The organism is Mycobacterium sp. IDR2000157661 (assembly GCF_022317005.1).
GTDB lineage: Bacteria > Actinomycetota > Actinomycetes > Mycobacteriales > Mycobacteriaceae > Mycobacterium.
Map to the genome: position 1 here is coordinate 285,591 of NZ_CP081006.1, position 57,671 is coordinate 343,261.

Below are 57,671 nucleotides of genomic sequence, written 5' to 3' on the forward strand. Positions count from 1 at the left end.
TGCTGCAGCCCGATTCCCCATTCGAAGCCGAGGGCGAGAATCGTGTTGTAGAGCAGGTTGCCGAGGTTGAAGGGCTTCCACTTCGCGTCGCGGGTGACCCGGATCAGCCCGTAGCCCACATCGTCGTCCATGCCGAGGATGTTGGTGTACTTGTGATGCATGAAGTTGTGGGTGAACCGCCAGTGCTTGGACGCTCCGGTGGTATCCCACTCCCACGTCGACGAGTGGATCTCGGGATCGTTCATCCAGTCCCACTGGCCGTGCATGACGTTGTGGCCGATCTCCATGTTCTCGATGATCTTGGCCACACCCAGCGCGACGGTGCCCGCCCACCATGCCGAGCGGCGCGAGCTCGCGGCCAGCGTCAGGCGGGCCGCGATCTCCAGCGCACGCTGCGCGGCGATGGTGCGGTGGATGTAGCGGGCATCGCCCGCGCCACGGGAGTCCTCGATGTCCTGGCGGATCGCGTCCAGCTCGACGGCCAGACTCTCGATGTCCGCATCGGTCAGATGCGCAAACTCAGGAACGTCGGTGATCGCCATCGTCAGCCTCCTTTCGCATACCTACGCTAACGTAACCTACGTACCCGTAGGTTACCAGTCAGTAAACCTTAGACGTCGAGCACACAGTCCCCCGACGCCGCCGAGATGCAGGTCTGCACCCGACTCCCCGGTTCGTGCTCGAATCCCGTGCGCAGGTCGCGGACGTGCCCGTCGAGCAGTCCCACCACGCAGGACTGACAAATACCCATCCGGCAGCCGAACGGCATCCTGATTCCGGCCTGCTCACCGGCGTCCATCAACGGGGTGGCGGCGTCGACTGACACCGACTTGCCGCTGCGGGCGAACTCGACCGTTCCGCCCTGGCCGTGCACCGCGGATCTCGACATCGCGAAGCGCTCGAGGTGCAGTCGTTCCGCCAGTCCGGCGGCCGCCCACGACCGCTGCGCCGCGTCCAGCATGCCGCCGGGTCCACACGCCCACGTATGCCGCTCGCGCCAGTCGGGCACCTCGTCGTCCAGGCGGGCCAACTCCAGGCGGCCCTCGGTGCGGGTCGCGCGCAGCCGGAGTCGGTATCCGTCTTGGGAGCGGGCCAGCTCGGCGAGTTCGGTCGCGAACATCACATCGGATTCCGTTGGCGCGGAATGTATGTGGACGATGTCGGTGATCTGCCCGCGCCGGGCAAGGGTGCGCAGCATCGACATCACCGGGGTGATGCCGGAACCGCCGGTGAGGAACAGCACCTTCGGCGGCGCCGGGTCGGGCATCACGAAGTTGCCCTGCGGCGCGGCCAACCGCACGATCGTGCCGGGCGCCACCCCGCCGACGAGGTGCGTCGACAGGAACCCCTCGGGCATGGCCTTCACGGTGATGGTGATCGTGCGGGTGGACCGGATTCCTTGTGCTCCTCGCGTGCGCAGTGCCGGGGCCGAGGTCAGCGAGTAGGACCGCCACCGCCAGCGCCCGTCGATGAGCACCCCGATGCCGATGTACTGCCCCGGTTCGTAGTCGAGGGTGAAACCCCATCCCGGCTTGATGACCAGCGTCGCGGAGTCCTCGGTCTCGCGACGCACCTCGAGCACCCGGCCGCGCAGTTCACGCGCGCTCCACAGCGGGTTGGCCAGCTGCAGATAGTCGTCGGGCAGCAGCGGCGTGGTGATCCGCGCCGCGATCGAGCGCAGCGCGTTCCAGTGCTTGGCACCGGCGACCGTGGGCCGCACCGTGTCGGCGACATTGGCCGACACCTTGATCGAGCTCTTGGCCATAAACCTACGGTACCGTAACCTACGCTTCCGTATCCAGTCCGGTCGCCGCTTCCGGGTGGAAGAAATCAGAGCAGTTCGAGCAGGAACGGCAGCTCCTGCGGCGCGTACCAGGCCAGGTCGTGGTCCTGAGCGTCGCCGATGGTCAACTCCGCATCCTCGTCGCCGAGGTCGGCCTCGTCGACGGCCTCGATCGCAGGCCGCACCGCAGCCTCGGCGTCGGCGTTGTCCACGTAGGCGGCGATCACGTCGTCGAATCCGATGGGCCCGGCCAGTCGCACCACCGCGTCGTCCAGATCCGGCCGCAGGGCGACGTCGGCGACTTCGGCCACCAGCACCGCGCGCCTCTTCGGCAAATCCGAAACACCCTCACCGGCCAACAACCGCAACGACGCCAGCGCCGCGTCCCGCAGGGCGACCTCGGCCAACTCGTCCTGGTCACCCTGCGCATAGGCCTCCCGCAGTGCAGGCGTCACCGCGAACGCGGTTCCGCTGCGGGCGTGCAGCACCCGGTCGGCGACGAGTCGCTGCAGCATGGCGAGAGTCGCCGGGACGTAGACACGCACCAGGCGAGGTTAGCGGTCCCCGTTGCGTGCGCTGCCCGGATCCTTCTCCACCGAGATGATGAAGTCGTCGCCGTGCGCGGTGACGCCGTGGATCACCGCGGTGTCGACGGCCTGCTCCGCGTACTGTTTGCGCACCACCATCGGGTCGCGGCGCAGGTCTCTCATGAGCGCGACCGCCAGGCCGACCATGACGACCACGAACGGCAGCGCCGCGATGATCGTGATGGTCTGCAGGCCGGTCAACGCATCCTGCCCGCCGACGAGCAGCATCACCGCGGCGACGGCGCCGGTCGCAACGCCCCAGAAGATCACCATGCCGCGCCCGGGTCTGATGGTGCCGTGCTCGGACAGCGAGCCCATCACCACCGAGGCGGCGTCGGCGCCGGAGACGAAGAAGATCGCGACCAGCACCATCACCAGCACGCTGGCGATCGTCGCCAGCGGGTACTGGTCGAGCAGACCGAAAAGCTGCGCCTCGATGCTCTCCTGACCGGCGAGGTCCACCCCGCCCTCCTGCTCGCGGATCGCGGCTCCGCCGAACACTGCGAACCACACCAGCGACACCAGGCTCGGCACCAGCAGCACTCCGCCGACGAACTGGCGGATGGTGCGCCCGCGCGAGATCCGCGCGATGAACATCCCGACGAACGGTGTCCACGACACCCACCAGGCCCAGTAGAAGATCGTCCACGACTGCAGCCACTCGTTGACCACCGAACCCTCGGCGCCGGTGCGCGCCGACATCATCGCGAGGTCGGCCAGGTAGCTGCCCACACCGGTCGGCAGCAGGTTGAGGATGAACACCGTGGGGCCGACGACGAAGACGAACAACGCGAGCACAAGGGCCAGCACCATGTTGATGTTGGACAGCCATTGGATGCCGCGCGCGATGCCCGAGACCGCCGACAGCACGAACGCCACGGTGAGCACCGCAATGATCATGACCAGGATCGCGTTGCCGGTCTCGCCGATGCCGGCCACCAGCTGCAGGCCGCTGCGGATCTGCAGGGCACCCAGACCCAGTGAGGCGGCCGACCCGAACAGCGTGGCGAAGATCGCCAGCATGTCGATCACCTTGCCCCACGACCCGTTGGCGCGGGCGCCGATCAACGGCTCGAACGCCGCACTGATCAGCTGCAGCCGGCCCTTGCGGTACACGCCGTAGGCGATGGCCAGCCCGACGACGGCGTAGATGGCCCACGGGTGCAGGGTCCAGTGGAACAACGTGGTCGCCATCGCGGTCTGCACGGCGTCCGGATTACCCGCGGGGCCGGTGTCCGGCGGCGGCGTCGCGAAGTGCGACAGCGGTTCGGCCACGCCGAAGAACATCAGGCCGATGCCCATGCCGGCGCTGAACATCATCGCCACCCACGACACGCCGTGGAACTCGGGCTGCTCGTCGTCGCGGCCCAGCGGGATGTTCCCGTAGCGGCCCACGGCCAGCCAGAGTATGAACACCACGAAGCCCGATGCGGTGAGCACGAACAGCCACCCGGTGGTGTTCATCACCCAGGTCAGCGCGTTGCCCGACGCGGTAGCCAGCGATTCGGTGCTGACGAAGCCCCAGATCAGGAAGCCGATGGCGACGACGGCGGTCACGCCGAACACCACCCAGTCCACACCCCGCGAACGGCGGTCGGCTTCGGCCACGATCGGCTGGTCGAGCACCGGGTGCGGGATCACCTCGTCGGTGGGCGACTTCAGCGCCCTCTCGGTGGCGGCCTTGGCCCTATTGGTCCTGTGGTTCTCGGGGGTAACTGTCATGGTGAGCCAATTCGACCCTCCCCGCGGTTCACCCGTCAATCCCGCAAAGGCAACGAAGGCGTCACTTCGCCGCCTCGAGAAGTTCCTCGAGCGATTCGCTGAGCAGGCTCGGCAGCACGTCGACGTCGCTCATCGCGTCGCGGTCGGCGTTGATGCCGAAGTACACCATGCCGTTGTAGGACGTGACCCCGATGGCCAGCACCTGGTTGTGCAGCAACGGTGGCACCGCATAGGTCTCGAGCAGTTTGGTGCCCGCTACGTACATCTGCTTCTGTGCGCCGGGCACGTTGGTGATCAGCAGGTTGAACACCCGCGCCGAGAAGCTGGTGGCGACTCGGATTCCCATGGCGTGCAACGTCGGCGGGGCGAAACCCGACAGCGTGACGATGGTCCTGGCGTCCACCAGGCTGTTCGCGGTCGGATGCTGTTCGGTGGCGTGCGCGATCTGGGACAGCCGTACCACCGGATTGCCCTCGCCGACCGGCAGGTCGATCAGAAACGGCGACACCTGGCTGATCGCCTGCCCCGGGCCCGTGGATTCGCGGTCGGGTTCGGGATAGACCGACATCGGCGCCATCGCACGCACCGTCGTCGTCGCGGTCACCGGTTCCCCCCGCGACATCAGCCAGTTGCGCAACGCGCCTGCCACCACCGCAAGCACCACGTCGTTGACGTCGCAGTCGTAGCGGGCCCGCACCGTCCGGTAGTCCTCGAGGCGGCAGGCGGCCACCGTGATACGGCGGTTGCGCGACACCGTGGTGTTCAGCGGGCTGCTGGGCGCGGTACCGCGGGCCACCGTGCGGGCCACCTCGACGAAGCGGCGGCCCATGTCGGCCAGCTGACCCGCGTTGGTCGCCACCTCGGTGACCGCGCTGCGGACCGCGCCGAACTGCTCGGCGGGGCGCATGATCCACTCTCCGAGGGCGCCCATCAGCAGTTGGCGATCACTGGGCTCGCGGGCAGGGATCCAGATGTCCTCACCGAACTCCGGCGGCTTCTGGGTGCGGTCGGCGATGACGTGGCCGATCTCCAGCGCCGTCATCCCGTTGACCAGAGCCTGGTGTGACTTGGTGTAGAGCGCGATGCGGTTCTTGGCCAGCCCCTCGATCAGGTACATCTCCCACAGTGGCCGCGAGCGGTCCAGTGGCCGCGAGCCGAGCCGGGCGATCAGCTCGTGCAGCTGGGCGTCACTGCCCGGCGACGGCAGCGCGGAACGACGGACATGGTAGGTGATATCGAAGTCGCGGTCGTCCACCCAGACCGGGCGCGCCAGCCCCAATGTCACCTCCCGCACCTTCTGCCGATAGCGCGGGATCTGCGGCAGCCGCTGTTCGACAGTGGCGAGCAGGGTTTCGTAGCTGAGCCCGCTACGGGGCCTGCGCAGGATCGACAGTGTTGCGACGTACATCGGCGTGGAGCTGTTCTCGAGGCGGAAGAACGCCGCGTCGGCCGCCGACAACCTGGTCACCATTGCGACGCCGCCCTCCTTCTCCAGGTCGCCAACGGCCGCGCGACCGCGCCGAGGGTGTCGAGCACTCCGTCACGCTATCGGCCGACCCTTCCCCGGCGCAGCACGGGTGCACGAGCCCCCATGCAAACCGTGCGATCATAAGTCAGTCTGCGACTCTCCAGCAGGCGCGTCCCGTCACACCGACACGCTGGAGAGCCGTTCCGTGACTTCATCCCGCACCTCCGCCGCACCCGGCGCGCTGATCTCGCCCGTCATCGACTGCGAACCTCCGCCCGTCGGCGTCGCGGTGTGCGGGCCGGTAAGGCCCAAGGCGCTGCGCCGCCGCGCACCTCGGCCCCTGCGCCATGCTCCCGTCGTGGCGCCGGAACCACCGCCGCGGATCGCAGTGGCCTTCGCCGACGCGGCGTTGCGACGGGTGCTCGAAGTGATCGACCGGCGCAGGCCCGTCGCGCAGTTGCGGTCGGTTCTGGCGCCGGCGCTGACCGACACTGTGCTGGCGCTGGCCCGCGAGCAGCATGACTCCGCCGCCACCCTCCGCCGGATCCGGTTGCGGATGGTCGACGACGCGCCCGCCGGCACCGCCGAGGTCTTCGGCACCTACACCCGCGGTCCGCGCGTGCGGGCGATCGCCGCGCGCATCGCGCCGCACGGCGAGCGTTGGCGCCTCGAGGCGCTGCAGATCGGCTGAGGGGTGAGCCTCCTCAGCGCCTGCGCATCGCCTTGGCGTCGCGGGCCTGCTGACGGGCCGCCTCACGGCGCTCCTTGCGGGTGGTGCCCGGCGCGGCAACACGCGGACCGGCCGCACCGCCTCCGCCTGAGCGCTGCACCTGCGCCGACCCGTCCTCCGACGGACCCGTATAGGTCAGCGGCCGCGACTCGCCGTCGTCATCGATTCCCTTGGCGCGCAACGGCGATTTAGCACGTTCCTTCGTCGCCACCGCGCCTGCGCCTGCCGCCTTGGCCGCTGCCGCCTGCGCGAACTCGGCCAGCCCCGCCGGGGTGGCGACAGGAGCGACGGCCGGTGCGGGCGCCGGCTCCACCGCGACGTTGAACAGGAAGCCGACGGACTCCTCCTTGAGGCCCTCGAGCATTCCGATGAACATGTCGTAGCCCTCCCGTTGGTATTCGACCAGCGGGTCGCGCTGCGCCATCGCGCGCAGCCCGATGCCTTCCTTGAGGTAGTCCATCTCGTAGAGGTGCTCGCGCCACTTGCGGTCCAACACGTTGAGCAGCACGTTGCGTTCGAGTTGGCGCATCGCGCCCTCCCCTGCGACCTCCTCGATCTGCTTCTCCCGTTCGGCGTAGGCGCGCTCGGCGTCGGCGATCAACACCTCGAGCAGTTCCTCGCGGGTCAGCTCGCCGGGCTCGCCGACTGCGTCGGAGTCGATCAGGTCGTGATGGTCGATGCCGACCGGGTAGAGCTGGCGCAGCGCGGTCCAGAGCTGCTCGAGGTCCCAGTCCTCGGAGTAGCCCTCGGCGGTCGCGCCGTCGACGTAGGCGGTGATGACGTCGACGAGCATGTTGCGGGCCTGCTCGGCCAGGTTTTCGCCCTCGAGGATGCGGCGGCGCTCGTCGTAGATGACCATGCGCTGCTTGTTCATCACCTCGTCGTACTTGAGGACGTTCTTGCGGACCTCGAAGTTCTGCTGCTCGACCTGGGTCTGCGCGCTCTTGATCGCGCGGGTCACCATCTTCGCTTCGATCGGCACGTCGTCGGGCAGGTTCAGCCGCGTCAGCAGCGCTTCGAGCGTCGCGCCGTTGAACCGCCGCATGAGCTCGTCGCCCAGCGACAGGTAGAACCTCGACTCACCGGGGTCGCCCTGACGCCCGGAGCGGCCCCGCAACTGGTTGTCGATGCGGCGCGACTCGTGCCGCTCGGTGCCCAGCACATAGAGCCCGCCCACGGCGATGACGTCCTCCGCCTCGCCCGCGGCCTCGGCCTTCACCTTGGGGTGCATCTCGTGCCAGGCCGTCTCGTATTCGTCGGTGGTCTCGACCGGGTCCAGGCCTTGGTCCCGCAGCTGCTTGTCGACCAGGAACTCGACGTTGCCGCCGAGCACGATGTCGGTGCCGCGGCCGGCCATGTTGGTGGCAACGGTCACCGCACCTCGCCGCCCGGCCTCGGCGATGATGTTGGCCTCCTGCTCGTGGTACTTGGCGTTGAGCACGTTGTGCGGGATGCGGCGCTTCTGGAACTGCCGCGACAGGTACTCCGAGCGCTCGACGCTGGTGGTGCCGATCAGCACCGGCTGGCCCTTCTCGTAGCGCTCGGCGACGTCGTCCACGACCGCCATGAATTTGGACTCTTCGGTCTTGTAGATGAGGTCCGACTGGTCGGTGCGGATCATCGGCATGTTGGTCGGGATGCTGACCACGCCGAGCTTGTAGATCTCGTGCAGCTCGGCGGCCTCCGTCTGGGCGGTGCCGGTCATGCCGGCGAGCTTGTCGTAGAGCCGGAAGTAGTTCTGCAGAGTGATGGTGGCCAGCGTCTGGTTCTCCGCCTTGATCTCGACGTGCTCCTTGGCCTCGATGGCCTGGTGCATGCCCTCGTTGTAGCGGCGGCCGATCAGCACGCGGCCGGTGAACTCGTCGACGATCAGCACCTCGCCGTCGCGGACGATGTAGTCCTTGTCGCGCTGGAAGAGCTCCTTGGCCTTGATCGAGTTGTTGAGGTAGCTGACCAGCGGCGAGTTGGCGGCTTCGTAGAGGTTGTCGATACCGAGTTGGTCCTCGACGAACTCGACGCCGATCTCGTGCACGCCGATCGTGCGCTTGCGCAGGTCCACCTCGTAGTGGACGTCCTTTTCCATCAGCGGCGCGAGGCGGGCGAACTCGGTGTACCAGTTCGAGGCGCCGTCGGCGGGTCCGGAGATGATCAGCGGGGTGCGGGCCTCGTCGATCAGGATCGAGTCGACCTCGTCGACGATGGCGAAGTTGTGACCGCGCTGCACGAGGTCGGCCAGCGAATGCGCCATGTTGTCGCGCAGGTAGTCGAAGCCGAACTCGTTGTTGGTCCCGTAGGTGATGTCCGCGGCGTAGGCGGCGCGGCGCTGGTCTGGGGTCAACCCGGACAGGATCACGCCGACGTCGAGACCGAGGAAGCGGTGCACGCGGCCCATCTGTTCGGCGTCGCGTTTGGCCAGGTAATCGTTGACGGTGATGATGTGCATGCCCTTGCCGGACAGCGCGTTGAGGTACGCGGGCAGCACGGCGGTCAGGGTCTTGCCCTCACCGGTCTTCATCTCCGCGACGTTGCCGAAGTGCAACGCCGCTCCACCCATCACCTGGACGTGGAAGTGTTTCTGGTCGCGCACCCGCCAGGAGGCCTCCCGCGCCACGGCGAACGCCTCGGGCAGCAGGTCGTCGAGGGTTTCTGGATTCTTGTCGTCGGCCAGCCTCCTCCTGAACTCGTCGGTCTTGGCCCGCAGCTCGGCGTCGGTGAGCTTCTCGGTGTCGGCCGCCAGGCTGTCGACGTAGTCGGCCACCCCCTTGAGGCGCTTGACCATGCGGCCTTCGCCGAGACGCAGCAACTTATCCAGCACGCTATATCCCCTATGGGTTGAAGATCTTGAGCTCAACCCATGGTAGGCGACTTACCGCCGGACCCGGCCGAGCGAGGGCCGACCGGCTCGGGACGCGCGGTTCAGGCGAGCCGAATCAGGCCACCGGCTCAGGCGAGCCGAATCAGGCCACCGGCTCAGGCGAGCCGAATCAGGCCACCGGCTCAGGCGAGCCGAATCAGGCCGTAGTCGTAGGCGTGCCTGCGGTACACCACCGACGGCTTGTCGGTCTCCTTGTCGTGAAACAGGAAGAAGTCGTGTCCGACCAGCTCCATCTGCGACAGCGCATCGTCGACGGTCATCGGCGTGGCCGGGTGTTCCTTTGTGCGCACGATCCGGCCGGGCACGTGGTCGTCGAGCGGCGCGCCGTCCGCCTCGGGTTGGGTCTGCGTATCAAGCGCTTCGGGCAGCGGGCCGATCGCGGTGGCCTCGGCGAGGGAAACGGGCGTCTTGTCGCCGTAGTGGATCTTGCGCCGGTCCTTGCTGCGACGCAGGCGGCTCTCCAGTTTGTTCACGGCTGATTCGAAGGCGGCGTAGAAGCTGTCGGCGCAGCCTTCGCCGCGGACCACCGGGCCGCGACCGCGCGCAGTGATCTCGACGTGCTGGCAGTTCTTGCGCTGCCGACGGTTGCGCTCGTGGTCGAGTTCGACGTCGAACAGGTAGATCGTGCGGTCAAAGCGTTCCAGGCGTGACAGTTTCTCTGCGACATAGACGCGGAAGTGGTCGGGGATCTCGACGTTGCGACCCGTGACCGCCACCTCGGCTCGCGGGCGGGGCTCGGGGGTGTCGTCCTCGACCACCATGTTGGGGCCGGAGTCCACGGATTGGCTTGACATGCTTGGCGACTCGTTTCTTTGGCGTCCGCACGCGTCAGCGTGCCCGATGGAGAAGGAATACGCGCCGACGTGGCCTGCATGACTCGCCGCTCGCCGGTGCAAGGTGTCGACTACTCACCTCCTACCGCTGCTGGGCGATGCCGGCGCTTCGTGCCTGAGCGCCGCCGTGAGTCATTCACGGGTGGTTGCTGCCGACGGTAGCCGTGTTCACCCGGTAGTGCCAGTGAATACACCCGATTTTCGACATCCCGTTTCCTGTTCTTCACACCGCTTTGACGGTGAAGTGATCGGCGGGGCGGTCATGGGCGCGGTCACGCGTTCGCCAGCGCCAGCACGGCGACCACCCGGGCGCCGCCGCGACGCAGCATGCGTACCGATTCGGCGGCGGTGGCGCCTGTGGTGACGATGTCGTCGACCAGAAGCACCTCCCCCGCGACGCCCCGCACGACGGCGACCCGGCCCGCGATGTTGCGCTGCCGGTCCGAGCTGGACAACCCGACCGAGTCGACCGCCAGCGCGCGCGTCCGTAGGGCGGTGACGACGGTGAGCGCGGGCAGACCGGCACTGGCCGCCCGGGCCAGCCGGGTGACCGGGTCACCGCCGCGCCGCCGGGCCGCCCAACGCCGGGTCGGCGCCGGGACCACGGTCAGCGGTACATCGACGATGCCCCAGGTGAGCAGGTGCAGAAGCCCGGTCCGCAGCGCGCCGGCGAGCGGAGCGAGCAGGTCGTGGCGGCCGTGCTCCTTGATCGCGACGACCGCTTGCCGCCGGGCACCGGCATAGCGGCCGAGTGAGAACACCGGGACACCCGGGTCCAGCCGCGGGGTGACCAGGTGCGGCTCGTCGGAGCGCACGGCGAGTTCCGCGGCGCAGCGGTCACACCACCGCGTCGCCGGAGCGCCGCAGCCTCCGCATTGCAGCGGAAGGACCAGGTCGAGCATGGGCGCAGTGTGACGCGTACGGCTGACAATGCGATTACGGGTATTCCGTCGCCATGCAGAACGAGCGCGAGTCACAGATCGTCCAGCACCTTCGGGAGGCGTTCTCCGATCTGATGGAGGCCGACGCCGACGCCTTCCGCACCAAGTTCCGAAAAATGGCGGCCGACCCGTTCGCCTTCTACCGCGGCAGCGCATGCGTGTTCTATGCCGACGTCGCGAAGTCGGAGGACCGATGGGCGGACGAGCGCACGTCGCGCGTGTGGATCCAGGGCGACCTGCACGCCGAGAACTTCGGCACATACATGGACGGCGCGGGGGTGCTCATCTTCGACGTGAACGACTTCGACGAAGCCTACGTCGGCCACTTCACCTGGGATCTGAAGCGGTTCGCGGCGAGTGTGGCGCTGATGTGCTGGCAGAAGGCGCTCTCCGACGAGGAGATCCGTGCGCTGATCGCGACGTTCGGGCACGCCTACGTCGAGCAGGTGCGGCGTTTCACCGAGGTCGACGACGACTCGAGCTTCTCGCTGAACCTGGACACCGCGCGCGGCGCGGTGCTCTCGGCTCTGCAGTCCGCGAGGCTGTCGACCCGCGCTCAGATGCTGGACCGCATGACAAGTATCACCGAATGGGATCGACGCTTCCGGGACAAGGCGGGCGTACGCCGACTGGGCGACGACGAACGAGCCAAGGTCAGCGACGCGTTCGAGAAATACCTGGAGACGATTCCGCAGACCAAGCGCTTTCGCGGCATCGCCTACGAGATCAAGGACGTCATCGGCAAGTCGGGTCTGGGCATCGGCAGCGCGGGACTGCCCGCCTATACGCTGCTGATCGAGGGCTTCAACCAGGCGCTCGACAACGACGTGGTGCTGTCGATGAAGCAGGGCAACGTGGCCGCACCCAGCCGCGTCGTCGATGACCCCAAGGTGCGGAAGTATTTCACCCATCACGGGCATCGCACCGCGGTTTCGCAACGCGCGCTGCAGGCGCATGCCGATCCCCTGCTCGGCTTCACCGACATCGACGGTGTCGGCTTCGTGGTCAGCGAACTCTCGCCCTACGACGCCGACCTCGAATGGGATGAGCTGACCGAGCCGACTGAGCTCGCCGAGGTCATCGAGCAGCTCGGGCAGGCGGTGGCAAAGGTGCACTGTGTGGGCGACTCCGACAGCGACCAGTCCCTGGTGAAGTTCCAGACCGAGGACGCCATCGTCGCGGCCATCGGCCGGCACGTCGACGAGTTCGTCGACGACATCGTGTCGTTCGGGCTGGATTACGCGTCGACAGTCCGCGACGACCACCGCCATTTCGTCGAGGCGTTTCGCGAGGGCCGCATCCCGGGGGTCAGCTCGACCTAGCGAAGTCAGCCCGACACTATCGAATCACCCTGCACGCGGATCGATTTCGCCGTGAGGGGCCTGGTCGCCGGACCGTTGGCCACCGTACCGTCGAGGTTGAACCTGCTGCCGTGACACGGACAGTTGATGGTGCCGTCGGCCACCTCGTTGAGGGTGCACCCGGCGTGTGTGCACGTAGACGAGAAGCCCTGAAAGTCACCGGCCGTCGGCTGTGTCACCACGGTCTCGTCGACGATGACGCCGCCACCCACCGGAACGTCGGCGGTCTTGGCGAGCACATCGACTGCCGGTGTGGCGTCGCCGGTCGCCGGGGCGGGCTCCGCCTCCTGCGGCTTCCTGCCATAGGTGGTGCAGGCCGCCAGTGCGGAGGCCAGCAGCCCGGCGCCGGCACCGAGGAGAAATTGCTTGCGTTGCATCGCAGTCCTTTTCGTCAGAACGTCATGCCGCTGGTCTGGAAGAACCAGAGCGCCGAGGTGAGCCATACGTACACCAGCCCGAAGAATACGAGGCCTCCGGCGATGGGGATCACCCAACCGCGAAGCCCGTTGCGGGTCAACAGGATCATCTTGGTGACGAAGGCCCCGTAGAAGAAGCAGCCGAACAGTGAATGGAACAGCACCCGACTGTCGGTCTCGGCGAACCCGAGGGCATACAGGCAGTGCACCGCCACCGGAACGGTCACCAGCACCGCGAGCCGTCCCGACCACACGTGCGCGGTGCCGATCCATGCCGGCGCCCGGCCGCCCGGCGTCAGTCGGTACATGACGAACGCCGAGCCGAGCTGGCACAAAGCCAGCAGCACGGCGAGTGTCGCCAGCCAGGACTTCACCGCGGTTCCGCTGGAGAAGCCGGTGAGGTTGATCGAGAAGAACTGTGGCTCATGCACTTTGCCGAAGACACCGAGGCCGACGGCGACCAGCGCACCGAGCATCACGGCGACCAGCGCTGCGGGGCCGGTGGTGCGCTGGGTTGTTCGCAGCGCCGCGGTGGGCTCAGACATCGCTGCCGCCCCCCACGCGCACGGCCGTGACCCGTCGCCCGTCGATCACAGCGGTGCCGTCGGTCTGCAGTACCGGCGCCGGCCGGATCGATCCGTCGTTGCGGCCGAGCACGCCGGTCACGTCACCGGCCTCGTCGACGATCCAGCTGCTACGGACGCCGCTTCCCTCGTACACATAGATCCCTGCCGGCGCTTGGGCGCGTTCGGCGGTGAACACCCAGGTCCGCTCGTCGATGGTCAGCGTGCCGGCGAGTGCTTCGCCGTCCACGTGTCCGTCGAGAACACCGCTGCTGTCCTTGCTGACCAGGTTGGCGGCCCCGTCGACGGCAGGTCCCCTGAGCCACACCTCGACGGAGTTGCCGTCGCAGGCGTATGCGGTTGCCTCCTGACCGTCGACGTTGACGTCGAGAGTGAGCACACCGGTGGCCGTCGGAATCTTCGCGATGTAGTCAGCCCGCCGCGGAAAGGCGGGCGCGTCGGTCGCGGCCGGTGGTGCCGGAATGCTCGGCGACGCCGCTGCTTCGGCCGTGGGCGCGGGCGGCGGTGCGTTGTCTTGGGACACAGTGCCGAGCCACAACCCGACCGCGAGGGCACCGACGGCGCCCAACGTGACCAATGGACCGCGAATGCTCATGTCGTCACTCCCTGGCTGATGGGAACGCCTGCGGCGTCGTTCTGTCAGCACAACGGGCGATAGCGGGATCCGGTTCAATCGGTCCGCGGGTGTTTTCCGTTGCCCGGGTCAGCCGGGCAGCACGGGGATCGCCCCGGCCGCCATCAGCGGGCGCACCTCCGTCCACGCCGGGTTGTCCTCGGCGACCGAACCGGACAACTGCAGCACGCCACGGCCGTCGGCGACGTACACCGTGGACGGGTTGGCGGCCACGGTCGTGACCGGCATCAGCAGGTTGCGGCCCGGGCCGTCGGAATTGACGCCGTCGAGGTTGATGTACGAGACCGGGTGTTGCGGATCCGTGCGGCTGACGACGATGTCGTCGCCGGTGCGCCACGACACCGACACGACGGTGTTGCCCAACCCGAAACCCAGCCGGCGCGGGTAGGTCAGCGCATATCCGCCGCCGGGTGTCTGTTCGACCCCGGCGAGCACGACCTGGCCGTCGATGACCATGGCCGCGCGGGTGCCGTCGCGTGACAGCTGCAGTTCGGTGATGACACCGGGGAATCGGGTCGACACCGAGGTCGAGTCCACCGGTATCCGCGCCGGCAATCCCGATGCGTCCTGGATGACCCGCACGACGTTGTTTCCGTCGACCACGACCCACACCGCCTCGTCGAGAGACCAGCTGGGCCGCGTCAGGTTGCGGGCGTCCAGCACCTGCGATGCGCTGCCCCCCAACGGGCCGACCCACAGCGACGACGCCATGTCGGGTGCGCCTCGGCGCAGCGCGACGATCGACGCGGCCTCCTGCCCGGCGCGCGACACCGCCGCCGCCACCTGATTCGACATCTGCCCGAACGAGCCAGGGACACGCGGGGTGCGCTGCCCGTCCAGCGCCACCAGCGATCCGCCCACCAGCGCGTGTAGGCCCGCCGCCGCACCGGAGGCCGCGCCGGGATCGGTCGCCGCCACGTCGGAGGTCTCCCAGCCGTCGGCGAACCGGTCGTCGAGCGGGGCTCCGTCGGCGTTGATCACATACGGCCCGTTGATGCCGGCCCGGTTCAGCGTCCAGATGATCTGCGCCGCAAGCAGTTGCCTGCTGTGCGGATCGGTGGTCGCGAGGTTTTCCAGGTCGATGCGCGCACCTCCGTAGGCGCGGCCGACGCCCATCTTGCCGCCGTCGGCGCGGGTCACCGGCCCCCGCAACTTCAACGGCGGGCCCAGCAGGTTGCGCACCGCGTTGGCCATCTCGGGACGGGGACCGGCAATCAGCTTGCTCACCAGTTCGGTGGCCAGCTGGTCGGGCTCGGAGACCGCGACGTAGCGGGGATCGGGCACCACCGTGCTGCCGGTGGGGTCGGCGAAGTACAGGGTGTGGCGTTTGTAGGTGGCCTGGAACTGTTGCCAATCGAGGAACACCCCGTTGGGCAACGTGTCGATGCGCCATCCACCCGACGTCTTGACCAGTTCGATCGGTCCGGGATCGGGCAGCGCGCCCTCACGTGTCTCGAAAACGCCCATGTCCGAAAGCGATCCGAGTAGGTCGGCGCGCATGGTCACCGACACCCGCTCGGGTTCGCGGGTCTCGACGAACACCGCGTTGTCGATCAGCAGGGCGCTGCCGGCGTCGTCCCATGCGCTCGAGGCGGCTTCGGTGAGGAACTGCCGGGCCGCCAGGTGGCGATTGGCGGGATCCGAGGTGGCCTTGAGGAACTCGCGCAGCAACACGTCGGGATCCATTCCCGGTGTCGGCTTGGGCAGGCTCGGCGGCGCGGGCCGGTCGACGGTCCCGATGGCCTGCGGCGCCGACGAACTCGGCACGCCTGCGCACCCTGCGATCACGATCACCAGCAGCCACAACCCGGCTAGCAGGCGCTTCACACCGTCTCCTGGGCTGGCTCGCGCTCCCTGGTGCGCTGCGGCGGGTGTTCGGGCTCGACGGGCTTCATCGGCAGCGGGCTGGTGGTCACCTTGTGGCCGCGCACCAGCGGCAGGGTCAGCCGGAAGCAGGCGCCCTTGCCGGGCTCACCCCACGCTTCGAGGCGGCCCTGGTGCAACCGGGCGTCCTCGATGCTGATCGCCAGGCCCAGCCCGGTCCCGCCCGAGCGGCGCACCCGCGACGGGTCGGAACGCCAGAACCGGCTGAACACCAGCTTCTCCTCGCCCGGACGCAGCCCGACGCCGTAGTCGCGCACGGTGACGGCCACGGTGTCGTCATCGGCGGCCATCCGGATACGCACGGGTTTGTGTTCGGCGTGGTCGATCGCGTTGGCGATGAGGTTGCGCAGGATGCGTTCGACGCGGCGCGAGTCGACTTCGGCGATGACCTCGTCGGCGGGTGTGTCGACGATCAGCTCGATTCCGGCGTCGGCAGCCAGGTGCCCGACGTTGTCCAGGGCGTTCTGCACCGTCGAGCGCAGATCCACCGACTCGACCGACAGTTCGGCGACACCGGCATCGTGGCGCGAGATTTCGAGCAGGTCGCTGAGCAGTGTCTCGAAGCGGTCCAATTCGTTGACCATCAACTCCGTTGAACGACGCAGCGCGGGGTCGAGTTCCTCGCTGTGGTCGTGGATCAGGTCGGCGGCCATGCGCACCGTGGTCAGCGGTGTGCGCAGCTCGTGGCTGACGTCGGAGGTGAATCGGCGCTGCAGGTTGCCGAACTCCTCGAGCTGGGTGATCTGGCGCGACAGGCTTTCGGCCATGTCGTTGAACGACACCGCCAGCCGCGCCATGTCGTCCTCGCCGCGCACGGGCATCCGCTCGGTGAGATGTCCTTCGGCGAACCGTTCGGCGATGCGCGAGGCCGACCGCACCGGCAACACGATCTGGCGGGCCACCAGCAGCGCGATGGCGGCGAGAAGGCCCAACAGCACGACGCCGCCGGTGGCCATCGTGCCGCGCACCAGCGAGATGGTGGACTCCTCGTTGTTCAACGGGAAGATCAGGTACAACTCGAGGTTGGTCACCGATGACGTCGACGATCCGGTCGGGCTGCCGACGATCAGCGCCGGACCGGAGAAGCGATCGGTCCGCACCGTGGCGTACTGGTAGCTGACCTGGCCGGCCTTGACGAATTCGCGCAGCGAATCGGGCACCTGCTGCACGGGCCCGGCGGCGGTCGCGGCGCGGGGGCCGTCGCCCGGCACCACGAGCACCGCGTCGAACGCGCCTGCCAGTTCGTTGCCCGAATCGCCGCTGCGGTCGATGAGCGTGTTGCGGGCCAACTGCAGGCTGCTGTCCAGGGAACGGGTCTCCTCACCGCCGACGATGCCGCTGACCGTGCCGCGGGCCCGGTCGACCTCCTCGGTCGCAGCGCGCACCTTGACCTCGAGGATCCGATCGGTGATCTGACTGGTCAGCACGAAGCCGAGGACCAGGATGACGGCCAGCGAGAGGCCGAGTGTCAACGAGACGACGCGCAGCTGCAGCGAACGCCGCCAGGCCAGACTCATCGCTCGACCCAGCGCGCCCAGTCCGCGTACAAGTGGTGCCGAACGCCGGTGGATGCGCCGTCTCGAGCTGAAGATCATGGGGGTCCGGCCTTGTACCCCACTCCTCGAACGGTCAGCACCACCTGCGGGTTCTCCGGGTCCTTCTCGACCTTGGCCCGGAGACGCTGGACATGGACGTTCACCAAACGGGTGTCAGCGGGATGACGGTACCCCCACACCTGTTCGAGCAGCACATCACGAGTAAACACCTGCCGGGGTTTACGTGCCAGCGCCACCAGCAGGTCGAACTCCAGCGGAGTCAGCGAGATCTGCTCTCCTTGACGGGTGACCTTGTGGGCCGGTACGTCGATCTCGATATCGCCGATCGACAGCATCTCGGCGGGCTCGTCCTCGTTGCGGCGCAACCGCGCGCGCACCCGCGCGACGAGTTCCTTCGGTTTGAACGGCTTCATCACATAGTCGTCGGCACCGGACTCCAGCCCGAGCACGACGTCGACGGTGTCGGTCTTGGCCGTCAGCATGACGATCGGCACCCCGGAGTCCGCGCGCAGCACACGGCACACGTCGATGCCGTTCATGCCCGGCAGCATCAGGTCGAGCAGCACCAGGTCGGGCCGCAATTCGCGGACCGCCGTGAGCGCCTGCGTGCCGTCGCCGATGACGGCGGTGTCGAAGCCTTCGCCCCGCAGCACGATGGTGAGCATCTCTGCCAGCGAGGGATCGTCGTCGACAACCAGAATCCTTTGCCTCATGGAGTCCATGGTGTCACCGAATTGCGATAAACCCCGGCTACCACACTGGGCGTTTTGCGTGTTGACCGGGTTTGGGTCGGCTGGTGTGAGTCCAGATCGCGCTGCAGACCGCTTCCGGCGAGTTTCGCGATCTGTGCGCACACTCGGGCTAGATGATCTCGGAGGCGAGCGCCGCCGGATCGACGTCGGGCCCGGCGACCGTCCACCGCCCACACCAGTCGGCGGCGGCCAACGCCGCGTAGACCTCCGAGGTGCGTCGCTGCAGACCGTCGTCGCGTTCGTAGGCGTCCTTGGCGCGGTCGGCCTCGTGGCGGGCGCGGTGCTCGGCGCGTTCGGCCGCGAGTTCAGTCGGGACCGCGAGCAGAATCTGCCGGTCGGGCTCGGGGAGTCCCAGCCTTCCGTACTCGAGGTCGCGCACCCACTCGACGATCGGACCGTCGGCGCCCTGATACAGGCGCGCAGCGCTGTAGGCGGCGTTGGACGCGACGTAGCGGTCGAGGATGACGACGTCGTGGGCGGCTTTCAGGTCGGCGATCTCGGCCTTCGCGCCGGCGCGGTCGAGGGCGAACAGGACCGCCATGGCGTTGACGCTCGACGCGAGGTCGCCGTGCTCGCCGTGTAGGGCCTCGGCGGCGATGTCGGCGGTGATCGACCGCGTGTAGCGCGGGAAGGCCAGGCTTGCGACGGACTTGCGGTTCGCCTCGAAGGCCGCGCGCAAGCCATTGGTAAGCGTGCGCTTGCCCGCGCCGTCGACGCCTTCGATCACGATGAGCACGCACGGCAGCGTAGCGGCCCTACAACGCGAAACTGCGGGCACATCGCGAGTTTTCGTGAAGATCGCGACCTGCCTGGCCCCACGGCGGAACGCAGGAGACAGTCCGACGGGTCTACTGGGGACTCAGTAGCGGTAGTGCTCCGGCTTGTAGGGGCCCTCGACGTCGACGCCGATGTACTCCGCCTGCTCCTTGGTGAGCTTGGTCAGCGTGCCACCGAGTGCTTCCACGTGGATGCGCGCGACCTTCTCGTCGAGGTGCTTGGCCAACCGGTACACCGAGTTGTCGTACTCGTCGTTCTTGGTCCACAGCTCGATCTGCGCGATCACCTGGTTGGAGAAGCTGTTGCTCATCACGAACGACGGGTGGCCCGTCGCGTTGCCCAGGTTCAGCAGCCGGCCCTCGCTCAGCACGACGATCGACTTGCCGTCGTCGAAGATCCATTGGTCGACCTGCGGCTTGATGTTGAGCCGCTTGGCCCCCGACCGCTCGAGCGCGGCCATGTCGATCTCGTTGTCGAAGTGGCCGATGTTGCCCAGGATCGCCTGGTCCTTCATCGCCCGCATGTGCTCGAGGGTGATGATGTCCTTGTTGCCGGTCGAGGTGATGACGATGTCGGCCTCGGCGATGCCCTGGTCGACGGTGACGACGTCGAAGCCGTCCATCAGCGCCTGCAGCGCGTTGATCGGGTCGATCTCGGTGACCGCCACCCGCGCGCCCTGACCGGCGAGCGACTCCGCGCAGCCCTTGCCGACGTCGCCGTAGCCGCAGATCAGCACCTTCTTGCCGCCGATCAGCACGTCGGTGCCGCGATTGATGCCGTCGATCAGCGAGTGGCGGGTGCCGTACTTGTTGTCGAACTTGCTCTTGGTGACCGAGTCGTTGACGTTGATCGCCGGGAACGGCAGCTCGCCGGCGGCCTCGAACTGGTACAGGCGCAGCACGCCGGTGGTGGTCTCCTCGGTGACGCCCTTGACGGCCTCGGCGATCTTGGTCCATTTGGTCTTGTCGGTCTCGAAGCGCTCCCGCAGAACGCTCAAGAACACCTTCCACTCCGCCGCGTCGTCCTCCTCGGCGGGCGGGATAACACCCTGCTTCTCGTACTGCGCGCCGCGCAGCACCATCATCGTGGCGTCGCCGCCGTCGTCGAGGATCATGTTGGCGGGCTCGCCTTCCCACGTGAGCATCTGCTCGGCGGCCCACCAGTACTCCTCGAGCGTCTCGCCCTTCCACGCGAACACCGGCGTCCCCTTGGGCTCCTCCGGCGTGCCGTGGGGGCCGACCACGACGGCCGCCGCCGCGTGGTCCTGGGTGGAGAAGATGTTGCACGACGCCCAGCGCACTTCGGCGCCCAGCGCGGTCAGCGTCTCGATCAGCACCGCGGTCTGCACGGTCATGTGTAGCGAGCCCGAGATCCGCGCGCCCTTGAGCGGCTGCACATCGTGGTATTCCTCGCGCAGCGCCATCAGGCCGGGCATCTCGTGCTCGGCGAGGCGGATCTCCTTGCGGCCGAACTCGGCCAGCGACAGGTCGGCCACCTTGAAGTCGATTCCGTTGAGAGTGTCAGCTTTCAACTCGGTCATGAAGAGCCCTTCTTCGTTCGTCTGTTGCCAAGGAACGCGCGGACGCGCGAAGGCGACATCCGTGCGAAACCCCTAGCCTGCGGGCTCGCGGGACAGGCGCCTGACGCGCTCTGACAGCTAAGGGGTGTCCATGACACCGTAGCGTTCGGCGAACGGCGTCATCAATCTGGCCAGGTCATGTGCCACGTCATGGTCGGCCTCGGGCGGCATCGACACGTAACTCATGGCGAGTCGGACTATCGCACGGGCCAGCACCCCGGCGTCCTCTGCACTGGCCCGGACCCAACTGTTCATGAACAAGTCGGTCAACCGCGTCGAGCAGCGCGTGATGATCGGCGCGCTGTCAGTGGTGATGAGCTGCAGCAGATCGGGCTTGGTGCTGCCGTCCAGCAACGAGATGACCAGCGGGTCGGCCGCCGACTCGGTGAAGAAGTCCTGGAACCCGTGCAAGAACGCGGTGTAGATGTCGCCCGTGTTGGTGAAGATGGCGTCGTCGATCTGGTCGACCAGCCGGTCGGCCAATCGCAGCGCATAGCCCTGCGCGAGACCTTGGCGCGACCCGAACTCGTTGTAAATCGTTTGCCTGCTGATTCCTGCGGTCTTGGCGACGTCGGACAACGTGATCGACGACCAGTCGCGCACGAGAAGCAGATCGCGCATGCCGTCCAGGATCGAGTCGCGCAGCAGAACCCGCGACGCTTCGGCGTAGGAAACCCGCCGATCTCGGGGTCCAGTCACACGCGCGACGCTAGCGGTCACGGCCGCGCGACCTCCACCATTTCGAAGTCCGACTTAGCCGCACCGCAGTCCGGGCAACTCCAGTCATCGGGGATGTCATCCCACCGAGTGCCGGGATCGATGCCGTCCTCTGGCCACCCTTTCGCCTCGTCGTACTCGAATCCGCACTGTACGCAGACGAACAGCCGATATGGCTCGTTCACTGCTTCACCCCAATCTCTTCGAAGTCGACCTTCTCGCGGACTGCGCAGTCCGGACAGCACCAGTCGTCAGGGATTTGATCCCATGTAGTTCCAGGTGGGAACCCTTCTCGCGCAGCACCTTTCGCTTCATCGTAGACGAAATCACAAACCGGGCAACGGTAAGCGGTCATGTTGCGGCTCCACCCTCGCTGCGTGAGACCTCGTTGCCGGCACCGTATTTGGTAAGCACCTTGCTGCGTACGCGCGGGTGCAGATTCACCCGGGTGACGTCACCGTTGTAGTGCTCGAGCACCCGGTGATCCATCACCCTGCGCCATAATGCGGGCACATATGTCAACGCGATCATCGAAGCGTATCCGCGGGGCAGGTTCGGCGCGCCTTGCACGCTGCGCAAGGTTTGATAGCGACGTGTCGGGTTGGCGTGGTGATCGCTGTGCCGCTGAAGGTGATAGAGAAACAGATTGGTCACGATGTGATCCGAGTTCCAGCTGTGTACCGGCGCACAACGCTCGTAACGGCCACTGTCGGTCTTCTGCCGTAGTAACCCGTAATGCTCGAGATAGTTGACGGCTTCCAGCAGTGAAAATCCGAAGATCGCCTGAATGATGACGTACGGGATCAACGACGGACCGAAGCCGGCGATCAACGCACCCCAGAGGATCGCAGACATCAGCCACGCATTGAGCACATCATTGTTGAGGTGCAATGGACCTTTGCCGAGCCGACGAAGCCGCTGCTTTTCGAGCCGCCATGCCGAACGCAGACTCCCCCAGACGCTGCGCGGTAGGAACTCCCAGAACGACTCGCCGAAGCGGGCCGACGCGGGATCCTCAGGAGTGGCCACCCGGACGTGATGGCCACGATTGTGCTCGATGTAGAAGTGGCCGTAGCAAGTCTGCGCCAAAGTGATCTTCGACAACCACCGCTCGAGCGCGTCCTTCTTGTGGCCGAGTTCGTGCGCGGTGTTGATCCCGACCCCACCCAGAACGCCCACCGACAGCGCCAGCCCGATTTTTGCCGGCCAGCCCAATGCGCTCTGGAAGCCGAGCCAAGTCAAGTCGGATGCGGTGAACACATACGCGCCGGCGATAACGCTGGCGTACTGGAACGGGATGTAGACATAGGTGCAGTAGCGGTAGTACCTGTCGTTCTCCAACTGCTCCATGACCTCGTCGGGCGGATTCTGTCCGTCGGGCCCGAACTTGAAATCCAGCGCGGGTAGCAGAATGAACAGCAGGATCGGTCCGATCCAGAACGGCACCTGCGCGGCTGCATGCCAGCCGAGCAGATTCAAGCCCCACACCACGGGAATCATCCAGAACAACGCGGTGGGTGCTATAAGACCCATCAACCAGAGGTAGCGCTTCCTGTCGCGCCACTGTCTCAGGTCGACGTCGGAAAGCTGCGCAGTCACTTGACCCCTCCCTTGTCACTGACTTCACCCGACGGGTTGACTGTAATTTTCCATTTGTCTCGCGTCTAGACAGATTTTGGTGTTTGTAAAATATCCTTTCCGTAACGAACGACTGGCAGTCGCGAATTGCGTCAGCGTGACGCTACAGCTCATGCCTCTGCCCCGTACTTCGCCAGCACCTTGTCGCGAACCCGAGGGTGGATGTTGACTCGGGTGATGTCGCCGTCATAGTGCTCGAGCACCCGGTGGTCCATCACCTTGCGCCACAGCGGTGGAACGTATGTCAGCGCGATCATCGACGCGTACCCGCTCGGCAGGTTCGGCGCGCCCTCCATGCTGCGCAGCGTCTGGTACCGCCGCGTCGGGTTGGCGTGGTGATCGCTGTGGCGCTGCAGGTGGTACAGGAACAGGTTCGTCACGATGTGGTCGGAGTTCCAGCTGTGCACCGGTGCGCACCGCTCGTAGCGACCGTTCGAGGTCTTCTGCCGCAGCAGGCCGTAGTGCTCGAGATAGTTGACCGTCTCCAGCAGCGAGAAGCCGAACACGGCCGAGATCAGGATGTAGGGAATCAACGCCCAGCCGAACACCGCGATCAGAACGCCGTACAGCACCACCGACATCGCCCAGGCGTTGAGCACGTCGTTGGACCAGTGCCACTTGCTCTTGCCCGCGCGCTCCAGTCGCTTGACCTCCAGCTCCCACGCCGAGCGCAGGCTGCCGAACACGCTGCGCGGCAGGAATTCCCAGAACGTCTCACCGAAGCGGGCCGAGGCGGGATCCTCCGGGGTGGCGACGCGGACGTGGTGGCCGCGGTTGTGCTCGATGTAGAAGTGGCCGTAGCAGGTCTGCGCCAGCGTGATCTTGCTCAACCAGCGCTCCAGCGAGTCCTTCTTGTGTCCCATCTCGTGTGCGGTGTTGATGCCGACGCCGCCGAGCACACCGACCGACAAGGCCACGCCGATCTTGGCGAACCAGCTCAAACCGCCGTCGAAGCCGAGCCAGCTCAGATCGGAGGCGGTGAACAGGTAGGCGCCCAGTAGAACGCTGGCGTACTGGAACGGGATGTAGATGTAGGTGCAGTAGCGGTAGTACTTGTCGTTCTCCAACCGCTCGATCACCTCGTCCGGCGGGTTCTGTCCGTCGGGCCCGAACTTGATGTCCAGCGCGGGCAGCAGGATGAAGAGCAGGATGGGACCGATCCACAGCGGCACCTGCGCCGCAGCGTGCCAGCCCCACTGGTTGAACGCCCAGACCAGCGGGAGCATGACGAACAGCGCCGTCGGCGCGATCAGTCCCATCAGCCAGAGGTAGCGCTTCTTGTCGCGCCACTGCGCGACCTCGAGTTCGGACATCTGCGTGGTCACTTCGTGCCTCCTCGTGTGAGTGCCATCACCGCTTTGTCTTGACTATAGGAGGCGTTCTGTCGGCTGTCTAGACATATGGTCACACTTTGTAAAGATCTGGGTCCACGGATCCAGCATGAGCGCGCAGGTTTGCACGGTTTCCGGCCGCTGCGGTGTACGAGGCTGAGCGCTCGTCCCCCCGCAGCGCGAGCGTCCTACACCCGCGTGGCCTCGCCGGCCTCGCGACGCCCCAGCACCGAGTTCTTGCGGCCGTAGACGAAGTAGAGGGCCACCCCGATGCCCATCCAGACCAGGAAGCGGACCCAGGTCAGCGCGGTGAGGTTGAGCATCAGCCACACGCAGGCCACGATCGCCGCGATCGGCAGCCAGGGCACACCCGGTGCGCGGAAGCCCCGCTTGAGGTCGGGCCGGGTCCGGCGCAACACGATCACGCCGGCCGACACCATCACGAAGGCGAACAGCGTGCCGATGTTGACCATCTCTTCTAGCCGGTCGATCGGGAACACCGACGCCGTCACGGCGACCAGCACGCCGACGATCAAGGTGATGCGCACCGGTGTGCCGCGCCGACCGGTCTTGGCCATTCGCCGCGGCAGCAAGCCGTCGCGCGACATCGCGAACAGCACCCGCGTCTGGCCGAGCACCAGCACGATCACCACGGTCGTCAGGCCGGCGAGCGCGCCGATCGAGATGACCTTGGCCGCCCAATCGACGCCGTTGGCGGTGAACGCCGTGGCGAGGTTCGCGCGCTCGCCCGCATCGCGCAGTTCGGTGTAGTTCACCATTCCGGTCAGCACCACCGCGACCGCGACGTAGAGCACGGTCACGATGGCCAGCGAGCTCAAAATGCCGCGCGAGACGTCGCGTTGCGGGTTCTTGGTCTCCTCGGCGGTGGTGGCGACGATGTCGAAGCCGATGAAGGCGAAGAACACGATCGAGGCGCCGGCCAGCAGGCCGTACCAGCCGTAGTTGCTGCCGTCGGCTCCGGTGAGCAGCGAGAACAACGACTGCTCGGCGTCGGTTTCACCCGCCCCGGCCGGCTCACCCGGCGGGATGAACGGCGAGTAGTTCGCGGCGTTGACGTAGAACGCGCCGACGAAGACCACCAGCAGGACGACGCCCACCTTGATCGCGGTGATCACCAGGCTCACCCCCGCCGAGAGCTTGGTGCCCAAGGCGAGGATGGCCGTGACGAACGCGATGATCAGCAGCGCGCCCCAGTCCAGCTGCAGCGGACCCAATTGTGCTGTGCCGCCGCCGAACTCGAACACCTCACCCAGATAGCTCGACCAGCCCTTGGCCACCACCGCCGCGGCGACGGCGAATTCCAGGATCAGATCCCAGCCGATGATCCAGGCCACGAACTCGCCGAAGGTGGCATAGGAGAACGTGTAGGCGCTCCCCGCCACCGGAACAGTCGAGGCGAACTCGGCGTAACAGAGCGCCGCCAGCCCGCAGGCGATCGCGGCGAGCACGAACGAGACCGAGATCGCCGGACCGGTGATGTTGCCCGCCGTCGACGCGGTGATGGTGAAGATACCGGCCCCGATCACGACCGAGACGCCGAAGACGGTGAGGTCCCACCACGTGAGGTCCTTGCGCAACCGGGTGTCCGGTTCATCGGTGTCCGCGATCGACTGCTCCACCGACTTTGTCCGTCGAGCCATGACGCGTCCTCCCGTGAGTGCCGTGCCCGCGATTCAGCTAGTACTGTGCACCCAGTGGGGCGGACTTATAAACACGCTATCGTGATCGGCGGCAGCCTCGCTGGCTTGTGCGCCGCCCGGGTGCTCTCCGATGTCACCGACCGGGTGACCGTCTACGAACGCGACGACCTGCCCGACGGCCCGCAGAACCGGGCCGCGGTTCCACAGGGCCGCCACGTCCACCTGCTGATGGCCCGCGGCGCCGAGGAGTTCGAGAGCCACTTCCCCGGCCTGCTCGAGGGCATGGTGGCCGACGGTGTGCCGATTCTGGAGAACCGACCCGACTGCATTCACTTCGGCGCCGCCGGCCATGTGCTGGGCACGGCGCACCGGTTGCAGGACGAATTCACCGCTTACGTGCCGAGCCGCCCGCAACTGGAGTGGCAGATCCGCCGCCGGGTGCTGGCCATCGACAACGTCGACGTCGTGCACGCGGGCGTCGACGAACCCGTCTACGACGCCGCGCGGGAGCAGGTCACGGGCGTACTGCTCGCTGACGGCGAGACCGTGCCTGCCGACCTCGTCGTCGACGCGACCGGCCGCGGTACCCGGCTTCCGGTGTGGCTGGAGAAGTGGGGCTACGGACGGCCGCGCGAGGACGCCGTCAACGTCGGTATCGGCTACTCGAGCCAGCGGGTGCAGGTTCCCGACGGCATGCTGACCGAGAAGGTGGTGGTCGCCGGCGCGTCGAACGAGCAGCCCCTGGGCCTGGGAATGCTTTTCTACGAGGACGGTGTCTGGAACGTCACCACCTTCGGCGTCGGCCGGGTGCAGCCGCCGCAGGACTTCGCGCGAATGTGCGACCTTGCCGACGAGATCCTGCCCGCCCATGTGTCGTCGGCGCTGCGGGCGGGCACGCCGCTCGGCGAGATGGCGTTCCACAAGTACCCGACGAGCCGGTGGCGGCGCTTCGACAAGATGGACCGCTTCCCCGCAGGCGTCCTGCCGTTCGGTGACGCGGTCGTCAGCTTCAACCCGACCTACGGCCAGGGCATGACGATGACCTCACTGCAGGCGGGTCATCTCAGGCGGGCGCTGGCCACGCCGGGTGCCGACGTGTTCCGCGAGACCATACGCGCGACGGCCAAGTCCACGTTCCCGGTATGGCAGATGAACGCCATCGGCGACCTGACGCTGCACCGCGCGAGCGGGCCGACGCCGCGGTGGTACAAGCCGGTCGGCAGCCTGTTCGACCAGTTCCTCGGCGCCGCCGAGACGGATCCCGTTCTCGCTGAATGGTTCCTGCGGAGATTCAGCCTGCTCGACAGCCTGTACATGGTGCCGTCGGCTCGGCTGGTGGGGCGCACCATACGGCACAACATGCGGTTGTGGCTGGCCGAGAAGCGGGCAGGTAAGCAGCCGGCCGCCGTGACGCAGTCTGCGTAAGACAGCGCGCAGCGGGTACTTTCGACACCCATGAAGAGGATGCGATGAGCGCCGGCCTGTTCGCGCTTCTCGACGACGTCGCCGTCCTGGCCCGGTTGGCCGCCGCTTCGGTCGACGACATCGGCGCCGCTGCAGGGCGTGCCACCGCAAAGGCGGCGGGCGTGGTGGTCGACGACACCGCGGTGACGCCGCAATACGTGCACGGCCTCGCGGCCGAACGCGAACTGCCGATCATCAAACGCATCGCGATCGGGTCGCTGCGCAACAAGCTGCTGTTCATCCTGCCGGCGGCGTTGCTGCTCAGTCAGTTCCTGCCGCAGTTGCTGACACCGATCCTGATGATCGGCGCAACGTATCTGTGCTTCGAAGGCGCTGAGAAGGTCTGGGGCCGGATCCGCGGGCATGACGCGCACGCCGCACCGGTCGCCGCGGTCGGTGCGGACGCCGAGAAACTGATGATCACGGGGGCGATTCGCACCGACTTCATCCTGTCCGCCGAGATCATGGTGATCGCGCTGAACGAGGTGGCGGACCAATCGTTCTGGCCGCGGCTGATCATCCTGGTCGTCGTCGCCTTCGTCATCACCGCCGCGGTGTACGGCGTGGTCGCGGGCATCGTGAAGATGGACGACGTGGGCCTGCGCCTCACGCAGCGATCGTCGAAGGCGGCCCAACGGGTCGGGCGTGGCCTGGTCGCGTTCATGCCGAAGCTGCTCGCCGCGCTGGCCTTGATCGGCACGGTGGCGATGTTGTGGGTCGGTGGCCACATATTGCTCGTCGGCACCGACGAACTGGGTTGGCACCTGCCCTACAGCGTCGTACACCACCTCGAGGAAGCCGTGCATCACGCGGTACCAGGAATCGGCGGTGTGCTCGCGTGGCTGGTCAACACCGCCGCATCCGCGGTGATCGGCCTGGTGGTCGGCGCGATCGTCGTCGCTGTCATGCACGTGTTGCCGTTCGGCCGCCGCAAGGACGACGCACACCACTGAGGCGGTTCGCTCAGATACCCACGGTCGCGCGGAATAGCGTCGTCGGACTCGACGCGTCCAGGCGGATCGGTCCGTCGTCGGCCGACACCCACGCCGCCGACCCGCGCGCGAGGGTCACCGTGCCGGCCTTGGCGTGCACCGTCGTCGATCCCTCGGTGCACAGCAGAATCTGCGGGCCGTCGTGCCTGCTGGGCGCGTCGATCTCGTGGCCGATCCGGTCACCCTCGATGCGCAGCACCGAAACCGCGAACTCCGGTGCCGGGGTGTCGTACACCGACTCGATGCCGTCCTCAACGACCCGGGGCCGCACCACGGCATCGGTCGCGGGAGTGAAGTCGAGCACCCGCAGCAACTCCGGGACGTCGACGTGCTTGGGCGTCAGGCCGCCTCGCAACACATTGTCGGAGTTGGCCATCACCTCCACCCCCACTCCGTTGAGGTAGGTGTGCAGGTTGCCCGCGGGTAGGTAGATGCCCTCACCCGGAGCCAACGTGATCCGGTTCAACAGCAGTGAGGCCAGCACTCCGGCATCGCCGGGATAGCGCTCGCCGAGTTCCAGCACGGTCCGGGCCTCGGCCGCGAATTCTTTTCTGCCCGAACACACATACTGGATCGCGCCGTCGATCACCGCCGGCACCAGCACGTCCAGGTGCGGTTGCGGCGCGGTGATCCACGTGGTGAACAGCGCACGCAGGCCGTCGGCGTCGGACTGTCCGGCCAGCAGCGTGACGAATGGGTCGAGTTCGGACACCTCAAGCGCGCGCATCAACTCCACCGTGCGCCCGGCCGGACGAAAGCCGGCCAATGCCTCGAACTGCCCCAGGGCGACGATCAATTCGGGCTTGTGACTGCGGTCGCGGTAGTTGCGGGTGGGCGCGGAAACCGGGATACCGAGTCTGCTTTCCCGCTCGAAACCCTCATCGGCCTGCGCTGCGCTCGGATGAGCCTGCAGCGAGAGCGGTTCGTCGGCGGCGAGCACCTTCACCAGGAACGGCAGGGTCTCGCCGAACCGAGCACACACGGTGGCGCCCAACTGCCCCTCGGGATCTTCCAGCAGCGCATCGAGCAGGGACCGCTCCCCCGCTTCCGTCTGCAACACCGCCGGGTCGCCGGGATGCGCACCGAACCACAGCTCGGCTTCCGGATGCATTGTCGGACTTGGTCTTCCGGTGAACTCCGCGATGGCGGTCCGCGACCCCCAGGCGTACATCCGGACTGCTCCAGTTAGCAGGTGCACTTGTTCAACCTCGAACCAGTCGCAGGTACACGGCCGTCATCTCCAAGCGGACCGCCATCATCGCCAACTGTTGTTCGGGATGCCCGCTGGCCACTGGGACTTTGACATCCGGCACGTCTTCGGCGGCGATCACGTCGACCTCGTCGAGGTGGCCCACCCTGGCGACCACCACGGGCCGGAGGTTGTCGGTGGCCAAGACGAAGGTGCGGACCCGCGCTGGCAGCGGACCGTCGATCTGTTCGTCGTGGAACAGGGCCGCTCCCGCATCCGCGCCCGCCCCCATCCCGGCGCCGAGGGCCACCAGCGCGTCGGCGAGACCGACGGCTGCGACGGGCCGCAGAGCGATGCGCAACAGCATCGCCGCAGCGTGGCGGGCCAACGCCAGCGTCGCCGAGGTGTCGCCGGCCAGGACCACCTCGTGGCCCGACATCCGCTGGGCGAGGTTCTTGGCGGGGTTGGTGAACAGTTCCCGTGCGGCGCTGTTGCGCAACGCCTCGGCGTCCAAGTCGTCGGCCAGCGTGGCCAGATCCGCCTGGAACGCCGGATCCACGACGTGCAGCGTGGCCAGGCCGGCGCCGAGATAGTGGGCCAGCCCGAACCCGTCTGGCACCACGAGCCGCGGTGCGAGCACCACTGCCCGCCCGGCGGTGGCGTCCCGGAGAGGACCCTCGAATGGGCCGACGACGATCACCCGCGCGCCCCTGCGCACCGCGGTCGCCGCTGCGGAGACCAGACTGGGATCACTGGGGTCGTCGCCGGCCAGGACCAACACATCCAGGGCGCCGATCCAAGGTGGCGCGTCCGGGGTGATGACGATCGGCGCAGCCACCGACCCGCCCAGCGCGGCGGCCAGCATGGCGCCGGCCCTCTCCGCGGTGCCGCGACCGGCCACCCAGATCAGGGTGCGCGGCGGCTGGTCGGCACGCAGCGAGTCCAGGGCCCCCTCCTCGAGCGCCGCCGCGACGGCACGTACCTGCGCCCCGGCCATGGATGCCGCGCGTAGCAAACCCTCACGGTCGGCGGCCAGCAGCGCCTCGGAATCGTCGAGGTCAATCACCTGCTGGGCGGCATTCATGTGACTGCTTCTGGTGTTGACGACGTCTGAGCTTGAACCGTGTCGGAGACCTGTCCGACGATCTCGTCGATCTGCTCGGCGGTGCGAGCCTCGACGTTGAGCCGCAGCAACGGCTCGGTGTTCGACATCCGCAGGTTGAACCAGGCGCCGTCACCAAGGTCGACCGTCACACCGTCGAGGTGGTCCAGGGAGTGGATCCGGGTGCCGAACGCCTTGAGCACGTCGTCGACGCACGCCCGGGCGTCGGTGACGGTGAAGTTGATCTCGCCGGAAGCCTCGTAGCGCTGGTAGTCGGCCATCAGCTCCGACAGCGGCCGGTCCTGCTCCCCGAGTGCCGCCAGCACATGGAGGGCCGCGAGCATCCCCGAGTCGGCGCCCCAGAAGTCGCGGAAGTAGTAGTGCGCCGAGTGTTCACCGCCGAAGATGGCCCCGGTCTCGGCCATCAACCCCTTGATGTAGGAGTGTCCGACCCGGCTGCGCACGGGCGTACCACCACGCTCGGTCACCAGTTCCGGTACCGCTCGCGAGGTGATCAGGTTGTGAATCACCGTTGCGCCGATCTCCCTGCCCAGTTCCCGCGCGGCGACCAACGCGGTCACCGCTGACGGCGAGACCGGATGCCCCAGCTCGTCGACGACGAAACACCGGTCGGCGTCGCCGTCGAACGCCAACCCGATGTCCGCACCGGTCTCGGTGACGAACTTCTGCAGGTCCACGAGGTTGGCGGGGTCCAGCGGGTTGGCCTCGTGGTGGGGAAACGAGCCGTCGAGTTCGAAGTACAGCGGCGCCAGCGTGACCGAAGGAATCGCGCCCAGCACCGCGGGGGTGGTGTGGCCGGCCATTCCGTTGCCCGCGTCGACAGCTACTTTCAGCGGACGCAACCCCTCGAGGCTGACCAGCGACCGCAGGAACTCCCCGTACTCGGTCAGCACGTCGCGGTCGCTGAGCGAGCCGCGCGCACCGTCGTAGGCGGGCACCCCGGCGATCATCTCCTTACTGATTACCGACAGTCCGGTGTCCTTGCCGACGGGCTTGGCGCCCGCGCGGCAGAGTTTGATGCCGTTGTAGGCCGCCGGATTGTGGCTGGCGGTGAACATCGCGCCGGGACAGTCGAGCAGTCCCGAGGCGAAGTACAGCTGATCGGTTGACGCAAGGCCGATACGCACCACGTCTAGCCCCTGGTCCAGCACGCCGTCGGCGAACGCGGTGGCCAACGTGGGAGAACTCTCGCGCATGTCGTAGCCGATCACCACGCGCGAAGTCTGGTCACGTACCAGGCGGGCGAATGCGCCGCCGACGTCGGCGACGAACTGCTCGTCGAGTTCCTCTCCGACAAGGCCGCGTACGTCATATGCCTTGATGACGCGATGGACAGCCGCGGCGGGCCGGGACATAGGTCTCCTCGGTGAAAGGAACTGATGGCGCCAGCCTAGTAGTCCGGTAATGACGACTCGGATTCGCCACGGCATAGATTCGATCGACCCGCCCGTAGCAGTCAGTCGGGTGGCGACGCTGGTCGAGCGGGTGAATTGCCGGAATGGTACTTTCCTAATCGAGCAACCCCTTCTTGTCCTGCACGACCAGTTTGTTTTCTACTCTGTATTTGCCACGGGGCATCGTTTATGATGCCGAGTGATTATCATTTCGCTTGGTTGAGTAGGTTGAACGGATCTGCACTTGCTGGACTTTGGCCGTTGCTAGGCAGCGATGAAGAGCCAGCCAGTCATCCTCGACGAATCGTTGTAGAGGGGGGCGGCTCTTCATGGGCTATGCCAAATATGTCGGGCGTGTAGGTGCATTGGCCGTTGCGCTGGGGGTCGGGGTAGCGGTAGCCAACGGCCCCGGCACAGCGGTGGCCCAAACCGGAGACACTGGCTCTGGTGATTCGGGATCGTCCACGTCGACCTCCAACGACACGACGTCGACGGGCGGTACCACTACCGGCAGCACTACGACCGGCACCACCACGACCACCGGCACCGACTCCACGGGCGCGGCCGGCGATCAGTCCACCATCGAAACCACCACAACGGAGTCGACACCGTCGAATGGCTCCAACACGACGCCGACGACCGAGCCCACGCAGCCGGGCCCGGGCGAAGCCACAGACAACGTCGGGCCGACCACCACGCCCGATACCTCCACCGAGGGTGAGAGCGATCACGGCTCGTCGAGCACAGCGGAAACCGTCGAGTACCCGGCCCCTGAATCCGCGGGACCACAACCCGACACTGGCTCGGCGACCGCTCGGGAGAACGTCTACAACCCACCGTCCGGCGACGTAGGAACAGGTGACGGCATGCGCGTCGCCGCACAGACCACAGTGAGCGAGCCGGAGAATGTTGGGCTGACGTCCACGGCGCTGACGACAGCCCCGGAGCTCGACGAGCAGCCGTCGATCGACATGACCGCCACGCCCACCGGCGATGTCGGCCTCGAGCCGTCTTCCGACGACGAAATCGGCGAACAGGACACCCCCATCTTCACGCGCGTGCTGGAGATGCTGAGCCTGGACCCGGCGGCCGGCGGCGCGCCTTCCACGCCCACCGAGTCGCCCCTGTTGTTGGCCATGCTTGGCTGGGCGCGCAAGGAGAGCGAGAAGCTCGCCGAGGACGAGCAGGACCAACAACAGCTGCCGTCACTGATGGCGATGACCACCAGTCAGACTGTCGACGAGGACGCCCCGATGGCGTTCGCGAGCCTTGTCGCCTCGGAAACCACGCCGGAAATCGTAGAAGCGACGGTCGGAGCGCCGGATCCCGTCACTGGCGTGGTTGTCGTGACGGTGGTGGCCGACGACCAAGACGGCGACGAATTGACCTACTCGTTGCAGGGAGCACAGCCGCCGGGCGGGTCGGTGACCGTCAATCAGAATGGCACCTTCACATACACGCCGACCGCGGCTGCTCGCTTCGCTGCAGCTAGAACCGTTGGCGCAGAAACTAACTCATTTACCGTAGCGGTCAGCGACGGCCAAAGCACGATCACCAGGACCGTGACGGTCACGCTGTCGCCCGCCGACCTCACCCTGGCGGATCCCCTGGCTGGCTTGGGCAACACCCCGGCGGGTGTCGCGATCGTGGGCAACCAGGCTTATGTGGCCAATCAGGGTTCATCCTCAGTCGTCGTGTACGACATGAGCGGGCCGATCGCACAATTGGTGAAGACCATCACCGTCGGCTCGGCGCCGACCGCGGTGGTCGCCAGTCCGGACCGAACCAAAGTTTATGTGACGAACCAGTATTCGCACACAGTGTCGGTGATCAGCACGTCGACCAATACGGTCACGGCCACCATTGCGGTGGGCTACTACCCACTGGCGGCCACGGTCAGCCCCGATGGTTCGCGCCTGTATGTGGCGAACATGTACGGGCAGAGCCTGTCAGTGGTGAACACGACGACCAACGCCGTGGTAGCCACAGTTGCGCTTGCCAGCTACCCGAATTCCGTCGCGATCAGCCCGGACGGCACCAAGGTGTACGTCACCAATCAGTACGCCAACTCGGTGTCGATCATCAACACCGCCACCAACACCGTTGCCGCCAGTGTCAACGTCGGTGCCACGCCGTCGTCGGTGGCAGTCCACACCAGTCGCGCCGTCGTGACCAACCAGGGCGGAAACTCGGTGTCGATCATCAACACCGCCACAGGGGCGGTGATCGGCACCGTCAGCCTGCCTGCCGGCGGCGCGCCCACCTCGGTGGTGATCGGCAAGGACGGCACCGTGGCCTACGTGGCCAGCAACAACGACACAATCTCGGTGATCGATCTGACCGCGCCCGTCCCAGCGGTGGTGCGCACCCTGGTGGCCGACTCGGTTCCCGAGGCCGGCATACAGACGCTGGTTCTCAGCGCGGACGGGAACCGACTGTATGTCGTCGATGCGACCAGCCGTGTCCTGCGGGCGATCTCGATTTCATCGAAAGTGCTGCCCGCCACGATCACTACCGGCGTCAACGCATCCACCACCAGCATCGCGGGTGGTGTGGAGGCAGCCAATCTCGGCGCGCCTGAAGGCAAGATCTCCCTCATCGGCACCGATGCCGACGACCTGGTCCAATACCAACCCGGCTACTGGAATCCCAACTGGAAAACGGCGCAGAACGGAACTGTCGGCGTTGCGACCAACGCTACCTCCAGCTGGGGTATCGACATGGACGTGACCGGCACCCGCTTCGTCGAATTCAATGTCTACGCGCAGGGTTTCCCGTACGTGCAGATCTTCGTGGATGACCAGAAACTGAGCGATCCCTTCCAGCCCACGTGGAATGCCTACGGGCAAAATACACTCAAGCTCGACTTCGGTGAAGGCAACTCCGGTCCTCACAACGTACGGGTGATGCTCGGCGGGATCGCCGGCCAGTACGGTGTCGCGGTCGGAAAGGTGTGGACCGAGGCCGGGGGCGCTGTCAGCGCGCCGCCACCCACAGGGCCACGACTGTTCATTCTGGGCGACTCCACCAGCGCCGGCAGCCAGAACGAGACCGGGTACGAATTGGGAACGTGGATTCCCCGGTTCGCGGAGATGGCGGGCATCAGCGACTTCTGGAACGGCGCCATCGTCGCGACCAGCTACGAACCGTCGCTCTTCGGTTTCGCCAATTTCAAGACTCGCGCCGGCACTGAAGTCGTGCCGTCGGCCGCCGACGTCGTCATCGTGGCCACGCCGAACATCGACATCTTCAACGGTTACAAACCGGCCGACATCGCCACGAACGTGAGCAATGTGGTTACCACATTGTCGAGCATGCCCAACAGTCCTCGCATCATCATCATCGGCGCGTTCGACGCGACCGGCGTGAACGGGCCGGTGTACACGAATGTGGATGCCGCGATCATGCCGGCGATCGCCGGTCGCGCGGCCTACGTCTCGACCGTGGGTGGTCCACTCATCGGCTATGACGGCGAAACTCTTCTGGCATCGAGCACCCCCTGGGTGACGGCGGAGAACAGGCAGTACATCCTGGGCGGTGATGGCCTGCATCCCAACGATGCCGGCCAGGCCGGACTGGCCGGGAAGATTTTCGACGCTTACACGGCGCTCGAGGCCGCCGACGGTAACCGTGCGCCGGTGGCGGGCACCCCCTCGGCGCCCACTGTCAATCAGGCCACCGGTGTGGTCACCGGTTCGCTGAATTTCACTGACCCTGATGGCAATACGTTGACCTACACGGTGCCCAGCCAGCCCAGTGCGGGCACGGTGACGGTCAGCCCGACCGGGGTGTATACCTTCACCCCGACCCAGGCCGCCCGGGATGGGGCCGCCGCGGGCACCGGACCTTCCACGGCGAGCTTCACCGTGACGGCTTCCGACGGTGAGTTCTCCACCTCCTCGGCGCCGATCACGGTCACCATCGTGCCCAGTAATCGTGCGCCGGTGGCGGGCAGCCCGTCGGCGCCCACTGTCAATCAGGGCACCGGTGTGGTCACCGGTTCGCTGAATTTCACTGACCCTGATGGCAATACGTTGACCTACACGGTGCCCAGCCAGCCCAGCGCGGGCACGGTGACGGTCAGCCCGACCGGGGTGTATACCTTCACCCCCACCCAGGCCGCGCGGGATGGGGCCGCCGCGGGCACCGGACCCACCACGGCGAGCTTCACCGTGACCGCCTCCGACGGTCAATACAGCACCTCCTCGGCGCCGATCACCGTCACCATCGTGCCGACCTCGGCGGCCAACCAAGCCCCGGTGGTGACCGGTAAGACGGTCAATGTCCCCAATCAGAGCACGGGTGTGGTCACCGGTGCGGTGACGGCCACCGACGCCAATGGTGATGCGTTGACCTATTCGTTGTCGGGTGGGCAGCCTGCCGCCGGCACGGTGACGGTCAATGCCGACGGGACGTTCACCTTCACCCCGACGCAGGCGGCGAGGTTGGCCGCCGGGCAGAGCAGTGGTGCTGATTACGCCGGTTTCACCGTGGCGGTCAGCGATGGTCAGAACAGCACCACCACCACGGTCAGTGTGGCGGTGTTGCCGGCCAACCTGACACTGTCGAGCACCTCGGCGCCCACCGGGGCCACTCCGCAGGGTGCGGTGGTGGTGGGCAACCACGCCTATGTGGCCAACCAGGGCGCCCACACCGTGTCGGTCATCAACACCACCACCAACACCGTGGTCAAGACCATCGCGGTGGGCTATGCCCCGACCGGTATGGCCGCCAGCCCCGACAACACCAGGGTCTATGTCACCAACGGCTGGTCCAACACCGTCTCGGTCATCGACACCGCCACCAACACCGTGTCGGCCACCATCGGGGTGGGTCAGGGCCCGGTCGCGGCGGCGGTCAGCCCCGACGGCACCCGGCTGTATGTCACCAACCTCATCGGCAACAGCGTCTCGGTCATCAACACCACCACCCGCACCGTGATCGCCACCGTGGCCGTGGGCGCCTACCCCAACGGGGTCGCCGTGAGCCCCGACGGCACCCGCGCCTACATCACCAACCAATATTCGAACGCGGTGTCGGTGATCAACACCGCCACCAACACCGTGATCACCACCGTGGCCGTGGGCACCAACCCGTCCGCGGTCGCCGTGAGCGCCACCCGCGCGGTGGTGACCAACCAGGGCGCCAACTCGGTGTCGGTGCTCAACACCACCACCGCCACCCCCACCGTGATCGCCACCATTGCCTTGGGCGCCGGCACCGCCCCCACCTCAGTCGTGCTCAGCAAAGACGGCACCCTGGCCTACGTCGCCAACACCAACGACACCGTCTCCATCATCGACATGACCGCCACCACCCCCACCCTGCTGCGCACCGTGGCCGCCGACACCACCCCCGAAACCGGCCACCACATCCTCACGCTGAGCCCCGAGGGCACCCGCCTCTACGTCGTCGACACCGCCGACAACGCCCTACGCTCACTGACATTGACGCGCGGCAACACCGCCCCGGTGGCCGGCACGCCCTCGCAGACCAGCCTCAACACCGACACCGGCGTGGTCACCGGCCGGCTCAATGTCACTGACCCCGATGGTGATTCGCTGACCTACACGGTCACCCCCTCACCCAGCGGGAGCATCACGGTCAGCCCGACCGGGGTCTACACCTTCACCCCGACCCAGGCCGCCCGGGATGCGGCCGCCGCGGGCACCGGACCGACCTCGGTGAGCTTCACCGTGACCGCCAGCGACGGCACCGCCACCCCGGTCTCGGTGCCGGTGAGCGCACCCATCACCGCCTCCCAACCCGTCGCTAACCGTGCCCCGGTGGCGGGCACCCCCTCGGCGCCCACTGTCAATCAGGCCACCGGTGTGGTCACCGGTTCGCTGAATTTCACTGACCCTGATGGCAATACGTTGACCTACACGGTGCCCAGCCAGCCCAGTGCGGGCACGGTGACGGTCAGCCCGACCGGGGTGTATACCTTCACCCCGACCCAGGCCGCCCGGGATGGGGCCGCCGCGGGCACCGGACCTTCCACGGCGAGCTTCACCGTGACGGCTTCCGACGGTGAGTTCTCCACCTCCTCGGCGCCGATCACGGTCACCATCGTGCCCAGTAATCGTGCGCCGGTGGCGGGCAGCCCGTCGGCGCCCACTGTCAATCAGGGCACCGGTGTGGTCACCGGTTCGCTGAATTTCACTGACCCTGATGGCAATACGTTGACCTACACGGTGCCCAGCCAGCCCAGCGCGGGCACGGTGACGGTCAGCCCGACCGGGGTGTATACCTTCACCCCCACCCAGGCCGCGCGGGATGGGGCCGCCGCGGGCACCGGACCCACCACGGCGAGCTTCACCGTGACCGCCTCCGACGGTCAATTCAGCACCTCCTCGGCGCCGATCACCGTCACCATCGTGCCGACCTCGGCGGCCAACCAAGCCCCGGTGGTGACCGGTAAGACGGTCAATGTCCCCAATCAGAGCACGGGTGTGGTCACCGGTGCGGTGACGGCCACCGACGCCAATGGTGATGCGTTGACCTATTCGTTGTCGGGTGGGCAGCCTGCCGCCGGCACGGTGACGGTCAATGCCGACGGGACGTTCACCTTCACCCCGACGCAGGCGGCGAGGTTGGCCGCCGGGCAGAGCAGTGGTGCTGATTACGCCGGTTTCACCGTGGCGGTCAGCGATGGTCAGAACAGCACCACCACCACGGTCAGTGTGGCGGTGTTGCCGGCCAACCTGACACTGTCGAGCACCTCGGCGCCCACCGGGGCCACTCCGCAGGGTGCGGTGGTGGTGGGCAACCACGCCTATGTGGCCAACCAGGGCGCCCACACCGTGTCGGTCATCAACACCACCACCAACACCGTGGTCAAGACCATCGCGGTGGGCTATGCCCCGACCGGTATGGCCGCCAGCCCCGACAACACCAGGGTCTATGTCACCAACGGCTGGTCCAACACCGTCTCGGTCATCGACACCGCCACCAACACCGTGTCGGCCACCATCGGGGTGGGTCAGGGCCCGGTCGCGGCGGCGGTCAGCCCCGACGGCACCCGGCTGTATGTCACCAACCTCATCGGCAACAGCGTCTCGGTCATCAACACCACCACCCGCACCGTGATCGCCACCGTGGCCGTGGGCGCCTACCCCAACAGGGTCGCCGTGAGCCCCGACGGCACCCGCGCCTACATCACCAACCAATATTCGAACGCGGTGTCGGTGATCAACACCGCCACCAACACCGTGATCACCACCGTGGCCGTGGGCACCAACCCGTCCGCGGTCGCCGTGAGCGCCACCCGCGCGGTGGTGACCAACCAGGGCGCCAACTCGGTGTCGGTGCTCAACACCACCACCGCCACCCCCACCGTGATCGCCACCATTGCCTTGGGCGCCGGCACCGCCCCCACCTCAGTCGTGCTCAGCAAAGACGGCACCCTGGCCTACGTCGCCAACACCAACGACACCGTCTCCATCATCGACATGACCGCCACCACCCCCACCCTGCTGCGCACCGTGGCCGCCGACACCACCCCCGAAACCGGCCACCACATCCTCACGCTGAGCCCCGAGGGCACCCGCCTCTACGTCGTCGACACCGCCGACAACGCCCTACGCTCACTGACATTGACGCGCGGCAACACCGCCCCGGTGGCCGGCACGCCCTCGCAGACCAGCCTCAACACCGACACCGGCGTGGTCACCGGCCGGCTCAATGTCACTGACCCCGATGGTGATTCGCTGACCTACACGGTCACCCCCTCACCCAGCGGGAGCATCACGGTCAGCCCGACCGGGGTCTACACCTTCACCCCGACCCAGGCCGCCCGGGATGCGGCCGCCGCGGGCACCGGACCGACCTCGGTGAGCTTCACCGTGACCGCCAGCGACGGCACCGCCACCCCGGTCTCGGTGCCGGTGAGCGCACCCATCACCGCCTCCCAACCCGTCGCTAACCGTGCCCCGGTGGCGGGCACCCCCTCGGCGCCCACTGTCAATCAGGCCACCGGTGTGGTCACCGGTTCGCTGAATTTCACTGACCCTGATGGCAATACGTTGACCTACACGGTGCCCAGCCAGCCCAGCGCGGGCACGGTGACGGTCAGCCCGACCGGGGTGTATACCTTCACCCCCACCCAGGCCGCCCGGGATGGGGCCGCCGCGGGCACCGGACCCACCACGGCGAGCTTCACCGTGACCGCCTCCGACGGTGAGTTCTCCACCTCCTCGGCGCCGATCACCGTCACCATCGTGCCGACCTCGGCGGCCAACCAAGCCCCGGTGGCTGGGACACCCTCGGTGACGACGCAGGATCCGACCACCGGCGTGGTCGCGGGCCAATTGAATTTCACTGATCCGAACAACGACCCACTGACCTACACCGTGGTGACGCAGTCCTCCGCCGGCACGGTGACGGTCAACGCCGACGGCACATACACCTTCACCGCCAGCAATGCGGCGCGGTTGGCCGCCGGGCAGAGCAGTGGTGCTGATTACGCCAGTTTCACCGTGGCGGTCAGCGATGGTCAGAACAGCACCACCACCACGGTCAGTGTGGCGGTGTTGCCGGCCAACCTGACACTGTCGGGCACCTCGGCGCCCACCGGGACCACCCCCCAAGGTGCGGTGGTGGTGGGCAACCGGGCCTATGTGGCCAACCAGGGCGCCCACACCGTGTCGGTCATCGACATCACCACCAACACCGTGGTCAAGACCATCGCGGTGGGCTATGCCCCGACCGGCATGGCCGCCAGCCCCGACAACACCAGGGTCTATGTCACCAACGGCTGGTCCAACACCGTCTCGGTCATCGACACCGCCACCAACACCGTGTCGGGCACCATCGGGGTGGGTCAGGGCCCGGTCGCGGCGGCGGTCAGCCCCGACGGCACCCGGCTATATGTCACCAACCTCATCGGCAACAGCGTCTCGGTCATCAACACCACCACCCGCACCGTGATCGCCACCGTGGCCGTGGGCGCCTACCCCAACGGGGTCGCCGTGAGCCCCGACGGCACCCGCGCCTACATCACCAACCAATACTCGAACGCGGTCTCGGTGATCAACACCGCCACCAACACCGTGATCACCACCGTGGCCGTGGGCACCAACCCGTCCGCGGTCGCCGTGAGCGCCACCCGCGCGCTGGTGACCAACCAGGGCGCCAACTCGGTGTCGGTGCTCAACACCACCACCGCCACCCCCACCGTGATCGCCACCATTGCCCTGGGCGCCAACACCGCCCCCACCTCAGTCGTGCTCAGCAAAGACGGCACCCTGGCCTACATCGCCAACACCAACGACACCGTCTCCATCATCGACATGACCACCACCACCCCCACCCTGCTGCGCACCGTGGCCGCCGACACCACCCCCGAAACCGGCCACCACATCCTCACGCTGAGCCCCGAGGGCACCCGCCTCTACGTCGTCGACACCGCCGACAACGCCCTACGCTCGCTATCCCTCGGACCGGCAGTAGGGGGCCTCACCATCGCACACGCGCCGTTGATGATTCCGGACAGCAACGGACACACCGTCGACGCGACGTGGTACTTCCCGAACCAGGAACAGGCACCGGTCGGCGTAATCTATCTCCAGCACGGCTATACTCGCAGCAGCGCGAACGTAGCCGCGTTAGCCGCCGATCTCGCCGAGCGAACCAACAGTATTGTTGTCACGCCTAATGTTTCGTCTTCGTATGGGCATGCCTACAACATCTACGACGAGCCGATCGAGCGAGCGGTGGCGAAGATGTTCCAGGGCGACCGAGCAGAATTGACCGCTAGTGCTTCTGCGGCTGCGGGACGACAAATTACGCTTCCGCAGCAGTTCGCTCTTGCCGGGCACTCTGCCGGCGGAAACCTCGTGGCGGCTTCAGCCGGATATCTCGCCGACGCTGGTGCTGTCACTAACCTCCGCGCCGTAATACTGTTCGACTCCGTCAACGACGGCGACGCGGTGGCCGGGATTACGAAACTGACCGGCGCCAATTCAGTCCCGGTGATGCTGATCGCGGCAGAAGACTGTAACTGCAACAACTTCGGTGACCACACCGAGACAATAGTCAACAACGCGCCGCCTCAGTTCATCGGCGTCATGCTGGATGGGGGAAGTCACCTCGACGTGGAGGGCAACACCACCGACCAACACGTCGTGGACTTCTGCGGGATTCCTGTCGCACCGCACAACGCCGCGGCAGTCCAGACCATCACGGCGGCGTGGATCAACGACGTCTTCACCGGATCGAACAGCGGCATATACGGGCCGGACGGCGCAGTCATTTCGATCGGCGGCGCGACCGTCGAGGTGATTGGCGTCGGCGATCAGCCGATCGTGCAAACCGACTCGAACGCGCCGAACAATTCGTTCGCATAGTTCCCGGCGGGCGCACCGCAGCCGGATCGGGCACCGTCGTCGGTTTGACCTTGCAGCGGACTTCGCCGGTCAGGCCCAGCTCGGCCATCAGTTGCTCGACCCTGCAGCGGGCCACCGCGGTGCCCTCGCGGTCAAGCGCCAGCCACACATTGCGGGCCCCATAGCCGCCGTGATTCGGCGTGGACACGTCGATTTGGCGTTTCAGATCCCCATCGCCAACCTCGCGGTGCTCGGCTGACGCTCGAGGTGCTCGTAATACGTCGGCCGCGATCCGCACGCCGAGGTCGACGAGCGGCGCAGACCGTCAGGACCATCCCGGTGACCGTGGTGCTCGGCGATGAACCGACAGACTGGTGGTGTGGCCGATCGCATTCGAATCGACGGAGTAGTCGTTGCCGGCCATCCGCACGTGATAGTCCTGTTGTTGACGACGGTCCAAATGTAGGCCAGAAGCGACGGTCGAAAAGTAGGCCACGTGGTTGTGGTTATTGTGCCGTGTTGTCTGCGCGTGCGGAGGGCAAGGTGTCGATTCCGGTGTCCTTGAGCCGATAGCTGGATCCCTTCAGGGTCAGGACGTCGGCATGGTGCACGATGCGGTCGATCATCGCCGCGGCCACCACTTGATCACCGAACACGTCGCCCCAGCGGGCGAAGGGCAGGTTCGAGGTCAAGATCAGCGAGGCGTGTTCATAGCGGCTGGAGACCAGTTGGAAGAACAGGTTCGCCGCGTCCTGTTCGAAGGGGATGTAGCCGACCTCGTCGACAACGAGTAACCCGATGCGACGCAGCTTGGCCAGCTCAGCCGGGAGCCGCCCGGCGTTGTGGGCGGCCTTGAGGCGAGCGACCCAGTCCACCGCGGTGGCGAACGCGATGCGATGCCCGCTCTGCGCGGCCTTGACCGCCAATCCGATGGCGAGGTGGGTCTTGCCAGTTCCGGGTGGCCCGAGCAGGACCACGTTGGAGGCCTTGGCCAGGAACGCGCCGGTGCCGAGGTGGGCGATCATGTCCCGGTTGAGTGCGGGTTGGTGATCGAAGTTGAAGTCCTCCAAAGACTTCCGGGTCGGGAACCCGGCGGAGCGGATACGGGTCGCCGCACCGGAGGCCTCACGAGCCGCAACCTCCCGCGATAAAACGGCCGCCAGATACTCTTCGTGAGTCCAGCCGGCGTCGCGGGCTTGCTCGGCCAGGCGGGCCGCGGCGTCGCGGATGCGTGGCGCCTTGAGGGCTTGGGCGTAGTGCAGGACGGCCTTCATCGGATCCTCGGCCATGCTCATGCCACCTCACCATCAGAAGTGACTTCGGCAGTGGTGAAGTCGACGCCGAATGCCCGGTCGTAGTCTGCCAGATCACGCACCAGCTGGTCACCGGTCGCCGGTGGCGGCCCGGCTTGGAACTGTCGACGCAACACCGCAGCGGTCTCGACGTGTTTAGGGTCGGTCAGGGTCTGTCGCGCTGCCCAGCAGCGATCGTGAGCAGCCAGCAGGCGCCCCGTCCGCATCACGGTCACCTGGGCCAGGGTGGTCCTCACCTCGACGAGCTGGCCGATCGCACTCGGATCCACCGAGTAGTCGTTGCCGGCCACCCGCAGGTAGTAGTCACGCCCCAACCGCACCGACGTCTTCGTCTCCACTGTCGGCGCCACCGGTGGCAGGGTCAGCATCTGGGCTTGGTCGGCAGCCAAGAAGTCCACCGGGCGACCATCCAACACCCGCACCCGACGACGGTTTGCGGTCGGAAGCCACAGTCCCAGTTGATCATTGAAGTCCTGCGGTGAGGTGAAGCTGCGCCCGGGCAGAAACGAAGTCTCCAGATACCGGTTGGCTCGCTCCACGATGCCCTTGGACTCGGGGTCATAGGGTTTGAGTTGCACCAGCCGCGAACCCAGCGTCCCGATCAACGCGGTGACCGGATCGGTTAACCGGCCGCGGCGTCCGATCCCGGCCTCGTTGTCCCACCACAACTCGTGCGGCACCGCGGTGAAGTTCTGTGAGAGCAGCTGCCACATCCCGGCCACCAGATCCATGGTTTGGCGCGAGGGCAGCATCACCGCGGCGATGAAGCGGGAGAACGCGGCCACCATCACCAGCACCGGCAGCATCGCCTCCTGACCGAACCCGACCGCGATCTTGGGTGCCGGGAACCACAGATCGCACTGGACCACCCGACCCGGCGGATGCTCGAGGCGGTCGACCGGATCAGCGGGCAGGTACTCCGGGCGGATCATCCGGACCCGCTCCCCAAACCAGGAGATCGAGCCCGTCCACCCCACCCGCTCGGCGAGCACCGTCGCCGACATCCGGGGATAGGCCGACAACAACGCCCGAATCCGCGGTTCCACCTCGTTGATCGCCGAGGCCGGCGATTCCCTCTCGTACTTTGGTGGATCGTCGCTGGCCAGCGCACTAGCCACCGTGTCACGCGCGATGCCGAGTTGACGTGCAATGGCCCGCTGCGACAAACCCTCGCTGCGGTGAAGATGCCGAATGAAGGCCCAGTCTTCCAAGGAGATCACCCATCCAATCTGTATGGGTGGCCTACTTTTCGACCGTCGCAACTGGCCTAGTTTTCAACCGTCGTCAACACCTGTCCCAGCCGCACCGCGGTCACCGTCTCGGTGACCGGGGCACTGGTGGCAGCGCCGCAGTGTGCTTGATCGATATCGAGGAAGTTAACCGGAGCACCATGGAGCGCCCTCACCCGACGACTGTTAGCGGCCGGAAGACATTGCCTCGGCTTTTAGTTGAAGTCGTCGGGTGAGGTGAAGCTCGTCCGGCCAGGAACGAGGTGTCCAGATACCGGTTGGCTCGCTCCACGGTCCCCTTGGATTCGGGTCATAGGGTTTGAGTTGCACCGGCCGCGACCCAAGGATGCCCGTCAGAGCGGTGACCGGATCGGTCCATCGGCCGCGGCGCCCGGCCCGCGAGCACCGGCAGCATCCTGGGCACGGATCCGGAGCTAAAACTCGTTGATCGCTGACGGCCCCGAGGCCCGCTTCCAGGAGAGCACCACCCGACCTGGCTGGGCGGCCTACTTTTCGACCCCGTCGCGACTGGCCGGTTTCCACCATCGTAAACAGGCCTGGAGCCCACGAATCCAGGTCTAGCAAACTTTCCCGCCCCTCAAGCAGGTCTACCATAACCTCGCTTACGCTGGGCAATTAACCGCCAACCGTACACCGATAGGCAGAAACAGCACTTCTAGGTCAGCAATTCATACGGGTTCGCTAAATGAACCGAGACACCGGAGGAATTCGCTATCGGGCTACTTGCTGAATCCGCGGGGAAGAAGAAAGAAGCCGGGCACCGATTTGAGGGTCCAATCCCGCGCTATCGTGCATGCTCAGAGTCCGTCCGCGGGCCATCGACGGTCCTAGCGCGCTGCCGAACGCAGAACCGGCGTACCTGGAACCGGGCGTTCGCCCCGGATCGGTACCCGTCACGGGCCGAAAAGGGGACCAGTGCAAAAAATAGTCGATCTTGAAAATTAGCTGCCCGCGTTGCCGCAAAGTGTATGAGAACGCAAGTAGGCAGCTAGTCCACCACCCACAGCCGCCTGCGCATTGTCCTTCTTGTTAGCTGACCGAAGGCCTTTCCTCGAAGGTCTAAAGCCTCCATACGGCAGCGCCTATTCGATTAGGATCAACATCACACAGCAAATAGATCTGCGGCCCGAAGCAGTCCTCCAGTGGCGGCTTTCGTAGGGCCGCCTCAAACGGTCTTGTATCGGTGTTAGAAGGCATGAGATGTTCGAAGACAGGCGCGTAGCTAATCGGTCAACAGGCGGTAAGCATGCCGCAAACCGTTTTCATGCGATGTTGCCGCCGTCGGACACCAGCGCAACGCGATACGCGCGTCACATCGGCCGTACGGGCGCTCTCGCTGTCGTGCTCGGGATCGGCACTGCATTGGCCATACCAGAACTCGCCTTCGCCCCGCCAGCGTCAGCCGACACGCTGTCGGTCGACACCAGCCCCAGCCAGAGCGAGGTTCAGGAGGCGGGCGACGGAATCCCCGACTCCAACGCACCCGCCGCTGCAACGGCGCCCGAGCCGACATCGGCGACCAGCACCGTGGCCGAGCAAGCAGAGACGTCGACAGCAGCGAGCGCAACCGGCTCGACGGCGATTACGGAAACCTTCCGTAGCGGCAGCTCGCCGGAGGTCACGATCAGCCACTCAGGTGGCGCCACAAAGGTCGCGGGTGCAAGCCCTGATGTCATCGGCGACCCCCAGGATGAGACCGAGAAGCTCGCCACACCCTCCTCGTCGGACGGCACGCTGACATCGGATCCGACAGAGCGTCCCGCCGGCGGATCGCCGATCATCGAACAGGCCCCCCCGCTATCGACCCCAGATCAGCTGCCACCGGCGGAAGATACACGCTCGCGAGACCGCGCCGAGGCACACGAAGCGGCGATCTCCGCCACGTCTTCAACAAGCCATCCGACTCGTGTTGATGCGCAGAGAAACGACGGTGTAAAGATCGCGGACGAGTCCACATCCGCGGTCGCCGCCGGACCTGGCCGGGTGACTGCCGATGCCAAGGCGTCGACGACTGTTCAGTCCGATCGAGTCGAGGTCGGTCGAACGGAGTTCACCGGGCCACTGGCGTCGCTCGACGTGATCTCGACCGCTGTGAGTCAGATACTGATGGCTGTCGGGACGGGCACTCTCGTCGACGGTCCCGGCGTGCCAGGGGAGTCTCCCCTGATGTTGGCGTTGCTGGGATGGGCTCGTCGGCAGAGCCAGCAGAGCAGTGCCGGGGAGCTCACACCCGACCTCGAGGCTGCGGTGAGTGCAGGCTTGCTCAGCGACCCGACGGTTTCGCCGCTCACCTTGGCTGCCGTCGCCACCACCGTGACCAACTCACCGGTCATCGAGGGGACGACGGTCGGCGCAGCGGACCCGTTGACCGGATTGATCGAAGGTGTCCTAACCGCAGCTGATGCTGATGGTGATTCGTTGACTTATTCGGTGTCGACTCAGCCGGCCAGTGGCTCGGTGACGGTCAATCCTGATGGCACCTACAGCTATACGCCGACGGTAGCGGCGCGGCTGGCCGCCCAGCAGACCTCGTGGACCGACACGGATTCGTTCACGGTGTCGGTCAGCGACGGTCAGCACGTCGTGACGACGACTGTGACCGTGCCGGTGGCACCGGCCGATCTCACGGTGTCGGGTTCGACGGCCACCACCGGCGCCACTCCGCAGGGTGTGGTGGTGGTGGGCAACCGGGCCTATGTGGCCAACCAGGGCGCCCACACCGTGTCGGTCATCGACATCACCACCAACACCGTGGTCAAAACCATCACGGCGGGCTATGCCCCGACCGGGATGGCCGCCAGCCCCGACAACACCAAGGTCTATGTCACCAACGGCTGGTCCAACACCGTCTCGGTCATCGACACCGCCACCAACACCGTGTCGGCCACCATCGGGGTGGGTCAGGGCCCGGTCGCGGCGGCGGTCAGCCCCGACGGCACCCGGCTGTATGTCACCAACCTCATCGGCAACACCGTCTCGGTCATCAACACCACCACCCGCACCGTGATCGCCACCGTGGCCGTGGGCGCCTACCCCAACGGGGTCGCCGTGAGCCCCGACGGCACCCGCGCCTACATCACCAACCAGTACTGGAACGCGGTCTCGGTGATCAACACCGCCACCAACACCGTGGTCGCCACCGTGGCCGTGGGCACCAACCCGTCCGCGGTCGCCGTGAGCGCCACCCGCGCCTATGTCACCAACCAGGGCACCAACTCGGTGTCGGTGCTCAACACCACCACCGCCACCCCCACCGTGATCGCCACCATTGCCTTGGGCGCCAACACCGCCCCCACCTCGGTGGTGCTCAGCCCCGACGGCAACCTGGCCTTCATCGCCAACAGCAACGACACCGTCACCGTCGTTGACACCGCCACCAACGCCGTGCTGCGCACCGTGCAGATCGACCCCAGCCCCGAAACCGGCACCCACATCCTGTCCTTCAACGCCGACGGCACCCGACTGTTCATCACCGACGCCGCCGACCGCGCACTGCGATCCATCTCGCTGGTCTCCACAGCGGTGAACAACGGCGCGCCGGTCGCGGGCACCCCCACCGTGGGCCAGCCCAACCCCAACACCGGCGCAGTCACCGGATCACTGAACTTCACCGACCCCGACGGCAACCCCCTGACCTACACCGTCCCCACCCAACCGGCCAGCGGCACCGTCACCGTCACCACCAACGGCACCTACACCTACACCCCCACCCAAGCCGCCCGCGACGCCGCGAGTCTGACTCCCGGCCCGGACTCGGCGACCTTCACCGTGCTCGCCAACGACGGGCTCAGCACCTCGCAGGTCTCGGTGACGGTGCCCATCCTGGCTTCCAACCGCGCACCAGTCGCCGGCACCCCCACCGTGGGCCAGCCCAACCCCAACACCGGCGCAGTCACCGGATCACTGAACTTCACCGACCCCGACGGCAACCCCCTGACCTACACCGTCCCCACCCAACCGGCCAGCGGCACCGTCACCGTCACCACCAACGGCACCTACACCTACACCCCCACCCAAGCCGCCCGCGACGCCGCGAGTCTGACTCCCGGCCCGGACTCGGCGACCTTCACCGTGTTCGCCAGCGACGGGAAGGCCACCGCATCGGTGACGGTCACCGTGCCGGTGTTGGCCGCCGCGACCGCACCCGTGGCCGGTACCCCAACGGTGAGCACTCCCGACCCCAGCACCGGAACAGTCACGGGTTCAATAAACGTCACTGATGCTGATGGTGATCCGTTGACCTATTCGGTGTCGACTCAGCCGGCCAGCGGCTCGGTGACGGTCAATCCTGATGGCACCTACAGCTATACGCCGACGGTAGCGGCGCGGCTGGCCGCCCAGCAGACCTCGTGGACCGACACGGATTCGTTCACGGTGTCGGTCAGCGACGGTCAGCACGTCGTGACGACGACTGTGACCGTGCCGGTGGCACCGGCCGATCTCACGGTGTCGGGTTCGACGGCCACCACCGGCGCCACTCCGCAGGGTGTGGTGGTGGTGGGCAACCGGGCCTATGTGGCCAACCAGGGCGCCCACACCGTGTCGGTCATCGACATCACCACCAACAGCGTGGTCAAGACCATCGCGGTGGGTTATGCCCCGACCGGGATGGCCGCCAGCCCCGACAACACCAAGGTCTATGTCACCAACGGCTGGTCCAACACCGTCTCGGTCATCGACACCGCCACCAACACCGTGTCGGGCACCATCGGGGTGGGTCAGGGCCCGGTCGCGGCGGCGGTCAGCCCCGACGGCACCCGGCTGTATGTCACCAACCTCATCGGCAACAGCGTCTCGGTCATCAACACCACCACCCGCACCGTGATCGCCACCGTGGCCGTGGGCGCCTACCCCAACGGGGTCGCCGTGAGCCCCGACGGCACCCGCGCCTACATCACCAACCAATACTCGAACGCGGTCTCGGTGATCAACACCGCCACCAACACCGTGATCACCACCGTGGCCGTGGGCACCAACCCGTCCGCGGTCGCCGTGAGCGCCACCCGCGCCTATGTCACCAACCAGGGCACCAACTCGGTGTCGGTGCTCAACACCACCACCGCCACCCCCACCGTGATCGCCACCATTGCCCTGGGCGCCAACACCGCCCCCACCTCGGTGGTGCTCAGCCCCGACGGCAACCTGGCCTTCATCGCCAACAGCAACGACACCGTCACCGTCGTTGACACCGCCACCAACGCCGTGCTGCGCACCGTGCAGATCGACCCCAGCCCCGAAACCGGCACCCACATCCTGTCCTTCAACGCCGACGGCACCCGACTGTTCATCACCGACGCCGCCGACCGCGCACTGCGATCCATCTCGATCGGCACCGCGGGCAACCGCGCGCCGGTCGCCGGCACCCCCACCGTGGGCCAGCCCAACCCCAACACCGGCGCAGTCACCGGATCACTGAACTTCACCGACCCCGACGGCAACCCCCTGACCTACACCGTCCCCACCCAACCGGCCAGCGGCACCGTCACCGTCACCACCAACGGCACCTACACCTACACCCCCACCCAAGCCGCCCGCGACGCCGCAGCCACCCCCCAAGGCGCCAAGACCGCCACCTTCACCGTCGTCGCCAACGACGGGAAAGCCACCGCATCGGTCAACGTCACCGTCAACATCCTGCCCACACCAGCGACCAATAATCCGCCAGTCGCCGGCACCCCCACCGTGGGCCAGCCCAACCCCAACACCGGCGCAGTCACCGGATCACTGAACTTCACCGACCCCGACGGCAACCCCCTGACCTACACCGTCCCCACCCAACCGGCCAGCGGCACCGTCACCGTCACCACCAACGGCACCTACACCTACACCCCCACCCAAGCCGCCCGCGACGCCGCGAGTCTGACTCCCGGCCCGGACTCGGCGACCTTCACCGTGCTCGCCAACGACGGGCTCAGCACCTCGCAGGTCTCGGTGACGGTGCCCATCCTGGCTTCCAACCGCGCACCAGTCGCCGGCACCCCCACCGTGGGCCAGCCCAACCCCAACACCGGCGCAGTCACCGGATCACTGAACTTCACCGACCCCGACGGCAACCCCCTGACCTACACCGTCCCCACCCAACCGGCCAGCGGCACCGTCACCGTCACCACCAACGGCACCTACACCTACACCCCCACCCAAGCCGCCCGCGACGCCGCGAGTCTGACTCCCGGCCCGGACTCGGCGACCTTCACCGTGTTCGCCAGCGACGGGAAGGCCACCGCATCGGTGACGGTGACCGTGCCGGTGTTGGCCGCCGCGACCGCACCCGTGGCCGGTACCCCAACGGTGAGCGCTCCCAACCCCAGCACCGGAACAGTCACGGGTTCAATAAACGTCACTGATGCTGATGGTGATCCGTTGACCTATTCGGTGTCGACTCAGCCGGCCAGCGGCTCGGTGACGGTCAATCCTGATGGCACCTACAGCTATACGCCGACGGTAGCGGCGCGGCTGGCCGCCCAGCAGACCTCGTCGGCCGACACGGATTCGTTCACGGTGTCGGTCAGCGACGGTCAGCACGTCGTGACGACGACTGTGACCGTGCCGGTGGCACCGGCCGATCTCACGGTGTCGGGTTCCACGGCCACCACCGGCGCCACTCCGCAGGGTGTGGTGGTGGTGGGCAACCGGGCCTATGTGGCCAACCAGGGCGCCCACACCGTGTCGGTCATCGACATCACCACCAACACCGTGGTCAAAACCATCACGGCGGGCTATGCCCCGACCGGGATGGCCGCCAGCCCCGACAACACCAAGGTCTATGTCACCAACGGCTGGTCCAACACCGTCTCGGTCATCGACACCGCCACCAACACCGTGTCGGCCACCATCGGCGTGGGTCAGGGCCCGGTCGCGGCGGCGGTCAGCCCCGACGGCACCCGGCTATATGTCACCAACCTCATCGGCAACACCGTCTCGGTCATCAACACCACCACCCGCACCGTGATCGCCACCGTGGCCGTGGGCGCCTACCCCAACGGGGTCGCCGTGAGCCCCGACGGCACCCGCGCCTACATCACCAACCAATACTCGAACGCGGTCTCGGTGATCAACACCGCCACCAACACCGTGGTCGCCACCGTGGCCGTGGGCACCAACCCGTCCGCGGTCGCCGTGAGCGCCACCCGCGCCTATGTCACCAACCAGGGCACCAACTCGGTGTCGGTGCTCAACACCACCACCGCCACCCCCACCGTGATCGCCACCATTGCCCTGGGCGCCAACACCGCCCCCACCTCGGTGGTGCTCAGCCCCGACGGCAACCTGGCCTTCATCGCCAACAGCAACGACACCGTCACCGTCGTTGACACCGCCACCAACGCCGTGCTGCGCACCGTGCAGATCGACCCCAGCCCCGAAACCGGCACCCACATCCTGTCCTTCAACGCCGACGGCACCCGACTGTTCATCACCGACGCCGCCGACCGCGCACTGCGATCCATCTCGATCGGCACCGCGGGCAACCGCGCGCCGGTCGCCGGCACCCCCACCGTGGGCCAGCCCAACCCCAACACCGGCGCAGTCACCGGATCACTGAACTTCACCGACCCCGACGGCAACCCCCTGACCTACACCGTCCCCACCCAACCGGCCAGCGGCACCGTCACCGTCACCACCAACGGCACCTACACCTACACCCCCACCCAAGCCGCCCGCGACGCCGCAGCCACCCCCCAAGGCGCCAAGACCGCCACCTTCACCGTCGTCGCCAGCGACGGGAAAGCCACCGCATCGGTCAACGTCACCGTCAACATCCTGCCCACACCAGCGACCAATAATCCGCCAGTCGCCGGCACCCCACCGTGGGCCAGCCCAACCCCAACACCGGCGCGGTCACCGGATCACTGAACTTCACCGACCCCGACGGCAACCCCCTGACCTACACCGTCCCCACCCAACCGGCCAGCGGCACCGTCACCGTCACCACCAACGGCACCTACACCTACACCCCCACCCAAGCCGCCCGCGACGCCGCAGCCACCCCCCAAGGCGCCAAGACCGCCACCTTCACCGTCGTCGCCAGCGACGGGAAGGCCACCGCATCGGTCAACGTCACCGTCAACATCCTGCCCACACCTGGCATCAATACCGCACCGGTTGTCACCGGCGTGACCTACGGAGACGTAGACCCTTCCACTGGCGCCATCACGGGCACGGTCAACGCGACCGACGCCAACGGCGATCAGCTGTCTTTCAGCCTGTCCGGCGCGCAACCAGCGGGCGGCACACTGGTGGTGAGTTCCAACGGCGCCTTCACCTTCACGCCGAGCGCGTCGGCGCGGCTTGCCGCCGGGCTGACATCCGGGCCCGACACCGTCTCGTTCGCCGTCACCGTGACCGACGGCACGGCGACCACCACGACGAACGTCGCAGTTCCGATCTCGCCGGTGAACCTGACGAAACAGCCTTCGGCCACCACCGGGGACAGCCCGTATGGCGTCGCCGTAGTCGGCAACCGCGCCTACGTCGCGAATCAGGGCACCAACACCGTGTCGGTCATCGACATGGAAACCGGCGCAGTTCTGGGCGAGATTACCGTGGGCAGCGCACCGACGAACATGGTCGCAAGTCCTGACGGCACTCGGCTCTACGTCACAAACCGCTCGAGCAACTCGGTGTCGGTCATCAACACGACCACCAATACCGTTGTGGGAGGGCAGATCGCAGTCGGTGCGACGCCCGAGTCGATCACCGTGAGCAGTGACGGCACCCGTCTGTACGTCGCCAATTTTGGCAGCCACACCGTGTCCGTGATCAACACGACGCTGACGACACCCGCGGTCGTGGCCACCGTCGCGGTCGGGTACAACCCGCGGGGAATCGCTTTCGCACAGACCGTGAACGGCCCGCGAGTTTATGTCGCCAACCAGACCAGTAGTTCGGTGTCGGTGATCAATGCGAGCACCAATCAGATTGTCGGTGGCCAGATCACCGTCGGCTCCACTCCGCTACAAGTGGCGGTCAGTTCGGACGGCACCCGTGCCTACGTGACGAACTACTGGTCGAGCTCGGTATCGGTGATCGACACCGCAACCAACAGTGTGAACGCCACGATCACCGTTGCCGCCTACCCTGTGGGTGTTGCGCTGAGCGCCGACGGCAGTGTGCTCTATGTCGCCAGCAATTTCGATGAGATCACCGTAGTCAACACCCAAACGCGCACCACGATCACGACGATTCAGCTCGACAGCAGCCCCGAGTACAACTTCCACATGGTCGCTGTCGCTCCTGATGGCAGCCTGGCGGTGACTGACCTCTCCGACAGTCAGCTACGGATCATTGACTACACCCGCGGACAGACGGTCACGGTGTCGACCAATCAGCCGAATTCGACTACCGGGGTGGTGACCGGACAGGTAGCGGCCGATCCCGACGACGGCACCCTGACCTACACCACTACCACTCCGGGCTACGGCACGGTGGTGGTCAACACCAACGGAACGTTCACCTACACGCCCAGCACCGTCGGTCGCCAGGTTGCCAGGATCACGCCCGGCGAGGACACCGACTCGTTCAGTGTCACCGTCACGAACGGCAAGGGCGCATCGCAGACGGTGCAGGTGACCGTAACCCTGGTTCCCGTCGACGTCACGGGAGCAGACACCACGGCGGCGCTGCAAGCGGTGCTGAACAATCTCAAGACCGGCGACACACTGACACTCGCCCCCGGCACCTATCGGTACAGCAATCTCCTGCGCGTGAACGCTTCGGGAGTAACGATCGACGGCAACGGCGCAATGCTGTACGCAACCAACCCTGCGTTGGCGTCTTTCCAGATCCTCGGCAACAATGTGACGCTTAAGAACCTGAACCTGCATGCGCCCGTTGGAGCTTCGCGTCAGGACGGCACTAATCAGAGCCGATTGCTGTTCGGTGGCACCGGCAATGTCATCAGTGACGTCAATGTGGTAGGCAGCGCTTCGGCGGGCATCTACATCGTTGGCGCGAAGAACTTCCGAGTCGAGCGAGTGACAGTCTCCGATACCGCCGCCGACGGCATACAGATCACCGGCGGCTCCAGCAACGGCCAGCTCAACAACGCGACGGTCTCACGCACCGGTGACGACTCCATCGCGGTGGTGTCGTACAACTACGATTCCGGGCCGGTCACCGACATCGTCATCAACAACGCGACGGTGATCGACAATCTCCAGGCCCGTGGAATCGCAGTCGTCGGTGGCGAGAGGATCACCATCAACAACTTCACGGTCAACGGCTCGAGCCAGGCGGGGCTGTTCATCGGTTCACAAGGCGGCTTGTTCAACACCCGGGCAACCAAGGACATCACCGTCAACGGCGGCACCATCAGCCGCTCGAACACGGCGACGTTCTTCCCGTTCGGCGCCATCATGGTGCTGAGCCAGAATCCCGGTGTCGAAGTCTCGAATGTGACGATTCGCAACGTCACCATCAATCAACCGACGTTGGGTCAGACCCACAACATCACCGTGGCGACCGCGGGCAATGCACTCACCTGGGATCAAGCCTTGGCGGCCACTCCACAGGGCACTCTGTCGAACATCACTTTCGAGAACATCGCGATAGTGGAATTATTCGAGCTTCCGGTGTTCTTCTCCAATGCACAGGGAACCTACACCGCGACCGGTTTCACGATGAATGGTCGACCCATCACGATCAACACGACGGCCTGATCGCACCTCAGCCGGCACCTACTCTGCGGGGTCCGGCAACACCCGCAGATGGCCCCGCCGACGCCCATTGGACTCCGACCGCCTGGCTGGCGGCGCTATCAGCGCACCGCCGGGTGTACCGGTCAAAGGATCGGAGAACCCCGCCGCCACGCCGTTGATCGACGGGGCGTGGTCGCGGGCCTCACGCACGGCGTCGGCCAGCGCAACGAGATCATCCTCGTCCGGATGTGACGGCAGCGGACCCGCATGGCGAACCAGTTCCCACCCTCGAGGCGCGGTTACGCGGCCGGCGTGGATCACGCACAGGTCCCAAGAATGCGGCTCGGAGACCGTGGCCAGGGGGCCCACCACGGCTGTCGAGTCGGCGTAGACGAAGGTCAGCGTCGCGACCGCATAGTGGGGACACCCGGGCCGGCAGCAGCGACGGGGTACGTTCACGATCGAGAGGTTATCGTGCGCAAACGCCGCCAGCCGCCGGACACGCGCAGTCAGCGGGCGGCCGATCTCCAACCGTTACCCTCCTAGCGTGGCCAAGAGGGGATACCGACATTCGCGCCGCGGCCGCGACATGCGCGGGCCGCTGCTACCCCCGACGGTGCCGGGCTGGCGAAGCCGCGCCGAGCGATTCGACATGGCTGTACTGGAAGCCTATGAGCCGATCGAGCGACGCTGGCAGGACCGCCTGAAGTCGCTAGATGTCGCGGTCGACGAGATTCCCCGGATCTCGCCGAAGGATCCGCAGAGTGTGCAGTGGCCGCCTGAGGTGATAGCCGATGGGCCGATCGCCCTGGCCCGGCTGATACCGGCGGGAGTGGATGTCCGCGGAAACACCACGCGGGCTCGAATTGTATTGTTCCGCAAGCCAATCGAACGACGTGCAAAGGACACCGTCGAGCTCGAAGAGCTGTTGCACGAGATTCTGGTGGCTCAGGTGGCCACGTATCTGGGCGTCGAACCGTCGGTCATCGACCCGACGATCGATGACGAGTAGATCCGTCGGCTCAGATGATCCCGCGCTTGAGGCGGCGGCGTTCCCGTTCCGAGAGCCCGCCCCAGATGCCGAAGCGTTCATCATGCGCAAGGGCGTATTCCAGGCACGCGTCGCGCACCTCGCAGCCCTGGCAGATGCGCTTGGCCTCGCGGGTCGAGCCACCCTTCTCGGGGAAGAACGCCTCTGGGTCGGTCTGCGCGCACAACGCGCGTTCCTGCCAGAGGTCGTCCTCCGGGGTAATTGCCGGCGCCACATCAATCGGATCAGGCACCAGACTCAACTGGGGACGCCGCGGCGTCTCGATCGGTGCCGTTCCGGAATTGGTGTGCGGCGCGCTGTCCACTGAGCCGCCGAATCCGCTGTCGAACCGAATGATGCGATCGAAATCGTGATGCTCAAAAGACATTTTCCGCCTCCTCACCTGGTTTCGTAGATCCCCTATTAGGCCTACACAGCACAGACGTGAGGCCAACTCAATTCGAACAAGTGATCGAATCTCGGTCTGCGGCACCGAAACCGGATGGCCTACCGGGAATGACACTGCTGTGATTACACACGCGTTAGCTGCTGTGGTCAAGCGCTAGAACAGGAATTCATACCATTCCGTGATCCGGAATCGGCGAGTCGTCGTATCGGCGTGTCTGTCACACCCGTGCTGCCCGTCCGCCGCCGCTCCAGACTGACCGCCGCTCGCCGCTCCTGCCTGCCCGCCCGGCCGCCGCTCCTGCCTGACCGCCGCTCGCCGCTCCTGCCTGACCGCGGCTCGCCGCTCCTGGCTGACCGCGGCTCGCCGCGACGGCCTACGCTCGGTCGATGTGAAGGTCACCGTTCTTGTCGGCGGCGTCGGCGGCGCACGCTTCCTCCTCGGGGTGCAACACCTGCTGGGGCTGGGGCAGTTTGGCGTTGGTGGTGCCGGCGAGCATGAAGTGACTGCTGTGGTGAATGTGGGCGACGACGCATGGATGTTCGGCGTACGGATCTGCCCGGACCTCGACACCTGCATGTACACCCTCGGCGGCGGAATCGATCCGGAGCGGGGGTGGGGCCATCGCAACGAAACCTGGCACGCCAAAGAGGAACTCGCGGCGTACGGCGTGCAACCCGACTGGTTCGGCCTCGGCGACCGTGACCTCGCCACCCACCTGG

42 protein-coding genes (2 of these 42 cut by a window edge) are annotated in these 57,671 nt (G+C 66.6%); 9 read left to right on the plus strand and 33 right to left on the minus strand.

The window, feature by feature from the left end; all coding sequences use genetic code 11:
• From K3G64_RS02310 to K3G64_RS02330, 5 genes are all read right to left on the minus strand, one after another.
• Positions 1 to 542 carry the 5' portion of a fatty acid desaturase family protein gene (locus tag K3G64_RS02310; RefSeq protein ID WP_238888696.1) on the minus strand. The gene continues 697 nt to the left of window position 1, outside the view, so 542 of the gene's 1,239 nt are visible here — the first part of the coding sequence; it begins with the start codon at positions 540 to 542; its stop codon lies beyond the left edge, outside the window.
• A gap of 68 nt (positions 543 to 610) precedes the next feature.
• A complete protein-coding gene (locus tag K3G64_RS02315; protein WP_238888698.1) occupies positions 611 to 1,765 on the minus strand; it encodes a ferredoxin reductase in 1,155 nt (384 codons plus the stop codon).
• A 65-nt stretch (positions 1,766 to 1,830) separates the two neighbouring features.
• Positions 1,831 to 2,328, minus strand: a complete 498-nt coding sequence (locus tag K3G64_RS02320) for a DUF6912 family protein (protein WP_238888700.1) — start codon at positions 2,326 to 2,328, stop codon at positions 1,831 to 1,833.
• A gap of 9 nt (positions 2,329 to 2,337) precedes the next feature.
• The gene (locus K3G64_RS02325; protein ID WP_238888702.1) at positions 2,338 to 4,092 is read right to left on the minus strand and encodes a BCCT family transporter; all 1,755 of its coding nucleotides are present in this window, start codon (positions 4,090 to 4,092) and stop codon (positions 2,338 to 2,340) included.
• A 61-nt stretch (positions 4,093 to 4,153) separates the two neighbouring features.
• Complete coding sequence (locus tag K3G64_RS02330; protein ID WP_238888704.1) at positions 4,154 to 5,563, minus strand: WS/DGAT/MGAT family O-acyltransferase; 1,410 nt, start codon at positions 5,561 to 5,563, stop codon at positions 4,154 to 4,156.
• A 202-nt stretch (positions 5,564 to 5,765) separates the two neighbouring features.
• On the opposite strand from K3G64_RS02330, the gene K3G64_RS02335 reads away from it, so the two are divergent.
• Positions 5,766 to 6,251: an Rv3235 family protein gene (locus tag K3G64_RS02335; protein ID WP_238888706.1), complete on the plus strand. Its 486-nt coding sequence runs from the start codon at positions 5,766 to 5,768 to the stop codon at positions 6,249 to 6,251.
• Between the two features lie 13 nt (positions 6,252 to 6,264).
• On the opposite strand, the gene secA is transcribed toward K3G64_RS02335, so the two are convergent.
• The 3 genes from secA to K3G64_RS02350 form a co-directional block, all read right to left on the minus strand.
• Positions 6,265 to 9,105 carry a preprotein translocase subunit SecA gene (gene secA / locus K3G64_RS02340; protein WP_238888708.1) on the minus strand — a complete coding sequence of 947 codons (2,841 nt, stop codon included), beginning with the start codon at positions 9,103 to 9,105 and terminating at the stop codon, positions 6,265 to 6,267.
• A gap of 182 nt (positions 9,106 to 9,287) precedes the next feature.
• Entirely contained in the window at positions 9,288 to 9,944 is a 657-nt protein-coding gene (gene hpf, locus K3G64_RS02345) for a ribosome hibernation-promoting factor, HPF/YfiA family (RefSeq protein ID WP_370647155.1), read from the minus strand.
• A gap of 326 nt (positions 9,945 to 10,270) precedes the next feature.
• Positions 10,271 to 10,900 carry a ComF family protein gene (locus tag K3G64_RS02350; RefSeq protein WP_238888710.1) on the minus strand — a complete coding sequence of 210 codons (630 nt, stop codon included), beginning with the start codon at positions 10,898 to 10,900 and terminating at the stop codon, positions 10,271 to 10,273.
• Between the two features lie 53 nt (positions 10,901 to 10,953).
• On the opposite strand from K3G64_RS02350, the gene K3G64_RS02355 reads away from it, so the two are divergent.
• On the plus strand, positions 10,954 to 12,261 hold the full coding sequence (locus tag K3G64_RS02355) for a DUF2252 domain-containing protein (RefSeq protein WP_238888712.1): 1,308 nt from the start codon (positions 10,954 to 10,956) through the stop codon (positions 12,259 to 12,261).
• A gap of 5 nt (positions 12,262 to 12,266) precedes the next feature.
• On the opposite strand, the gene K3G64_RS02360 is transcribed toward K3G64_RS02355, so the two are convergent.
• The 14 genes from K3G64_RS02360 to K3G64_RS02425 all read right to left on the minus strand — a co-directional run bounded on the left by K3G64_RS02360 (position 12,267) and on the right by K3G64_RS02425 (position 25,829).
• Positions 12,267 to 12,677 (minus strand): Rieske (2Fe-2S) protein, encoded by a 411-nt coding sequence (locus K3G64_RS02360; RefSeq protein WP_238888713.1) that lies wholly within the window; start codon positions 12,675 to 12,677, stop codon positions 12,267 to 12,269.
• 14 nt (positions 12,678 to 12,691) lie between these two features.
• A complete protein-coding gene (locus tag K3G64_RS02365) occupies positions 12,692 to 13,261 on the minus strand; it encodes a DUF6529 family protein (RefSeq protein ID WP_238888715.1) in 570 nt (189 codons plus the stop codon).
• Entirely contained in the window at positions 13,254 to 13,895 is a 642-nt protein-coding gene (locus K3G64_RS02370; protein WP_238888716.1) for a hypothetical protein, read from the minus strand. The genes K3G64_RS02365 and K3G64_RS02370 overlap by 8 nt, the downstream gene beginning before the upstream one ends.
• A gap of 108 nt (positions 13,896 to 14,003) precedes the next feature.
• A complete protein-coding gene (gene lpqB, locus K3G64_RS02375) occupies positions 14,004 to 15,761 on the minus strand; it encodes an MtrAB system accessory lipoprotein LpqB (RefSeq protein ID WP_238888721.1) in 1,758 nt (585 codons plus the stop codon).
• Positions 15,758 to 17,413, minus strand: a complete 1,656-nt coding sequence (gene mtrB / locus K3G64_RS02380) for an MtrAB system histidine kinase MtrB (RefSeq protein WP_238888723.1) — start codon at positions 17,411 to 17,413, stop codon at positions 15,758 to 15,760. The genes lpqB and mtrB overlap by 4 nt, the downstream gene beginning before the upstream one ends.
• Positions 17,410 to 18,096, minus strand: coding sequence for a two-component system response regulator MtrA (mtrA, locus tag K3G64_RS02385; RefSeq protein WP_238888728.1), 687 nt, complete (start codon positions 18,094 to 18,096; stop codon positions 17,410 to 17,412). The genes mtrB and mtrA overlap by 4 nt, the downstream gene beginning before the upstream one ends.
• A gap of 139 nt (positions 18,097 to 18,235) precedes the next feature.
• Entirely contained in the window at positions 18,236 to 18,862 is a 627-nt protein-coding gene (locus K3G64_RS02390) for a dTMP kinase (protein WP_238888730.1), read from the minus strand.
• Positions 18,863 to 18,985: 123 nt separating this feature from the next.
• The gene (gene ahcY, locus K3G64_RS02395) at positions 18,986 to 20,443 is read right to left on the minus strand and encodes an adenosylhomocysteinase (RefSeq protein ID WP_238888736.1); all 1,458 of its coding nucleotides are present in this window, start codon (positions 20,441 to 20,443) and stop codon (positions 18,986 to 18,988) included.
• Positions 20,444 to 20,560: 117 nt separating this feature from the next.
• Positions 20,561 to 21,181 carry a TetR family transcriptional regulator AlkX gene (gene alkX, locus K3G64_RS02400; RefSeq protein WP_238888737.1) on the minus strand — a complete coding sequence of 207 codons (621 nt, stop codon included), beginning with the start codon at positions 21,179 to 21,181 and terminating at the stop codon, positions 20,561 to 20,563.
• 17 nt (positions 21,182 to 21,198) lie between these two features.
• Positions 21,199 to 21,384, minus strand: coding sequence for a rubredoxin (locus K3G64_RS02405; RefSeq protein ID WP_238888738.1), 186 nt, complete (start codon positions 21,382 to 21,384; stop codon positions 21,199 to 21,201).
• On the minus strand, positions 21,381 to 21,554 hold the full coding sequence (locus K3G64_RS02410; protein ID WP_238888739.1) for a rubredoxin: 174 nt from the start codon (positions 21,552 to 21,554) through the stop codon (positions 21,381 to 21,383). The genes K3G64_RS02405 and K3G64_RS02410 overlap by 4 nt, the downstream gene beginning before the upstream one ends.
• Positions 21,551 to 22,798, minus strand: a complete 1,248-nt coding sequence (locus tag K3G64_RS02415; RefSeq protein WP_238888740.1) for an alkane 1-monooxygenase — start codon at positions 22,796 to 22,798, stop codon at positions 21,551 to 21,553. Before K3G64_RS02415 ends, K3G64_RS02410 begins: the two co-directional genes overlap by 4 nt.
• 149 nt (positions 22,799 to 22,947) lie before the next feature.
• Complete coding sequence (locus tag K3G64_RS02420) at positions 22,948 to 24,150, minus strand: alkane 1-monooxygenase (protein ID WP_238950352.1); 1,203 nt, start codon at positions 24,148 to 24,150, stop codon at positions 22,948 to 22,950.
• Between the two features lie 206 nt (positions 24,151 to 24,356).
• Complete coding sequence (locus tag K3G64_RS02425; RefSeq protein ID WP_238888741.1) at positions 24,357 to 25,829, minus strand: amino acid permease; 1,473 nt, start codon at positions 25,827 to 25,829, stop codon at positions 24,357 to 24,359.
• Between the two features lie 54 nt (positions 25,830 to 25,883).
• On the opposite strand from K3G64_RS02425, the gene K3G64_RS02430 reads away from it, so the two are divergent.
• On the plus strand, positions 25,884 to 27,254 hold the full coding sequence (locus K3G64_RS02430) for an FAD-dependent oxidoreductase (protein ID WP_238888743.1): 1,371 nt from the start codon (positions 25,884 to 25,886) through the stop codon (positions 27,252 to 27,254).
• A 44-nt stretch (positions 27,255 to 27,298) separates the two neighbouring features.
• The gene (locus tag K3G64_RS02435; protein WP_238888745.1) at positions 27,299 to 28,246 is read left to right on the plus strand and encodes a DUF808 domain-containing protein; all 948 of its coding nucleotides are present in this window, start codon (positions 27,299 to 27,301) and stop codon (positions 28,244 to 28,246) included.
• Between the two features lie 10 nt (positions 28,247 to 28,256).
• Here the strand turns inward: K3G64_RS02435 and manA are convergent, their stop codons facing one another.
• Genes manA through K3G64_RS02450 form a run of 3 tightly spaced genes read right to left on the minus strand, consistent with a single transcriptional unit; the run spans position 28,257 to position 31,952 of the window.
• A complete protein-coding gene (manA, locus tag K3G64_RS02440) occupies positions 28,257 to 29,483 on the minus strand; it encodes a mannose-6-phosphate isomerase, class I (RefSeq protein WP_238888747.1) in 1,227 nt (408 codons plus the stop codon).
• A gap of 4 nt (positions 29,484 to 29,487) precedes the next feature.
• The gene (locus K3G64_RS02445; protein WP_238888749.1) at positions 29,488 to 30,558 is read right to left on the minus strand and encodes an SIS domain-containing protein; all 1,071 of its coding nucleotides are present in this window, start codon (positions 30,556 to 30,558) and stop codon (positions 29,488 to 29,490) included.
• On the minus strand, positions 30,555 to 31,952 hold the full coding sequence (locus K3G64_RS02450; RefSeq protein WP_238888751.1) for a phosphomannomutase/phosphoglucomutase: 1,398 nt from the start codon (positions 31,950 to 31,952) through the stop codon (positions 30,555 to 30,557). The genes K3G64_RS02445 and K3G64_RS02450 overlap by 4 nt, the downstream gene beginning before the upstream one ends.
• Positions 31,953 to 32,320: 368 nt before the next feature.
• On the opposite strand from K3G64_RS02450, the gene K3G64_RS02455 reads away from it, so the two are divergent.
• On the plus strand, positions 32,321 to 42,337 hold the full coding sequence (locus K3G64_RS02455; RefSeq protein ID WP_255727901.1) for an Ig-like domain-containing protein: 10,017 nt from the start codon (positions 32,321 to 32,323) through the stop codon (positions 42,335 to 42,337).
• Here the strand turns inward: K3G64_RS02455 and K3G64_RS25625 are convergent.
• From K3G64_RS25625 to K3G64_RS02475, 5 genes are all read right to left on the minus strand, one after another.
• On the minus strand, positions 42,240 to 42,614 hold the full coding sequence (locus K3G64_RS25625) for an IS3 family transposase (protein WP_370647066.1): 375 nt from the start codon (positions 42,612 to 42,614) through the stop codon (positions 42,240 to 42,242). The genes K3G64_RS02455 and K3G64_RS25625 overlap by 98 nt on opposite strands.
• 27 nt (positions 42,615 to 42,641) lie before the next feature.
• Entirely contained in the window at positions 42,642 to 42,740 is a 99-nt protein-coding gene (locus tag K3G64_RS25730; RefSeq protein WP_441338863.1) for a hypothetical protein, read from the minus strand.
• Positions 42,741 to 42,822: 82 nt separating this feature from the next.
• Positions 42,823 to 43,605 carry an IS21-like element helper ATPase IstB gene (gene istB, locus K3G64_RS02465; protein WP_441338866.1) on the minus strand — a complete coding sequence of 261 codons (783 nt, stop codon included), beginning with the start codon at positions 43,603 to 43,605 and terminating at the stop codon, positions 42,823 to 42,825.
• 2 nt (positions 43,606 to 43,607) lie between these two features.
• Positions 43,608 to 44,849: an IS21 family transposase gene (gene istA, locus K3G64_RS02470; RefSeq protein WP_238886612.1), complete on the minus strand. Its 1,242-nt coding sequence runs from the start codon at positions 44,847 to 44,849 to the stop codon at positions 43,608 to 43,610.
• Between the two features lie 1,475 nt (positions 44,850 to 46,324).
• Positions 46,325 to 46,555 (minus strand): hypothetical protein, encoded by a 231-nt coding sequence (locus tag K3G64_RS02475; protein WP_238888753.1) that lies wholly within the window; start codon positions 46,553 to 46,555, stop codon positions 46,325 to 46,327.
• A 307-nt stretch (positions 46,556 to 46,862) separates the two neighbouring features.
• Here K3G64_RS02475 and K3G64_RS25515 point away from each other — a divergent pair, with 307 nt between their 5' ends.
• Both K3G64_RS25515 and K3G64_RS02515 read left to right on the plus strand, forming a co-directional pair.
• Entirely contained in the window at positions 46,863 to 52,730 is a 5,868-nt protein-coding gene (locus K3G64_RS25515) for an Ig-like domain-containing protein (RefSeq protein ID WP_255727902.1), read from the plus strand.
• Positions 52,685 to 55,534 (plus strand): Ig-like domain-containing protein, encoded by a 2,850-nt coding sequence (locus tag K3G64_RS02515; RefSeq protein ID WP_238888755.1) that lies wholly within the window; start codon positions 52,685 to 52,687, stop codon positions 55,532 to 55,534. Before K3G64_RS25515 ends, K3G64_RS02515 begins: the two co-directional genes overlap by 46 nt.
• Before the next feature lie 18 nt (positions 55,535 to 55,552).
• Here K3G64_RS02515 and K3G64_RS02520 read toward each other — a convergent pair whose 3' ends face one another.
• Complete coding sequence (locus K3G64_RS02520; protein ID WP_238888764.1) at positions 55,553 to 55,972, minus strand: DUF3499 domain-containing protein; 420 nt, start codon at positions 55,970 to 55,972, stop codon at positions 55,553 to 55,555.
• A 130-nt stretch (positions 55,973 to 56,102) separates the two neighbouring features.
• Between K3G64_RS02520 and K3G64_RS02525 the strand changes: the two genes are divergently transcribed.
• A complete protein-coding gene (locus tag K3G64_RS02525) occupies positions 56,103 to 56,525 on the plus strand; it encodes a metallopeptidase family protein (protein ID WP_238950356.1) in 423 nt (140 codons plus the stop codon).
• A 10-nt stretch (positions 56,526 to 56,535) separates the two neighbouring features.
• On the opposite strand, the gene K3G64_RS02530 is transcribed toward K3G64_RS02525, so the two are convergent.
• Positions 56,536 to 56,799 (minus strand): WhiB family transcriptional regulator, encoded by a 264-nt coding sequence (locus K3G64_RS02530; protein WP_370647156.1) that lies wholly within the window; start codon positions 56,797 to 56,799, stop codon positions 56,536 to 56,538.
• Positions 56,800 to 57,325: 526 nt separating this feature from the next.
• The gene (locus tag K3G64_RS25520; RefSeq protein ID WP_255728153.1) at positions 57,326 to 57,448 is read right to left on the minus strand and encodes a hypothetical protein; all 123 of its coding nucleotides are present in this window, start codon (positions 57,446 to 57,448) and stop codon (positions 57,326 to 57,328) included.
• On the opposite strand from K3G64_RS25520, the gene cofD reads away from it, so the two are divergent.
• A protein-coding gene (gene cofD, locus K3G64_RS02535; protein ID WP_238950360.1) for a 2-phospho-L-lactate transferase crosses the window boundary here: on the plus strand, positions 57,395 to 57,671 show its start. It continues 668 nt past the right edge of the window; the window shows 277 of its 945 coding nt (coding positions 1–277); its start codon is at positions 57,395 to 57,397; the stop codon falls past the right edge of the window. The genes K3G64_RS25520 and cofD overlap by 54 nt on opposite strands.

What these genes read in the sequence shown, in the direction of transcription:
- K3G64_RS02315 (WP_238888698.1), bottom strand. Translation starts at nt 1,765, where the DNA reads ATGGCCAAGAGCTCGATCAAGGTGTCGGCCAATGTCGCCGACACGGTG.
- K3G64_RS02325 (WP_238888702.1), bottom strand. Translation starts at nt 4,092, where the DNA reads ATGACAGTTACCCCCGAGAACCACAGGACCAATAGGGCCAAGGCCGCC.
- K3G64_RS02330 (WP_238888704.1), bottom strand. Translation starts at nt 5,563, where the DNA reads ATGGTGACCAGGTTGTCGGCGGCCGACGCGGCGTTCTTCCGCCTCGAG.
- K3G64_RS02350 (WP_238888710.1), bottom strand. Translation starts at nt 10,900, where the DNA reads ATGCTCGACCTGGTCCTTCCGCTGCAATGCGGAGGCTGCGGCGCTCCG.
- K3G64_RS02355 (WP_238888712.1), top strand. Translation starts at nt 10,954, where the DNA reads ATGCAGAACGAGCGCGAGTCACAGATCGTCCAGCACCTTCGGGAGGCG.
- K3G64_RS02360 (WP_238888713.1), bottom strand. Translation starts at nt 12,677, where the DNA reads ATGCAACGCAAGCAATTTCTCCTCGGTGCCGGCGCCGGGCTGCTGGCC.
- K3G64_RS02365 (WP_238888715.1), bottom strand. Translation starts at nt 13,261, where the DNA reads ATGTCTGAGCCCACCGCGGCGCTGCGAACAACCCAGCGCACCACCGGC.
- K3G64_RS02370 (WP_238888716.1), bottom strand. Translation starts at nt 13,895, where the DNA reads ATGAGCATTCGCGGTCCATTGGTCACGTTGGGCGCCGTCGGTGCCCTC.
- mtrB (WP_238888723.1), bottom strand. Translation starts at nt 17,413, where the DNA reads ATGATCTTCAGCTCGAGACGGCGCATCCACCGGCGTTCGGCACCACTT.
- mtrA (WP_238888728.1), bottom strand. Translation starts at nt 18,096, where the DNA reads ATGGACTCCATGAGGCAAAGGATTCTGGTTGTCGACGACGATCCCTCG.
- ahcY (WP_238888736.1), bottom strand. Translation starts at nt 20,443, where the DNA reads ATGACCGAGTTGAAAGCTGACACTCTCAACGGAATCGACTTCAAGGTG.
- K3G64_RS02410 (WP_238888739.1), bottom strand. Translation starts at nt 21,554, where the DNA reads ATGACCGCTTACCGTTGCCCGGTTTGTGATTTCGTCTACGATGAAGCG.
- K3G64_RS02420 (WP_238950352.1), bottom strand. Translation starts at nt 24,150, where the DNA reads ATGTCCGAACTCGAGGTCGCGCAGTGGCGCGACAAGAAGCGCTACCTC.
- K3G64_RS02425 (WP_238888741.1), bottom strand. Translation starts at nt 25,829, where the DNA reads ATGGCTCGACGGACAAAGTCGGTGGAGCAGTCGATCGCGGACACCGAT.
- K3G64_RS02435 (WP_238888745.1), top strand. Translation starts at nt 27,299, where the DNA reads ATGAGCGCCGGCCTGTTCGCGCTTCTCGACGACGTCGCCGTCCTGGCC.
- K3G64_RS02445 (WP_238888749.1), bottom strand. Translation starts at nt 30,558, where the DNA reads ATGAATGCCGCCCAGCAGGTGATTGACCTCGACGATTCCGAGGCGCTG.
- K3G64_RS02450 (WP_238888751.1), bottom strand. Translation starts at nt 31,952, where the DNA reads ATGTCCCGGCCCGCCGCGGCTGTCCATCGCGTCATCAAGGCATATGAC.
- K3G64_RS02455 (WP_255727901.1), top strand. Translation starts at nt 32,321, where the DNA reads ATGGGCTATGCCAAATATGTCGGGCGTGTAGGTGCATTGGCCGTTGCG.
- K3G64_RS25730 (WP_441338863.1), bottom strand. Translation starts at nt 42,740, where the DNA reads ATGGCCGGCAACGACTACTCCGTCGATTCGAATGCGATCGGCCACACC.
- istB (WP_441338866.1), bottom strand. Translation starts at nt 43,605, where the DNA reads ATGGCCGAGGATCCGATGAAGGCCGTCCTGCACTACGCCCAAGCCCTC.
- K3G64_RS02475 (WP_238888753.1), bottom strand. Translation starts at nt 46,555, where the DNA reads ATGACATCAGGGCTTGCACCCGCGACCTTTGTGGCGCCACCTGAGTGG.
- K3G64_RS02525 (WP_238950356.1), top strand. Translation starts at nt 56,103, where the DNA reads ATGCGCGGGCCGCTGCTACCCCCGACGGTGCCGGGCTGGCGAAGCCGC.
- K3G64_RS25520 (WP_255728153.1), bottom strand. Translation starts at nt 57,448, where the DNA reads ATGCTCGCCGGCACCACCAACGCCAAACTGCCCCAGCCCCAGCAGGTG.